Source organism: Rhizobium sp. BG4, assembly GCF_016864575.1.
In the GTDB taxonomy this organism is placed as follows: Bacteria; Pseudomonadota; Alphaproteobacteria; order Rhizobiales; family Rhizobiaceae; genus Rhizobium.
The window spans coordinates 688,449-745,901 of record NZ_CP044126.1; the positions used below are offsets into that span (position 1 = coordinate 688,449).

The following is a 57,453-nucleotide window of genomic DNA, read 5'->3' on the forward strand; positions in this document are numbered from 1 at the left end:
GGCGGCAGGAAGCCGGCAAGCCAAGAAGAGACGAACAGTGAGCGCAATTGCCTTCGACCACCCCTTCCTCTCGGGCCTCCTCGGCGATGAGGAGACCGCAGCCTATTTCAGCGCCGAAGCGGATATCCGCGCCATGCTGCAATTCGAGGCTGCGCTCGCGCGGGCGCAGGCGGCGCATGACATCATTCCGCTCAGCGCCGCCGAAACCATCTCCGCCGCCTGCGCAAGCTTCGCGCCCGATATCGGCAGCCTGCGCACGGCCACGGCGCGCGACGGTGTCGTCATCCCGGAACTCGTGCGCCAGCTGCGCGCAGCCGCAGGGGAGGTTGGCACGCAGGTTCATATCGGCGCCACCAGCCAGGACGTCATCGACACCAGCCTGATGCTTCGGCTGAAGCCGGTCGCTTTCGTTTTCGCGGCCCATCTGACCGCAATCGAGGTCCGTCTCGCCGAACTGCACCAGACCTTTGGCAGCCGGCCGCTGATGGGCCGCACGCGGATGCAGGCGGCAATCCCGATCACCGTCGCGGACCGGCTGCGTGCCTGGCGTAACCCCTTCGATGGCTATCGCGAGAAGCTGACCGAGCTGCGCTTTCCGCTGCAGTTCGGGGGTGCGGCCGGGACACTCGAGAAATTCGGTGACAAGGCGGCTGCGGTGCGCAGTTCGCTGGCGCAGGAACTCGGCCTTGCCGACCTGCCGCAATGGCAGAGCCAGCGGGGCATCATTGCCGAATTTGCCAATCTTCTCGCATTGATCTCCGGCAGTCTCGGCAAATTCGGCCAGGACATCGCGCTGATGGCGCAGGCGGGCGACGAGATCGCGCTCAGCGGCGGTGGCGGCTCGTCCGCCATGGCGCACAAGCAGAACCCGGTCGCGGCCGAAACGCTGGTGGCGCTGGCACGCTTCAACGCTACGCAGATTTCGGCAATCCACCAGTCGATGATCCACGAGCAGGAGCGCTCGGGTGCGGCCTGGACGCTCGAATGGCTGGTGCTGCCACAGATGGCGATCGCCACGGGAGCCGCACTACGCCTTGCGCGCGAACTGGCGAACAACATAAATCGGCTTGGTGCCGCCACCTCATAACCATTCCAACATGCATTCTGGCATTTATTTCATTTTACATTACCGTTTCGCATGACACACTAGCGTGAAAAGTTCTAGCTGCGAGCTAATACGGCGCTGGAGTACGCCGACAAAGGGAGAGAGAAGAATGAAGAAGCTGCTTTTGGCCGCCGCTGCGGCCATCGTCATGGGCACGAGCGCCTATGCCGACACGATCAAGGTTGGTGTCGTCGGACCGTTTTCCGGTCCGTTCGCCCTGCAGGGCAAGAATTTCAAGGCCGGGATCGACGCCTACATGGCGACCAACGGCGCCAAGGTCGGCGATCACACGGTCGAGGTCATCTATCGCGACCTCCCGGCGGCCGACCCGGCTCAGTCCAAGGCCCTCGCGCAGGAGCTCGTCGTCAAGGAGAAGGTCCAGTATCTGGCCGGCTTCTACTTCACGCCTGATGCGATGGCCGTCACCCCGATCCTGAAGCAGGCCAACACGCCACTGGTGATCATGAACGCCGCGACATCGGCGATCGTCACCAAGAGCCCGCTCGTGGTGCGAACCTCCTTCACCACTTGGCAGACCTCGACGCCGATGGCGCAGGTCGCCTTCGACAAGGGCGTCAAGAAGGTGATCTCCGTCGTCAGCGACTACGGCCCCGGTGTCGATGCCGAGAACGCCTTCAAGGCAGGCTTCGAAAAGGCCGGCGGCGAAGTTGTGGAAGCGATCCGCATGCCGCTCGCCACCAACGATTTCAGCCCGATCATGCAGCGCATCAAGGATTCCGGTGCAACCGGCGTCTTCGCCTTCCTGCCGTCAGGCCCGACGACGCTCGGCTTCGTCAAGGCCTATAACGAAAACGGCCTGAAGGGCGCCAACATCCAGCTCTTCGCCCCCGGCGACCTGACGCAGGAATCCGACCTTCCGGCGCTCGGCGATGCCGCCCTCGGCATGCTGACCACCTTCCACTACGCCGTCTCGCATGACTCGCCGGAGAACAAGGCCTTCGTAGCAGCCGCCGACAAGGCGATCGGCAACCCGGCCGAACTGACCTTCCCGGCCGTCGGCGCCTATGACGGCATGCATGTCATCTACAAGATGATCGAGGCAACCGGCGGCAAGCAGGACGCGGCAAAGGCTGTCGAAGCCGTCAAGGGTCTCGCCTGGACGAGCCCGCGCGGTCCCGTCTCCATCGACCCGGAAAGCCGCCACATCACGCAGAACATCTACCTGCGCGAAGTCGCCAAGGATGCCGACGGCAAGTTCATCAACAAGGAAATCCAGACCTTCGAAAAGCAGGGCGATCCGGGCCTTGCTGCTGTGAAGTAAGGATTTCCCACGTAGACGTTGTGCCGTGAGCCCCCTCACCCTACCCTCTCCCCGCTGGGGAGAGGGGAAGTGACCGTGGTGCGGCACTCCCTTCTCCCCAGCGGGGAGAAGGTGGCCCGTAGGGCCGGATGAGGGGCCACGCGGCACAACGCCTGCAAATCGCCGCCCTCGTGTAGAACAAGGACCACACCAAGCCCATGCAAACTGTCTTCAGCATAGCCGTCGATGCGCTCGCCTATGGCATGGTGCTGTTCGTCATCTCGATCGGCCTTTCGGTGACCATGGGCCTGATGCGGGTCGTCAACCTCGCTCACGGCGCCTTCGCCATGATCGGCGGCTATATCGCCTCCTATGCGGTGCGCGATCTCGGCCTGGGCTACGGCATCGGCGTCATCGCCGCCGTCGTCGGCACGATCATCATCGCCATACCCATGGAGCGCTTCCTCTACCGCCGCATCTACGGCGCGCCCGAGCTGACGCAGGTGCTGATGACCATCGGCATCACCTTCTGCATCATCGGCATCGCCAACTATGTGATGGGTCCGACGTTGAAGACCATTCCGCTGGCCGAGGGATTGCAGGGCTCCGCCAATCTCGGCTTCCGCACCATCCCCGTTCATCGCCTCTTCGCCATCGCCTGCGGCCTCGCGGTCGCCGTCGCGCTCTGGTTCACGATCGAGCGGACGAGCTTCGGCGTGAAGCTGCGCGCCTCTGTCGACAATGCCGCGATGGCCGCGGCGCTCGGCGTGCGCACCGAGATCATCTACGCGCTCAGCTTCGCGGTTGCCGTCGGCCTTGCCGCCTTCGGTGGCGTTGTCGGCGCCGAGCTGCTGCCGGTCGAGCCCTATTATGCGCTGCGATATATGGTGACGTTCCTGGTCGTCGTCTCAGTCGGCGGTGCTGGCTCCATTCCCGGTGCGCTGATTGCCTGTCTGGTGCTCGGCGGCATCGATACAACCGGCCGCTACCTGATGCCCGAGTTCGGCGAGTTCTTCTTCTACCTCGCGGTTATCGCCATCATCTGCATCTTCCCGCGCGGCTTTGCCGGAAGGGCGAAATAGGATGACGCTCGCCATGAACACCGACACGACAACGACAGCTGCCGCCTCCGCGCGCCGCCACCGCTCCGCCGGACGCGACCTCGCAGGCATCGGCGCGATCATCATCCTCGCGGCGATCGGCTACGTGCTCTTCCCCGACAATCTGGCGCTGCTGACCCGCATCATCGCCATCGCGCTCCTCGTGCTCTCGCTCGATCTGGTCACCGGCTATGGCGGCATCGCCACGCTCGGCCATGCCGCGCTGTTCGGCTCCGGCGCTTATGCGGCCGGCATCGTCTCGGCGCATTATGGCATCACCGATCCGCTGCTGATGACGCTTGCCGGCATCATCGGCGGCGCGGTGGCCGGACTGATCTGCGGCGCGATCATCCTGCGCGCCCACGGACTGCCGCAGCTGGTACTGTCGATCGCGCTGATCAATCTCTTCCACGAATTCGCCAACAAGGCATCGTCCTGGACCGGCGGCAGCGACGGCCTCTCCGGCATCTCGGCCGACCCGATCTTCGGCTATTTCGAGTTCGACCTCTACGGCCACACCGCCTATTTCTTCGGCGTTATCCTGCTGCTCGTCGTCTTTGTGCTCCTGCGCCTGCTGGTGCGCTCGCCCTTCGGCATGCTCTGCCGCGGCATCAAGGAAGATCCGTTGCGCATCAAGGCCATGGGCGCATCGCCCAAGGCGGCGCTGATGAAGCTCTATGTGATCTCGGGTGCCGTCGCCGGCATCGGCGGCGCGCTGACGGCGATCTCGACGCAGGTTGTCGGCCTCGACAGCCTCTCCTTCACGCTCTCGGCCGAAAGCCTGGTCATGCTCGTGCTCGGCGGCACCGGCTCGCTGTTCGGCGCACTCTCGGGTACCGTCATCTTCATGCTGTTCGAGGATTATGTCTCCGCCGCCAATCCGTTCCACTGGCTGACGATGGTCGGCGCGCTGTTGATCGCCGTCGTGCTCTTCGCACCGAAGGGTCTCTATGGCACGGCCGCAGCCTTCTTCGCGCGCCGCAAGGAGGCAGGCGAATGAGCGCCGTATTCGAAGTCGTCAATCTCAAGAAGTCCTTCGGCGGCCTCGCCGTTACCAGCAATGTGTCGATCTCGATGGCGCCGGGCGACCGCGTCGCGCTGATCGGCCCGAACGGCGCGGGCAAGACCACCTTCGTCAATCTCGTCACCGGCAATCTGGCACCCGATTCCGGCGAAGTCCGCCTCGGCGGCGAGACGGTGACGAAGGTCGATGCCGCGGGCCGCGTGAAGCGCGGGCTGGTCCGCTCCTTCCAGGTCACACGCCTGTTCCAGGACATGACGCCGGCGGAGCATGTCGCACTCGCCGTCCTGCAGCGCAACGGCCGCTCGGGCCGCATGTTCGGCAACTTCCTGTCGATGCCCGATGTCATGACTGAAGCCAACGGCCTCCTCGATACGCTCGGCCTCAGTGCCCTCATGCACAGCAAGGTCAGCGAAATCGCCTATGGCCAGCAGCGCCTCCTCGAGATCGCCGTCGCCATGGCGCTGAAGCCGAAAGTGCTGCTGCTCGACGAACCCGCCGCCGGCGTGCCGCAGAGCGATACCGGCCGCATCGAGCAGGCGCTCGCCGATCTGCCTGCCGATCTCGCCGTGCTGATGATCGAGCACGACATGGACCTCGTCTTCCGCTTCGCCAAGCGCGTCATCGTGCTCGCCGCCGGCGCCATCATCTTCGACGGCTCGCCCGCCGACGTCACCAAGGATGCCCGCGTGCGCGAGGCCTATCTCGGGAGCTATGCCAATGCCAGCCACGCCGCTTGAGGTGGAAAACCTGTCGGCCGGTTACGGGCCGACGCGCGTTCTCGAAGGCGTCTCCTTCTCGGTTCCGGCCGGCGCGCGCCTCGCCGTGCTCGGCCGCAACGGCATGGGCAAGACCACCCTACTTGCAACGCTTGCCGGACAGACGAAGCGCTATGACGGCCAGATCCGGCTAGGCTCCGCCGACGTCACGGCGATGCCGAGTGCCGCCCGCGCCCATCAGGGCCTCGGCTACGTGCCGCAGGCACGCTGCATCTTCCCGACGCTGACGGTGGAGGAAAACCTCTTCGTCGGCCTGAAGGGCCGGCCGAAGACGGCGATCGAGGAAGCCTACCAGATGTTCCCGCGTCTGAAGGAGCGCCGCCGCAATCTCGGCAACCAGCTCTCCGGCGGCGAACAGCAGATGCTCTCGACCGCCCGCAGCATCCTCGGCCGCCCCTCCGTGCTCCTGCTCGATGAACCGCTTGAGGGCCTGGCCCCCGTCATCTGCGAAGAACTGATGGCCGCCTTCGCCGAACTGGCAAAGACCGGCGACATGACGATCCTGCTCGTCGAGCAACGCATCCAGAGCGCCCTCGATTTCGCCGACCAGGTCATCATCCTCGAACGCGGACGGCTGGCCTGGAACGGCGCGCCGAAGGCGCTCTCGGCGGATCACGACGCTGTCGAACGGCTGCTCGGCGTCGGCGGCTTGCATTGAGCTCCCTTCTCCTCTTTGATCGCGCCATCAAAGAGGAGTGCTTCGCTTGTCCTTCCCGCTATTCGACCTTACCGGAAAACGCGCGCTGATCACCGGCTCCAGCCAGGGGATCGGCTATGCGCTGGCGCTCGGCCTTGCCGAGCATGGCGCTTCCGTCGTCATCAATGGGCGCAATGCCGCCAAGGCTTCAGAAGCAGCGGAGACGATCCGGGGCAAGGGGCATCATGCGCTGAGCGCGGCCTTTGACGTAACCGATGCGAAGGCTGCGTTGAGCGGCATCGCCTATATCGAAGCCGAGATCGGCCCGATCGATATCCTCGTCAACAATGCCGGCATGCAGTTCCGCACGCCGCTCGAGGACTTTCCGGTCGAGAAGTGGGACGAGCTGTTCAAGACCAATGTCTCCAGCATCTTCTATGTCAGCCAGCCGGTCGCCAAGGCGATGATCGGGCGCGGGCGTGGCAAGATCATCAATATCGCTTCGGTCCAGGCCGAGCTCGCCCGCCCGAGCATTGCGCCCTATACGGCGACCAAGGGCGCGGTGAAGAACCTGACGCGCGGCATGGCAACGGATTGGGCGAAACACGGGCTGCAGGTGAACGCGATCGCGCCCGGTTATTTCAAGACGCCGCTGAACCAGGCGCTGGTCGATGACCCCAAGTTTTCGGCCTGGCTGGAAGGCCGCACCCCGGCCGGGCGCTGGGGCAATGTCGAGGAACTGGTCGGCGCGTCCGTGTTCCTGGCCTCCGAAGCCTCGTCCTTCGTGAACGGCCATATGCTGATGGTCGATGGCGGGATTACCACCAGCCTTTAATCGGCGACGATATTTCCCCGGCGCATCAGCCGCATGAGGATGAGCGGCAAGAGCGTCGTTATGCAGATGGCGATAAAGGCCATGGCCATGCCGAGGCCGATCGAACCCTGCTCGAACTGACGCCAGATGAAAGTGGCGATGGTCTGCATGCCGACAGGGGCGACCACGACCGATGCGACGAGCTCACGCGAGGCAAGCGCGAAGACCAGCAGCATAGACGACGCAAGACTCGGGAAAACCAGCGGCAGCAGGATGCGGCGGAAGGCGGCGATGCTGCTGGCGCCGCAGACGCGGGCGGCCGCTTCCAGGTTGTCGCCGATCTGCTGGAAGGCGGCGGCGGTGTAACGCACCGGCTGCGGCAGCAGGATGCAGCAATAGGCGAGCAGCAGGATGAAGCCGGTATTGTAAGGCGTGAACGGCAGGCCCGGCATGTTCCAGGCGAGGATGAGGCCGACGGCGACGACGATGCCCGGAAGCGCATTCGGCAGGATGGTCATGATGTCGATTACCATGCGCCCATGCATCTTCGTCTTCACGACCGTATAGGCGGCAGTGACGCCGACGAGGCCGGTGATGACTGCCGTACCGATGCCGAGCGAGAAGCTGTTGATCAGCGCCGTCACCGCGCCTGCGCTATTGCTGAAGACTGCGATGAAATTGTCGAGGCTGACATTATCGAGCGCCAGACCGCCGGAGATCGTCCGCGCCAGCGCCGTCGCCAGGATCGCCAGGAGCGGCACGCCCGTCGCCAGGAAAGCGACGACGGCAAAGCCGATCATGACGGGGACTTTCATCGCGCCGAGCGGACGCTTGTCCTTCGCCATCGGCTTGCCGCTGACGGTCTGATAGGAGCGGCGCGCCAGGATCCAGCGCTGCAGCAGGAAGGTGGCGAGCGACATGCCGACCAGCACCAGCGACAGGATCGCCGCCCCCGGAAGATCGATCGGCCAGTCGGTGACGCGCAGATCGATGCCGGTCACCAGCACCTGGAATCCGGCGCGGCGGCCGAGTGCTGCGGGCGTGCCGTATTCCTCGATCGCGGCTGCAAAAACAAGCATCAGGCTTGCGGTGAGGCCGGGCGCCGAGAGCGGCAGCGTGATGCGCCAGAAGGCACGTGCCGGGCTCGCTCCAAAGACACGGCCGACATCGGCATAGCGGGCGCCGACGGCCTCCACGGTGCGCGACACGGCGAAATAGACGACCGGAAATGTGTTGAAGGCCATGACGACGGTCATGCCGAACAGCGAGAAGAGGTAGGGCGCCAGATTGAAGCCGGCGAGCTGCTCGAGATAGCCGCGCGGCTGCAGCGTCATGATCCAGCCGAGCGTGGCGATATAGGGCGGGATCATGAAGGGCACGAGCAGCACCACATCCCAGAAGGTTGCGAAGGGAATGCGGTAGAGCGCGCGGAAGACGCCGAGCGGCACGGCGACGAGCGCGGAGGCGAGAACGACGCAGGCGCCGAGCAGGATGGTATTGCCGCCCATGCGGATCAGCGAGCTATCGGCAAGCGTCGCGTAGAGCGAGGAGAAAGGGCTCGCAAACGAGCCCTGTCCGAGTTCGGGGAAGATGCCTTGCAGCACCACGGCGACGAAGGGAACGGCAACGACGAGGATGAGACCCGCTGTTGCCAGCCAGGCGGCCGGAGCCGTGCCGCCGATGCCGTTCGCTTTCATCTGCCTGCCCTGCTTACTTGGCGCCGTAGAGATCGGCGAAGGTCTTCAGCGTTTCCTTGCGCTTGCCGTAGACGGCAGCCGAATCGTACTTCAGCAGCTTCAGGTCGCTGATCAGCGGACGGCTGGCGGCAACGTCGGTGCGCGACGGCATCAGCATTTCGCCGGCAACGAGAGCCTGGCCTTCATCGGACAGCATGTAGTCGATGAACTTCTTGGCGTCGTCCTGGTTCTTGGACCAGTTCATGATCATGGCCGGGCGCGGCGCGATGACGGTGCCGGATGCCGGGAACACGACTTCGATGTTCTCGCCCTTCTTCTGCGCAGCGAGAGCGATGTAGTCGACAGCGCCGAAGACGACGGCCTTCGCACCCTGGAGAACCGGGTTCAGGGCGTCAGCATTGGCACCGGCGATGATCGCGCCGTTAGCCTTCAGATCCTTGAAGAGCTTCCAGCTGTCCTGGCCGGCGAGAGCCGCCGTCAGTTCGAAGGACGAGCCGGACTGGGCCGGATCCGGAATGTTGACGAGGTCCTTGTATTCCGGCTTCGTCAGGTCAGCCCATTCGGAAGGCTTCGGCGTGCCGCTCTTGGAGTTCCAGACGATGCCGAGAGCCGAAATGCCCTGCGCGACGGCGCCTTCGGACTTCAGGAAGTCGGGAACCTTGGCAGCGTTCGGGCTGGAATAGTTGACGAGCCAGCCGCGCTTGGCGAAATCGTTTGCCGTATCCCAGGAAGCCGAGATGACGACGTCGACAACCGGATTGGCGGCTTCGGCTTCGATACGGGCCATGACCTTGCCGGTCGTTGCCTGGAAAACATTGACCTTGACACCCGTCTGCTTGGTGAAGCCAGCCGACAGCTTGTCGATCAGGCTCTGCGGGCCAGCGGTGTAAACGGTAACGTCAGCGTGGGCGACGCCGGCCATCAGGGCGGCGGCAACAACGCCAAAAGTGATGTTCTTCAAAGACTTAAACATTTTCTAGTCTCTCCTGTTTTGAATTATCGGCAGTCTCTTGAAACCAGCGGATCTGTGCTGCATCGACGGCAAGGCCGATGCGTTCGCCGGGGCGCAGCTTCAGGCGGCTCAGCACCTGCAGCTCGACGGAGGGCAGACCGGCAAGCGCAACCGTCGCCAGATGACCGTCGCCGCGAAACTGCGAGCGCAGCACTTCGGCGCTCAGCCGCTCCGGCGTATCCTCGCCCGCCGAAATACCGGCGGTCGGGATCAGGATGCGGGCAGACCGCGCCGCGCCGTCTTCCGCCGGCATCAGCGCCACGTCGCTGCCTTTGAAGAACCAGATCGCGCCGCGGCGCTCGATCCCAGCGAGACAGCCAAGCCGCAAAAAGTCGGCAACCTCGGGCGTCGCCGGGCGCTCGATCAGCATGTCGGGCGATGCAAGCTGCTCGATCAGGCCGCCGCGCATCACCGCAACGTGATCGGCAAGCGTCAGCGCTTCGCTGTGATCGTGGGTCACGTAGATCGCCGTCAGGCCCAATGTCGCAATCAGATCAGCGAGCTCGCCGACCATGTTTTCGCGCAGCTCGCGATCGAGGTTCGAAAGCGGCTCGTCGAAGAGGATTAGCTGCGGTTCGGCAACGATGGCGCGGGCGATTGCGACGCGTTGCTGCTGGCCGCCGGAGAGATCACTCGGGCGCCGGTCGGCGTAGGCCGCAAGCCCGACCTTGTCGAGCGCCCGCATCGTCCGTTCCTGGCGCTCGGCCTTGCCGACGCCGCGCATTTCAAGCGGGAAGGAAACGTTGCCGCCGACCGTCAGATGCGGCCAGAGCGCATAGTCCTGGAAGACCATGCCGAGGCCGCGGCGCTCCGGCGGAACGAATACATTCTGAGCCGCAACCGTCTGCCCAGCAATGGCGACAGAGCCCTTGGTCGGCACCAGCAGACCCGCAACAAGCCGCAGCAGCGTGGTCTTGCCGCAGCCGGAAGGGCCGAGAAGCGCCAGAGTCTGCCCGCGCTCGAGAATGAAGTCGATGCCCTTGAGGATACGGGTATCCCCATAGCTCAATTCGAGCCCGGCCGCGGAAACGGCGGAAATCGGTGAATTTTCGGGGGCACTCATGGGATGGACCGATGTCGCTGCAAAAAGTAAGGCGACATTTAGGCAGGCCACATGACAGCTTTGCGACAGTTGGATTTCAGTTTTGTGACATTGCCTTTACATCCCGGCTGACAACCGAGTTTGCAATTTGCGACATTAGAACCCATCTAATGTCGAGAGAAACGGATGCATTCTCGGCCGTTTGATGGCCCAGCCGCTTCCGTTTACGGAAAACAAACCATATGCAGTTGCAATCCAAGGCGAAAACCGCTTGCTTAGGAAAATCTACTTGTTCTGCCTGTAGCGGTAGGCGGATTGGTAAGGAAACGGCTTGTCCGTAGAACTGCGCACTTCGCAACCCGATCAGATTGTGGTTACGATTGCAGCCTCGGCACGGTCCGCTTGACGAAAGAATGAGCAAAGAACTGTTTCAGGTAAAGTTTTGGGGCGTACGGGCAGCATCCCGGTTTCGGGACCCGAATTCGATCACTACGGGGGCAACACCTCCTGTATCGAAGTCCGCTGCGGCGCCCACCGTATGATTTTCGACGCGGGCTCCGGCCTGCGCGAAGCCGGTCTCGCGATGCTCAATGAGAGCGTCAGCGATGTCGATCTGTTTTTCAGCCACTGCCATTACGACCACATCATCGGCCTGCCCTTCTTCAAGGCCATTTATTATCCGTCGATCCATCTGAATATCTGGTCGGGTCATCTGGACGGAAAGATGAGCACCAAGGAGATGGTCAACCAGTTCATCAGCCCGCCGTGGTTCCCCGTGAAGACGGATATCTGCCAGGCGACGATGAATTTCCGCGACTTTCATGCCGGCGAAATCCTGAAGCCGCGCGAAGGCGTCAGGATCAAGACCTACATGCTGAACCATCCGGGCGGCGCGATCGGCTACCGCATCGAATATGGCGGCCGGTCACTGGCACTGGTCTTCGACGTCGAACACATCCCCGGCTCCTACGATCCCGTATCGCTGGAGATGATGAAGGGCGCCGATCTGGCGGTCTATGACTGCACCTATAACGAAGACGAGATGCAGCGCTTCAAGGGCTTCGGCCATTCCACCTGGCAGCACGGCACCGAGCTGGCGAAGATGGCGGGCACCAAGCGTTTCGCGCTCTTCCACCATGCGCCCTCGCGCACCGACACGCAGCTCGCCCAGATGGAGCTCGACGCGCAGGCCGTATTCCCGGCTCCTTTGCCGCCCGCGACAATCAGGTCGTCGAAATCTAAGCTTTCATAAGCGCTGCCGCCGGCTTCCAGGCGACGGCCTTATTGCCTGCAGTTGCCTTGAACAGGCGCTCGCAGAAGCCCCAGGCCTGAACATCATGATCAAGGTGATGGGTCAGCAGGCCAATCGGCTCGTCGCTTCCGTCGAAGCGGCTCTGCAGCTCCGCCACCAATTCCGCGATCAGCTCCTCATCCGGCCGGCCTCCACGGGTGCCGTGCCAGTCGATGATGTCGACATGGGTATTGAGAATACCGATCGGCTCTTCGTCGGCGGCAGGGCCATAGGTCGAGAGATTTTCGAAGCCGAGCGCCGAGAGTTTGGGGATCAGCAGCGGGTCGATGCGGTTCCATGGCGGCACCAGCATCGGCACGAAGGACGCCTCGTGCAGCTGCTTCAGGTGCAGGAAGCCGTGGTAGAGCTCGCCGAGCACGGCCTCGGCCAGCCGGTGATGCCCAAGTTCCTGCTTCTTTTCGCTCTCGCTGGCATGATTGTGATGCGCCCAGCCATGGACGGCGACGGCGGCGTTACGCTCGCCCGCGAGACGGCGCGCGAGCGGCTGACCGGCCTTCGCCGGAACGACGGCGAGCGTCACCGGTACCTCGTAGCGATTGGCGAGATCGAGCAGCGTATCGAGGGCGACCGTCGGCTCGAAGGCGTCGTCATCGCGCCACCAGAAAACCGCGGTGCGTCCGGCCTCCTGCCAGCGCGCCAACTCGTTGTGAAGAGGTTCCCAGGCTTCGTTGCCGCTCATCACTTCACTCCTGCATGTTGTTTCAATATGCCGTCGAGCGCCTTGGCCGCTGTCGCGATCGAGCGCTCTTCCAGCACGAAGCGGCGCGCCGCCTCTCCCATCGTCCGCCGTCTCTCCGGCTGCTCCAGGAGATCGCGGATGGCCTGACCATAAGCGGCGATATCGCCCTCTGCTGTCAATACGCCGCTGCGGCCGTTTTCGATCACTGCCGGAACACCGGCCGTATTTTCCGCGACGACGGGGAGGCCTGCAGCCTGCGCCTCGAGATAGGCAAGACCATAGGCCTCGCCGCATCCCGGCCAGACATAGATGCCGGATTGGCCGAGCAACGCCGCCACCTCTTCGGCACTGCGCTCACCTTGCCATTCGATCCGCCCGGGCTCGAACCTGGCAAACAGGGCTTCGACAGCCGCCCTCTCGGGTCCGTGGCCGACGATCGACAGCGTCCAGTCCGCGGACTCGATCTCGCCCAGTGCGGCGGCAAGCCGCTCATAGCTCTGCATCTTGTCGCCGGGACGCATCATCGCGACCGCGATCAGGCGCTTCGGATTCTCTCCGGCAGGCGGAGCCACAAAGAGCTTGGGATCGATAAAGGGCGCAAGCGAAGCCGTGCGTGCTTTGGGGATTGCGCTCACAACACCCAGCCGGTCGCGCTCCGTCATTGCGATATTGACCGCGGCCGTCCGGATGCTCTCGGCGACGAGCGCCTGATATGGCTGCCAGGGGCCATGATCGCGCTTCGGCGAATAGGAGGTTTCGGCCGTGACATAGGCGAAGCCGAACTCCGCGGCGAGTGCCGGGCCGAACGGATCGGGCGACTTGTAATAGGGGTGATAGCAGAACCAGAGATCGGGCCTGCTGCCCGCCGCGAATTTCTGCCTCAGCCGCAAGAGTTCGGCCTGACGTCCCTCTTCGAGCACGGCTGCCGCCTCCGGCGTAGCGGCGAAATTTCTGAACGACGAGACGAGCTCGACCTCGTGACCGGCAAGCTCGAGCGCCTGCATCAGGAGCCGCGCCATCAGCCGATCCCCCGATGGTACAGGATGATCCGGGGATTTCAGCGGAGCGTAGAATGCAATGCGCATCAGTGGACGCCTCCGGAGACGCACCGTTTCCAATTCCCGGTCCGGCCGGCGGCGAAATTCTGCGCTATGGTCTGCTTCCTTAAGAGTTACCGGTGAACATATAGAATGTGATCGCAGTTGAAGAAGGCGGCATTCCGCTTCTCTTCGAACATCTCTATTTCATAAGAGATTCGATCTTCAAGAACGGGAATGAATGGCGGTCGCAGACACAGGCTTTTTTACGGAACGGAACATCCGGCGCGCGCGCCTCGGCGCCGGTCTCGTGATGTTTGTTTTCGTGACGCTGCACCTCTCCAATCACGCGGTCGGGCTGATTTCGGTCAACGCTGCTGACGATGCCCGCCGCCTGTTCATGATTCCCTGGCGCAATCCCGTCGGCACCGTGGTGCTCTATACCGCGATCTTCATCCACATGGCTCTGGCGCTGCGCTCGCTCTATATCCGGCGCAGCCTTGTAATGCCGAAGGGTGAGCTGGCGCAGATCGCGCTTGGCCTCGCCATCCCGCTGATCATCATGGATCACGTGATCGGCACGCGCGTCGTCCACGAACTCTATAATTACGTCGATAATTACGAGACGATCGTCCGGCTGCTGTGGATCACCTCGCCGGGCAACGGCGTCCGTCAGGCTCTCGCGGTGGTGATCGTCTGGACGCACGGCTGTATCGGCCTGCATTACTGGCTGCGCTACCGCCCTTGGTATCAGGCCTTCTCGCCGCTGCTGCTGGCGCTTGCAATCCTGTTGCCGGTGCTGGCATTGCTCGGCTTCGTCGAGATGGGCCGGACGATCGCCGAGCCCGACTATGAAGGCCTCGTCGATACCGGCCGCTACCAGGAAAATCTGAACAGCCGTTACTATTCGGATCCGGACGCGCAGCGCCAGATCGCCATGATCCGGGCCGGTCTCTACGGCGGATTTTCGCTGGCTCTCCTGACTGTCGTGCTTGCCCGCAGCCGCCGCCGGTGGAAGGAAGCCACCGATCAGATCGCGGTCCACTATCCCGCCGGCGAAACGATCAAGGTGCCGCGTGGCTTCACCGTGCTGGAAGCAAGCCGCCTTGGCGGCGTGCCGCATTATTCGGTCTGCGGCGGCAAGGGGCAATGTTCCACCTGCCGCGTGCAGATCCTCAGCGATTACGAAGGCCTGCCGCCGCCCGACAAGATGGAGCAGACGACGCTGAAGCGGATCAATGCCGCACCCGACGTGCGCCTCGCCTGCCAGCTGCGCCCCAACCACGACCTGACCGTCGTACCGCTCCTGATCCCGGCGACGGAAGCCGCCCTTCCCGCCAATACCCAGGAAACGAGCCCTGGGCGGGAACGCGATATCGCCGTGCTCTTCTGCGATATGCGCAACTTCACGACGCTGACCGAACCGCGCCTGCCCTTCGACATCGTCTTCCTGCTGAACCGCTATTTCGCGCTGGTCGGCAAGGCCGTCGAACAGGCGGGTGGGCGCGTCGACAAGTTCATCGGTGACGGCGCAATGGCGCTGTTCGGCATCAACACCTCGCCGGAAGAAGGCTGCCGCCAGGCCTTGCGCGCGGCGGCAACGATCGCCGAAGAGATCGAGAAGCTCGGCGAGGAACTGGCGCATGAGCTTTCGATACCGCTGCATATCGCGATCGGCATCCACACTGGCCCCGCCGTCGTCGGTACGATGGGTTACGGGCGCGTGCGCAGCCTGACAGCCGTCGGCGACACCGTGAATGTGGCAAGCCGCCTTGAACATGCGGCCAAGGAATTCGATGCGGCCATCGTCATTTCGGAGCCGGTCGCGGAACTCGCCGGTGCCGATATGGAAGGTATCGAGAGCCATGAGATCAGCGTTCGCGGCCGAGCGCTGCCGCTCAAGGTCTACGTGATCTCCAAGGACAAGGCGGCGCAGCCGCTTCAAGGAAAAGCCTGATGGCCGCAAATCCGCTGCTGACGAAGAAATACTGGATGAAGCGGATCCGGAAGCTGCGCAATGCGGCTGCGACGCGCTTTTTCGATACCCGCTTCGGACGGCGGCTGCTGATCGAGAATATCGGGCCGCGCATTCTGACGATGACCGTCGATGCCGGTGACCACCACATGACCTTCTCGCCATCGGACTATATCGGCCGCAAGGTGTTCCGGAAGGGACATTTCGAGCGTGAGAATGTCGACCGGCTCCTTGCTGTGCTGCGCGAACGCGGCCTGTTGCGCAAGGACAGCGTGCTCCTGGAGCTCGGCGGCAATATCGGCACGCAGACCGTCTATTTCGCGCTGAGCGGCGCCTATTCGCGCATCGTCAGCGTCGAACCCGATCCACGCAACTTCCCGCTATTGAAGACCAATATCGAACAAAACCGGCTGGAGACGACGGTCACTGCGGTCAATTGCGCCGCAGGCGAGGCGTCTGGCGAGATCGATTTCTTCATGAATGCAGCCAATCACGGCAAGAGCAGCGCCATCCGGCAAAGCCCGACGGACATCAGGATCAGCGTACCCGTCAGGCCCGTTGCCGCCATTCTCGGCGATCTCGGGCTCGACCAGAGCACCGTCGGTCTCGTCTGGATGGACATCGAGGGCTATGAGCCCGTCGCGTGCCGGTCGATGACAGAGCTGATGGGCCGCCGCGTGCCTCTCTACATGGAGTTCACGCCGCTCTTCTACGGCCCGGAGCAGACCCGCGACTTCATCATGACGCTCGCCTCCCATTACGAGGATTGCCTCGTCTTTTTCGAGGAAGGCGAGCAGCAGATGAAGGTCCGCGATCTGCCCGGCTCTATCGATCAGTACGACGTGCTCTTCCTGCCTTAGTGCAGGACCGGCAGCGCCAGCGACTGGTGGCAATGCACCCCAGCAAGAACACCCGAGGCCGAGGCGAGCGTCGCGTTATGCATCGGGTTCGTGGCGTCACCCGCAGCATAGACGCCCTTCACCGTCGTCTCCTTGCGGTCATCGAGGCGGATGACCGGGCCGAGCGGGGCGTCGTCGAATGCGCACCCCAATTGCTCGGCGAGCGGACTTGCCATCAAGACCTTCGGCCCGACGAAGATTGCCGAAAGCGGCAGCACGCGCCCATCCTGAAGACGCACGGCCTCTAGCTCCGGCGCTTTGCCGAGAAATTCCACGATCGGCCTATTTTCGATGGTGACGCCGCGGGCGGCCAGCTGCGCGCGCTGGTCGGCATCAGGCTCGAAGAGCCCTTGCGAGAAATAGGTGGCCGGTCCCCAATCGGGCAGAAGCAGCGCCGCATGCACCGAGAAGGGATGGCTGCCGAGAATGCCGAGCGCGCGGTCGCGCACCTCGTAGCCGTGGCAATAGGGGCAATGCAGCGCGGTGCGGCCCCATCGTTCGGAAAGGCCGGGGATATCGGGCAGCGTGTCCTTCACGCCGGTCGCAAGGATCAGGCGGCTCGCGGTGAATTCGCGTCCATCTTTCAGGGCAACCGAGAACGTGTCGCCGGTCTTTGATGCCGAGATCGCTTCGCCGTCCGCGAAGGCAACCGTCGGATAGGCAGCGAGCTGGCGCTTTCCCTCCGCCATGATCGCGGCCGGCGCTACGCCGTCCTGCCCCAGGAAACCGTGGGAAGCTTCCGAGAACCGGTTTCGCGGCTTCTGCGCATCGATCAGCAGAATCTTGCGGCGGGCGCGGGCGAGCTGCATGGCAGCCGAGAGACCGGCAAAATTGCCGCCGATGACGATCGCTTCATAGTGCATGACCTAACTCCATATCGATGATCACGCACCTACATAAGTTACATGAAATGACATCGTCAAGCCTCACGTCACTTGTATTGTTACGATAGGCATGAGATAGATCGGCGACAGGAAAATGAGGACCACGATGAGAAGCGACAGCCGCCTCTCCCGCATGCTGCATGTGCTGATCCACATGGAGCGGCATCAGAAATCCGCGACATCGGAGATGATCGCCAGGATGCTAAACACCAACCCGGTGGTCGTGCGCCGCACGATGGCGGGGCTGAGAGATCAGGGCTATGTGCGCTCGGAAAAAGGCCATCACGGCGGATGGACGCTGGTCAAGCCGCTGGCGGAGATCGCCCTGCTCGACGTCTATCAGGCGATCGGCGAGCCGGAACTGTTTGCGATCGGCCCGGCCTCCGACCATCCGGAATGCCTCGTGGAACAGGCGGTCAACGATGCCGTCGGCGATGCGCTGCGCGAGGCCGAGGCGCTGATCCTCGCCCGGCTGAAATCCGTGACGCTCGGCGATCTCGCAGCCGATTTCGAACGCCGCTATGCGCGGCTTTCCACGAGCGGCCCTGTACCGGCGATCTGCAACGACTGATTACTTGCGGCGGTAGAGGAAATAGCGGCCGGACTTGATGCCTTCGGGAAGCGGCAGTTGCTCGAGCTCCGGCCGGTCGAGCGGCAGGCCGGAGACGGCGATGCCGCCCTGGCGGAGCACGCCGACCATCAGCTGCGGCAGCCATGTCAAGGTGATCGCATCGATCTCATCGTGACCTGTGCCGATATCGGCGTGGGCGAGCGCCGCATCGATGCCGATGAAGGCCTGGCCGGTCTCCTTGATGTCGCCGGTGACCATATCTTCGGTAGGCGGTGTCGACGACGAATAGGAACGGACCTCGCGGTCGAAGGCGATAATGCGGCGTCCCGCGAAGATTTCGCGCAGATGATCGTAGGTGCGGCCGTTGCCGAGACCGAATTCGATCACCGGTCCCGCAAGCGGGCCAACCAGGTCGACGATGGAATTGAGGATATCGCGCTGAGCCGTCAGGCGGCGGATGAAGCTGTCGAGGCGGCTCATCTATGTCCTTGTCCGTCATTCATTTTTATCTTCCGGTGCTATCACACGAAACTGTCAGAAGTCGATTGCCGTAACTGAGGAAATGGCGTTGCCGCCGCAACAACTGTCTGTGATAAGGTCGGGGTCATGAGCGCCGTTTCGAATGATCAGTTCTTTGCCTCGGTTCCCGTCTTCGCGGAATTCGAAGGTGTGGCCAATACCGGCAATTACCGTCCCCTCCCCGAGGGCTGGATTCTCGCCCTTGCCGATATCGTGGGATCGACGCAAGCGATCGAAGACGGCCGCTACAAGGACGTCAACATGGCCGGCGCCTCGGTCATCTCGGCCGTTCTGAACGCGGTCGGAAAGGGCGACTACCCCTTCGTCTTCGGTGGCGACGGCGCGCTGATTGCGCTTCCCGCCTCGCAGGAGGATGCCGCCCGGCAGGCGCTTGCCGCCGTCCAGGCCTGGGTGAAAGAAGATCTCGATCTGACGCTGCGCGCTGCCATCGTTCCGGTTGCCGATATCCGCAAGGAGGGTCTCGATGTCCGCGTGGCGCGCTACGCGGCGAGCCCCTATGTGACCTATGCGATGTTTGCCGGCGGCGGCAACAGCTGGGCCGAGCGGCAGATGAAGGACGGCAAGTATGCCATCGATCCTGCACCGCCGGGCACGCGCCCCGATCTTGAAGGCCTCTCCTGCCGCTGGAACCCGATTGCCGCCGAGAATGGCGAGATCGTTTCGATCATCGCCGTTCCCGGCGCAGCGGGCTCCGGCCCGGAATTCCAGTCGCTGGTCACCAAGATCGTGGCGATCTCCTCCGAACAGGGCCGTGGCGGCCATCCTGTACCGTTCGACGGACCGAAGCTTTCCTTCTCGATGAAAGGCATCGACCGCGAGGCGAAGGCGACCGCGCCCGGCCACAAGCTGCGCCAGAAGCTCATGATCATCATGCAGCTTGCCCTGACGACGCTATTTTTCAGGCTCGGCATTCCCTTCGGCCCTTCGACGCCCGGCGCTACAAGCGGGATGTCGCTGGCAACTCCGATTTCCGCAAGTTCGACGACGGATTGAAGATGACGATCGATGTCGACCGGGCGCGGCTCGAGCGCATCGAGGCGCTGCTCGAGGACGCGCAGCGGAACGGCATCGCCCGCTACGGCCTGCACCGGCAGGAATCGGCGCTGATGACCTGCTTCGTGCCGACCCCACTGTCGCGCGACCACATGCATTTCATCGATGGCGCCAGCGGCGGTTATGCCGTCGCCGCCAGCAAGCTGACCGGCAAGAAGCTCGGCGCGGTCAGCGTCACGCCTTGATGATGTGATCGCCGGTGAGGCCAAGGCGCGTGAAGACGTTGCGGGTATCGACGATCAGCGGTGCGTGCTTTGAAAGCGCTGCGTAATCGACCGCATCGTGATCGGTGGCGATCAGGACGGCATCGTAATTTGCCAGCGTAGCGGCGCTGATCTCGACCGACTTGCGGCCCTTGAGCGCCTGATATTCGCGCGTCGGCGGAATTTCTGAAACGAAGGGATCGCTGTAATCGGCCTTGCCGCCGCGCTCCTCGATGATCTCGATCAGCCGCAGCGATGGGCTCTCGCGGATATCGGCGACGTTCTTCTTGTAGGCGAGGCCGAGCACCAGCACCTTGCTGCGGCTCAGCGCCTTGCCGGCCCGGATGTCGAGCGCTTCGGCAAGCTTGCCGACTACATAGCGCGGCATCGCCGAATTGATCTCACCGGCAAGCTCGATGAAGCGCGTCGGCAATTCGTATTCGCGGGATTTCCAGGTGAGATAAAAGGGATCGATCGGAATGCAGTGTCCCCCGAGACCGGGGCCGGGATAGAAGGGCATGTAGCCGAAGGGCTTGGTCTTCGCCGCATCGATCACTTCCCAGACGTCGATGCCCATGGCCGCATAGACGGTCTTCAGTTCGTTGACGAGGGCGATATTGACCGAACGGAAGATGTTCTCGGTGAGCTTCACGGCTTCAGCCGTGGCGTTCGACGACACAGGCACCACCGTCTTGACGGCCGCGCTGTAGAAATCCGTCATCAGCTCCAGCGCATCGGGACCATCACCAGCGACGACCTTCGGGATGGTCGCCGTGTTGTAATGCTGGTTGCCCGGATCCTCGCGCTCCGGCGAAAAGCCGATGAAGAAATCGGTGCCAGACTTCAGGCCGGTCTTCTCCAGGATGACCTTGACGACATCGTCGGTCGTGCCGGGGTAGGTGGTCGATTCCAGCACGACGAGCTGGCCGGGGCGCAGATGCTCGGCGATCGCCCGCGAGGTCGCTTCGACATAAGAGAGGTCGGGATCGCGATGTTTGGTCAACGGCGTCGGCACGCAGATGACGATGACGTCGCACTGCTTCAGCCCGGCAAACTCGGTCGTCGCGCCAAACCGGCCGGCGGTAATCTCCGCACTCAGCGCCTCGTCAGTGACCGCGTCGATATAGGATTTGCGCGCATCGAGGGCGACGATCTTCTTCGGATCGATGTCGAAACCGGTGACCGGGAAGCCGCTGCGGGCAATCGCCATGGCAAGCGGCAGGCCGACATAGCCGAGGCCGATGATGCCGGCGCGGGCGGTGCGGTCTTTGATCTTTGCGGAAAGGGCGATTGAAGTCTGCGAGCTGGCCAAGACGGGTCTCTTCGAAAGAGGAAAGTCCTCGTGAGATAATGCAAGATCGCGAGGATTTAAACCCGCCTTGGCGCTGACGCATCGGTGAAGCGATCGTGATCGATTTTGCCCGATAGCCGCCTCAATCGCCCGGCTACTGGCGCTGACTGTGGCCGAAATGACTCGCTTGGCGCAGACATCGAAACCGAAGGCAGAAAATTATCCGGATAGCATTGTTTCGGATCGATCATATGCCTATTTGAATAGGATAATGAACCACCAGAAAGGACATCCGTCCTCGCTCTTTTCGGGCTCTGAAAGGTAGGTTTGCCGGGTCTTCGGCAGATCGTTGACACAATAATACCGCTCGTCCATCTTGACCCCCGCCCTGCGCGCGACCGTGCTGCAGGCAGGTTTTTCGTCGCTTCGGGAATGGACGTGCTTGATGAGGATAATACCAAAGATGAGCACGATCGAATCCAGCGTGTCCTCGATTCTTCTGGACCGCGTCGCTGAATGGCTGACGAATTCGTCGCTGGCCGGGGACGATCTGGAAAATATCGTTCGCGGTTTCTGCGAGCGCATTGCTGCTGCCGGTCTGCCGATCGCCCGCGTCCACCTGACCTTTTCGATGCTGCATCCGCTCTATGACGCGCTGAGCTTTACCTGGCGGCGCGCCAGCGGCGTGACGATCGAGGGCTACCGGCATTCGGCCGGGGCCAAGCCGGATCGCTTCCTGCAGAGCCCCTACTATTACCTGCTGGACAACAACCTGCAGCACATCCGCCGCCGGATGAGCCAGGAAGGACCGGCGGAATTTCCGATCTTCGACGACCTGCGCAAGGAAAAGATCACCGACTACCTCGCCTTCGTGCAGCCTTTCGGCGACGGTTCGGTCCAGGGCATGATGGGTTCGTGGTCGACGGACTCGCATTCCGGCTTTTCCGACGATATGATCGAGGCGCTGCTGCGCATGCAGAACCACCTGGCGGTCGCTGCCAAGATGGCCGTGCTCGGCAAGCTCGCCAACAACATGCTGACGACCTATCTCGGCGGCGATGCCGGCAAGCGCGTGCTGAACGGCCAGATCCGCCGCGGCGACGGCGAGACGATCCGCGCCGCCCTCGTCATGGGCGACATGCGCCAGTCGACGATGTTTGCCGAGAAGGAAGGCCGTCAGGCCTATATCGACACGCTGAACGAGTTTTTCGACGCGATCGCGGCACCGTTCAACCGCAATGGCGGCGAGATCCTGAGCTTCCTCGGCGATGGCTTCCTCGCCGTCTATCCGTGCGGCCGCCACAAGGATCCGTCGAAGATCGCCACGCAGGCCGCTCTCTCGGCCGTCCACCAGGCGCAGACCCGCGTCGCCGAACTGAACGGCGAGCGCGCCGAAAAGGGCCTGAACGCCATCCGCTACGGCATCGGCCTGCATATCGGCAATGTCATGTTCGGCAATGTCGGCCTCAAGGACCGGTTGACCTTCTCGGCCTTCGGCTCTGCGGTCAACGAAGTGCAGCGCCTGCAGTCGCTGACCAAGAAATACAATCGCGAAGTGGTCGCGAGCCAGGCCTTCGCCGGCTATTGCGGCGGCGAGTGGACGACGCTCGGCGAGGAAAAGCTGCGCGGCATCCGCCAGAAGGTCACGGTGCTGCAGCCGCGCATCACGCCGCCGGCGCTGCCCGATGGCGCAAGCTTCCCGGAGGTCGCCCAGAACGGGCTGTCCGAGGCCGAACAGGTCATCCTGCTTCACCGCGACGCGAAGAAGCAGGAGAAGCGTCCGATGGTTGAGAGGTTCGTTCAGTAAGGCGAACCTGAAACATCGGATTATCCTTGAAAATCAGCAGGAACGCGCCAGTTTTCCCCAGCCTGTCATAAACTGGACACCCCGCCTGCGGTACGATAGTGTGCCTTAACGGGAACAGACTAAAAGACTGGGGAATATCATTGGTATGGCGTCCGCGTCCGACTTGTTGCGTATCGAGAATCTCGACGTGTCATTCTCGGTTTTCGGGGACAAGCTGCGTGTCGTAAGAAACGCCGGGCTTCGTATCCTTCCGGGTAAAGTCACCGCGCTTGTCGGTGAATCCGGCTCAGGAAAATCCGTTATCAGCCAATCGATCATGGGCATCCTGCCGACGCCGGCCAAGGCGACGGGCAAGATCCTGTTCACCGATCCGCTCGACGGCAAGACTACCGACATCCTGCAATATGGCCGCGACAGCGAAGAGATGCGCGACCTGCGCGGCAAGCGCATGGCGACGATCTTCCAGGAGCCTATGACCTCGCTCTCGCCGCTCCACACCGTCGGCAACCAGATCAGCGAGTCCTTGCTGATCCATACAGATGCCGACAAGAAGCTGGCGCGCGAGAAAACCGAGGAAATGCTCGGTCTCGTCGGCTTTGCCAATCCGAAGCGCACCTACGACATGTATCCGTTCGAGCTGTCGGGCGGCATGCGCCAGCGCGCGATGATCGCCATGGCACTGATCTGCCGGCCGGCGCTGCTGATCGCCGACGAGCCGACGACGGCGCTCGACGTCACCATCCAGGCGCAGATCCTCGAACTCCTGCGCGACCTGCAGCACAAGCTCGGCATGGCCATGCTGCTGATCACTCACGATCTCGGCGTCGTCGCCAACATGGCCGACGAAGTCGTCGTCATCTATCACGGCGAGATCATGGAAGCGGGTCCGGTCAAGGAGATCTTCCGCAACCCGCAGCATCCCTATCTGAAGGGGCTGATGGCGGCGGTTCCGCATTTCGACATGAAACCCGGCGAGCGGCTGAAGGCGCTGCGCGATGTTCCGGTCAATCTGGAATCGCTGATCGGCAAGAAGAAGACCGTCGAAGCAGATGCCCCGCAGGTGCTGCTTTCGGTCAACAATCTCTCCAAAACCTATACGACGCGCAAGCGCAGCCTTTTCGGCCAGGGTGAAAGGTCGGTGCTGCGCGCCGTCGATGACGTGAGCTTCGATATCAAGCGCGGCGAGTGCCTCGGCCTCGTCGGCGAATCCGGCTGCGGCAAGACGACGGTCAGCAAGATCCTGATGCGGGCGATCACGCCGGACACCGGTTCGGTTGTATTCAACGACGGCAAGGAAGTCATCGACGTCCTCTCGGTCAAGGGCGACGCGCTGCAGGAGCTGCGTACCAAGATCCAGATGGTTTTCCAGGACCCGGTCTCGTCTCTCTCTCCGCGCATGACGGTGCGCAACATCCTGAGCGAACCGCTGGAAATCCACGATCGCGGCGACAGCGAGGAGCGCAAGCGCAAGGTCGAAGCGCTGATGGGCGCCATCGGTCTCGATCGCCGCTATCTCAGCCGCTATCCGCACAGTTTCTCCGGCGGCCAGCGCCAGCGCATCGGCATTGCCCGCGCGCTCGCGCTTGGCCCCAAGCTCGTCATTCTCGACGAGCCGGTCTCGGCGCTCGACGTCTCGGTTCAGGCACAGATTCTCAACCTGCTGAAGGATCTGCAGAAAGAGCTCGGGCTGACCTACCTCTTCATTTCGCACAATCTCGCTGTCGTCGATTACATGGCCGATCGCATCGCCGTCATGTGCAAGGGGCGCATCGTCGAGATCGCGCCGCGCGAAATCATCCTGCGCGATCCCGTGCATCCCTATACGAAGTCACTGCTTGCCGCCGTCCCCTTCCCCGATCTAGACCGGCCGCTCGATTTCGAGGCGCTGCGCAAGAATGGCGCGGCCGACAAGCAGAACTGGGGGCTGACCTTCACCGCCGAGCATGACGACGCTTCCGAGCTTGCCTATGCCGATCTCGGCGACGGGCATTTCGTGCGCGCCCGCAAGGGCGCCGATGTCAAGGAGTTGCGGGCATGGTAACGCGGCGCACTTTCCTCGGCGGCATGATCGGCGCGACGGTTGCGCCGGGCCTCGTTCGCGCCGCCTCCGATGATCGCGACATCGAGCCGGAATTCCTGCGCGACCTGCTGCGCGCCGACGCCATTCCGCCGATGCCGCAACGTCTGCCGAAGCATCCGCGCATCGTCAACATGAAGGAAGCAGGGCTGACGCCCGGCACCTATGGCGGCAATGTACGCACGATCATCGGCGGCCCGCGCGACGTTCGCTACATGACCGTCTACGGCTATTCGCGGCTGATCGGCTACGACAAGCATCTGCAGTTCCAACCCGATATCCTGGGTGGCTATACGAGCGAAGAAGACCGCATCTTCACGTTCCACCTGCGCGAGGGCCACAAGTGGTCGGATGGCAAGCCGTTTACGGTCGATGACTTCCGCTACTGGTGGGAAGACATCATCCTCAACAAGGAAGCGACGCCGGGCGGCGGCGCGCTCGAGCTGCGTCCGCATGGCGACCTGCCAAAGTTCGAGGTGCTCGATGAGCTCATCGTCCGCTACACCTGGGAAAAGCCGAACCCGACCTTCCTGCCGGCACTCGCAGGCCCGCTGCCGCTCGTCATCTTCGGGCCGGCGCACTACCTGAAGCAGTTCCACAAGAAGTATCAGGACGATTTCCGCCTATCGGCGCTGATGAAGGAAAACCGGGTCAAGAAGTGGGCCGACCTGCACATCAAGATGTCGCGCGCCTCGCGCCCTGAAAATCCAGATCTGCCGACGCTCGATCCCTGGAAGGTGATGACCAAGCCGCCGGCCGACCAGTTCATCTTCGACCGCAATGCCTTCTTCCACCGCGTCGACGAAAACGGCGTGCAGCTGCCCTATATCGACCGCTTTATCCTGAACGTCAGCTCGTCCTCGATCATCGCCGCCAAGGCGGGTGCCGGCGAATCCGACCTGCAGGCGACCGGTATCGACTTCAACGACTATACCTTCCTGAAGGAAGCCGAGCAGCGTTTCCCGGTGAAGGTCAATCTCTGGAAGCAGGCGCGCGGCTCGCGCCTTGCGCTGCTGCCCAATCTCAACTGTGCCGACGATGTCTGGCGCAATCTGTTCCGCGATGTCCGTTTCCGCCGTGCGCTGTCGATGGCAATCGATCGCCACGAGATCAATATGGTCGCCTTCTACGGGCTCGGCACACCGAGCGCAGATACCGTTTTGCCGGACAGCCCGCTCTTCAAGCAGGAGTATGCGGACGCCTATATCCAGCACGACGTGGATCAGGCCAACAAGCTGCTCGACGATCTGGGTCTTGCAAATCGCGACGACGAGGATATCCGCCTGCTGCCGGACGGCCGGCGCGCCGAGATCACCGTCGAAACACCCGGCGAAAGCACGCTCGATACCGACGTGCTGGAGCTGGTGCGCGATCACTTCCGCACCATCGGCATTGCGCTCTATACCCGCACCTCGCAGCGCGACATCTTCCGCAACCGCGCCATGAGCGGCTCGATCATGATGGCGATCTGGTTCGGCATCGAAAACGGCGTGCCGACGGCCGATATGGCCCCGACCCAGTTGGCGCCAACCGCCGACGACCAGCTGCAATGGCCGATCTGGGGCATGTATTATCTCTCCGCCGGACAGGAAGGCAAAGCGCCCGACATTCCTGAAGTCGTCGATCTCGTCGATCTCCTGAACCAATGGGGTGCAACTGCCGACTTCACGGAGCGCGAGGCGATCTGGCACAAGATGCTGGCGCTCTATACCCAGCAGGTCTACTCGATCGGCCTGATCAACGGCGCGCTGCAGCCGATCCTGATCTCCAAGAAGATGCAGAACGTGCCGGAGCGCGCGCTCTACGGCTTCGACCCGACCTCCTTCCTCGGCATCTACATGCCCGATGCATTCTGGCTGAAGGAGACGTGAGATGCTGAGATATATTCTCTGGCGCATCGCCGCCATGGTGCCGACGCTCTTCGTCATCTCCGCGCTGGTCTTCACCATTATCGAACTGCCGCCGGGCGACTTCTTCGAAAGCCAGATCGCCGAACTGCGCGCCCAGGGCGAGACCGCCAACCTGCAGGAAATCGAGGAACTCCGGAAGCAGTACGGCTTCGACAAGCCGGAGATCGTTCGCTACTTCTACTGGGTCGGCGGCATGCTGCACGGCGACTTCGGCTATTCGTTCGAATACCAGCTTCCGGTCTCCGAAGTGGTCGGCGACCGCCTGTGGCTGACGATCCTGGTTTCCTTCACGACGATCCTCGTCACGTGGCTGATCGCCTTCCCGATCGGCATCTACTCGGCCACGCATCAGTATAGCTGGGGCGACTACGGGCTAACCTTTTTCGGCCTGCTCGGTATCGCCATTCCAAACTTCATGCTGGCGCTGATCCTGATGTATTTCGCCAATGTCTGGTTCGGGCTGTCGATCGGCCACCTGATGGACCAGCAATATCTGAACGAGCCGATGAGCTGGGAGAAGGCGAAGTCGATCCTCGCGCATCTCTGGATCCCCGTCATCATCGTCGGCACTGCCGGAACCGCGGGCATGATCCGCCGCCTGCGCGCCAATCTGCTCGATGAAATGCAGAAGCAGTATGTGACGACGGCGCGCGCCAAGGGCCTGCACCCGACCCGAGCGCTGATCAAATATCCGCTGCGCATGGCGCTGAACTTCTTCGTCGCCGATATCGGATCGATCCTGCCATCGATCATCTCGGGTGCCGAAATCGTCGCGATCGTGCTGTCGCTGGAGACGACCGGGCCGATGCTGGTCAAGGCGCTGCAAAGCCAGGACATGTATCTCGCCGGTTCGTTCCTGATGTTCCTCGCGTTCCTGAACGTCATCGGCGTGCTGATCTCGGATATCGCGCTCGGCTTCCTCGATCCCCGCATCCGCTTGCAAGGCAGGAGCACCAAATAATGTCGCCCTTGCCGCCGCCCGGTGCGCCCCTGGAGCATTTTGTCTCGACCACGCCGTTCGATCCGCATGCGCAGGAGACGATGACCTCTGCGCAGTCGCGCATTCACCTTGCTTCGCAGAAGCAGCTGATGTGGTGGAAGTTCAAGCAGCACCGGCTGGCACTGGTCTCCGGCATCTTCCTCGCATTCGTCTATTTCGCGATCCTGATCGTTGAATTCCTGGCGCCCTACGGACTGCATAGCCGCAATGTCGATTACATTCATTCGCCGCCGCAGCGGGTGCATTTCTTCGACAAGGGCGAGTTCGTCGGCCCGTTCGTCTATGGCCGCTCGATGCAGCTCGATATCGATACGCTGCGCCGCATCTATACCGAGAAGCCCAACGATATTCAGCCGATCCGCTTCTTTTGCCGCGGCGATGCCTATCGTTTCTGGGGTCTGGTGGATTCCAACCTGCACCTCGTCTGCCCGGCCGAAGGCGGCCAGATGTATCTGCTCGGCACCGACCGTCTCGGCCGCGACGTGCTCTCGCGCATCCTCTACGGCGCCCGTATCTCGCTGACCATCGGCCTGATCGGCATCACCATCAGCTTCGTGCTCGGTATCGTCATCGGCGGTCTGGCCGGCTATCGCGGCGGTGTCTTCGACCTCATCGTCCAGCGCATGATCGAGGTGCTGCAATCGCTGCCGAGCCTGCCGCTCTGGATGGCGCTCGCCGCCATCATGCCGGTGACCTGGAGCCCGATCGTCATCTATTTCGGCATCACGGTCATTCTCGGCATCATCGACTGGACGGGACTGGCGCGCGCCGTCCGATCCAAGCTTCTGGCGCTGCGCGAGGAAGATTATGTGCAGGCGGCGCAGCTGATGGGCGCCAGCACCCCGCGCATCATCGGCCGCCATCTGGTGCCCGGTTTCATGTCGCATCTCATTGCGTCGGCTACCATTTCCATTCCCGGCATGATCCTCGGCGAGACGGCCCTGTCCTTCCTCGGCCTCGGTCTGCGCCCGCCGATCACCAGCTGGGGCATCTTGCTCACGGAAGCAAAAAGCGTAAGTGTGATTGCCTTCTACCCTTGGCTGCTTTTTCCGATTATTCCGGTGGTTCTCGTCATTTTAGCCTTCAACTTTCTGGGAGACGGCTTGCGCGATGCAGCAGACCCCTACAAATAACAGGGCGCCCGGCGGCTGTCTGATCCGCTGTCGCGCGGCCTCCGGAAAGCGGGGGCGATAATGTCGTTCGCCCCAGAGGTATTGCCCATGGCCAGACGTGTCGAAGACGCGCGCATCCTGATGTACAGCCACGATACGTTCGGTCTCGGCCACCTGCGCCGCTGCCGGACCATCGCCCATGCGCTGGTCGAGGATTATCGCGGCCTGAACATCCTGATCATCTCCGGCGCTACGATCGCCGGCGCCTTCGATTACCGCGCCCGCGTCGATTTTGTGAAGATCCCGAGCGTCATCAAGCTTCGCAACGGCGAATATACGTCGATGGCGAGCCATATTGATCTTCAGGATACGCTGAAGATGCGCGAATCGAGCATCCGCCACACGGCGGAAACCTTCCAGCCGGATATCTTCATCGTTGACAAGGAGCCCATGGGCCTGAAGGGCGAAGTCGAGGATACGCTCGCCTATCTCAAGGCCCGCGGCACGACGCTAGTGCTTGGCCTGCGCGAAATCATGGACGCCCCGCATCTGCTCGACGCCGAGTGGAAGCGCAACGGCATCATGCAGAAGATCGATCAGTATTACGACAGCGTCTGGGTCTATGGCCCGCCGGATTTCTACGACCCGCTCGTTGGTCTCGACGTTCCCGCCAATGTCCGCCGCAAGATGGATTTCGTCGGCTTCCTGCAGCGCAGCGTCTCCAAGAGCAAGAAGTCGCTGAACACGCCGAAGGACAACTATATCCTGGTGACCACCGGCGGTGGCGGCGATGGCTCAGATCTCGTCCATGACGTGATGAACGCCTACGAACAGGACCAGACGCTGCAGCAGAAGGCGCTCGTCGTCCTCGGCCCCTATATGCCCGCGGCGGAACGCACCAAGCTCGTCAAGAAGGGCGAGAAGATCGCGGCGATCGAGGTCATCGAGTTCGACAATCACATGGAAGAACTGATCGCCGGGGCAACCGCTGTCGTCGCCATGGGCGGCTACAATACCTATTGCGAGATTCTCTCGTTCGACAAGCCGGCGCTGATCGTGCCGCGCGTCAAGCCGCGCGAAGAGCAGCTGCTGCGCGCCCAGCGCGCCAGCGAACTCGGCCTCGTCGATATGCTGCTGCCGGACCAGTCAGCCAATCCGGCTGTGATGGCTGAGGCGCTGAAGCGCCTTCCGAGCCGCCTGCCGCCGTCGAAAAGCGGCTGCAACATGCGCCTCGAAGGCCTTGATCATATCTCGGAGACAGTCGGCCACTGGCTCGACAACCGCGGCGGCCACCTTTCCCTCGTCGGCGCAGAGTGAAGACAACAGCCTTGCCAGAACGCCGGAAGATCCTCGTCGTGCTGAAGGGCTATCCACGCCTTTCGGAAACCTTCATCGCGCAGGAACTGCTCGGCCTCGAGAAGGCCGGCTTCGACCTGACGCTGATTTCCATGCGCCGGCCGACCGACAAGAAGCGGCATCCTGTCCACGACGAGATCAAGGCCCGCGTCGTCTACCTGCCGGAATACCTGCACGAGGAGCCATTCCGCGTTCTGAAAGGCCTGTTTGCTGGTTTCGGCAAGGCGGGTTTCGGCGCATTGTTGAAGCGCTTCATGGCCGACCTGCCGCGCGATATCTCCCGCAACCGCTTTCGCCGTCTCGGCCAGGCGCTGGTGCTTGCCCGCGAATGGCCCGACAACGGCCGCTGGCTGCATGCCCATTTCATCCACACTCCGGCATCCGTCACCGAATATGCAAGCATCCTGACGGGCACGCCCTGGACCGTTTCGGCGCATGCCAAGGATATCTGGACGTCGCCGGATTGGGAGTTGAACGAGAAGCTCTCGAGCGCCCGCTGGGCGGTGACGTGCACGCGCACCGGCTACGAGCATATGCGCACGCTGACCAGCCGTCCGGATGCGGTGCATCTCAGCTATCACGGGCTCGACCTCGCCCGCTTCGGCCATTTCTCCGGCGAACGTTCGCTGCGGGACGGCTCGTCGGCCGATGATCCGGTCTTCCTGCTCAGCGTCGGCCGCGCCGTCGAGAAGAAGGGCTACGACATCCTGCTGCGGGCGCTCGCGCTTCTGCCGCCGGAGCTCAACTGGCGGCTGGATCATATTGGCGGCGGCGAGGAGCTGTCGAAGCTGAAGTCCATCGCCAATGAGCTCGGTCTCGGCAAGCGTATCGCCTGGAAAGGCGCACTCGCCCAGGAAGACGTGCTGGATCACTACCGCCGCGCCGATCTCTTCGTACTCGCCTGCCGCATCGCCGCCAATGGCGACCGCGATGGCCTGCCGAATGTCCTCGTCGAGGCATCAAGCCAGCGGCTCGCCTGCCTCTCCACCAATATTTCCGGCGTGCCCGAGCTGCTGACGGATGGCGAGAACGGCCTGGTCGTTCCCCCGGAAGATCCGAAGGCCCTGGCGGCAGCCCTTGAAAGGGCGATCCGCGATCCGGCGCTGCGCCATCGGCTGGGCGATGCCGCCGAGCAGCGGGTGCGGGCGCAATTTGACTATCACTCTAGCATCGCGCAGCTGACACAGCTTTTCGAAGACGAATGGCGGAAAGACCCATGAGCGCCAAGCGCGTTTTCTTCTACGTCCAGCATCTGCTCGGCATCGGCCATATCGCCCGCGCCAGCCGCATCGCCAATGCGATGGCGAAGGATGGTTTCGACGTCACCGTCGTGACGGGCGGTCTGCCGGTGCCCGGCTTCCCGGCCGAGGGCTTGAAGACCATCGCCTTGCCGGCGGTCGTTGCCGGCAAGGCCGGTTTCTCCGGCCTCGCGGATGCCAACGGCAATCCGGCAACGGAAGATTTCCTCAATGCGCGTCGCGACCAGCTGCTCGCCGCATTCGCGAACGCCAAGCCCGACGCCGTCATCATCGAGGCCTTCCCCTTCGGCCGCCGCCAGATGCGCTTCGAACTGCTGCCACTGCTCGATGCCATCGCTGCAGCCAATCCGCGGCCGAAACTCTTCAGCTCGGTGCGCGACATCCTGCAGGAAAATCGCAAGGCTGGCCGCGATGCGGAAACCGTGAAACTGGTGCAGGAGCATTTCGATGCCGTCCTCGTTCACGGCGATCCCGATTTCGTCCGCCTGGAAGACACGTTTCCGCTGACACCGGAGATCGCCGGCAAGGTCCGCTATACCGGTATGGTCGCGCCGCCACCGGCGGCCGATCCGGCCGAACGCTTCGACATCATCGCCTCCGCAGGCGGCGGCGCCGTCGGGCTGGAGCTGATCCGCGCGGCCCGGGATGCGGCTCGCTCCCTGCCCGCAGAATACCGCTGGCTGCTGATATCGGGACCCAACCTGCCGGAGGCCGATTTTCAGTCTCTGCAGGACGATGCGCCTGCCAATGTCACCCTCGTGCGCTTCCGCAAGGATTTCCCTTCGCTGCTGAAGGGCGCCAAGGTCTCGATCTCGCAGGCGGGCTATAACACCGTCGGCGACCTCCTGCGCACCGATTGCCGGGCGATCCTCATCCCCTTCGTCGCCGGTGGAGAAACCGAACAGACGGTACGGGCCAAGCGGCTGAAGGCGATGGGGCTCGCGGGCATCTTGCCGGAAACCGGATTGACCGCAGCGCATGTCGCCGAAGCCGTGACCGAAGCGATGGATGCGCCGCCCCGCAAGGCCGCGAGCCTGGATTTGGCTGGCGCGGAGACCACAGCTGCGATCATTCGCACGATGCTCGGCTGAATTGCTCGCACTTTATGAAAGTCCTGTGATATAAACGAACTTCCGGCAGAATCGGCTTTTCGACGGCAGTCCGCTTCGCCTTGTTTTCGTTACGATATCCGGCGGTCCGGCGGCATGATCCTGTTTCCCGAATCTCCCTCCTCGAACGTCTCCGGACCCTCCCATCAGGCTGACGGTTAGCAATGGAAAAGAGCCTCGCCCGCTATATCTGGTCGAACACCCGCCTCCAGCAGCTCTGGATTCTGGCGGTCGTTGCGGCGTCGATGATCCCCTACTTCCTGTCCTTCGATCTGCCGAAGCAGATCGTCAACGGACCGATCCAGGGTGACGGCTTCGACAATGCCAATGCGACGCAGACCTTCATGCACCTGTCCTACGACCTGCCGCTGATCGGGCATGTCGAGCTCTTCCAGGGCATCCAGCTGAACCGCCTGCAGATGCTGATGGCGCTGAGCCTGGTATTCCTGGCGCTGGTGGTGCTGAACGGCCTCTTCAAGTTCTATATCAACACCTATAAGGGCCGCCTTGGCGAGCGCATGCTGCGCCGCATCCGCTTTCAGCTGATCGACCGCGTCCTGCGTTTCCCGCCGTCGCACTTCAAGAAGGTGAAGTCGGCCGAAATCGCGACGATGATCAAGGACGAGGTGGAGCCGATGGGCGGCTTTACCGGCGACGCCTTCGTTTCTCCGGCGCTACTGGGCGGCCAGGCGCTGACGGCGCTCGCCTTCATCATCGTCCAGAATTTCTGGCTCGGCATGATCGCCGCCGGTATCGTCGGCGTGCAGGCCATCGTTATTCCGCGGATGAGAAAGCGGCTTCTGGATCTCGGCCGCCAGCGCCAGCTGACCGCCCGCGAACTCTCCGGCCGCGTCGGCGAAATCGTCGATGGCATCGGCACCATCCATGGCAACGATACGTCGAATCTCGAGCGCGCCGACATCGCGTCGCGCCTCGGGCTGATCTTCAAGATCCGCTACGACCTCTATCAGTGGAAGTTCCTGGTCAAGTTCCTGAACAACTTCCTGGCCCAGGTCACGCCCTTCCTGTTCTACGCGATCGGCGGTTATCTGGCGCTGCAGGGACGGCTCGATATCGGTCAGCTCGTCGCCGTCATCTCGGCCTACAAGGACCTGCCCGGCCCGCTGAAGGAACTGATCGACTGGGACCAGATGCGTCAGGACGTGCAGGTCAAGTACCAGCAGGTCTACGAGCAGTTCAACGTCGAGCCGCTGATCGACAGCAAGATTCAGGAAATTCCGGGCGACGTCGTCGGCCCGCTGACCGCGGCTCTCGTCGTCACCAATCTCGCCGTCAGCGACGACAGCGGCGCGCGTCTGGTCGATCACGTCTCGGTCGAGATCAAGCCGAACGAAACGGTCGCCATCGTCGGGCCGAACGGCAGCGGCGCGGAAGCCTTTGCCGAAGCGCTCGGGCGCATCGTCTGGCCGGATTCCGGCCGCATCAGCATCGACGGGCGCGACCTTCTCGATATGCCGGAATCGGTGACGGGCCGGCGCATCTCCTATGCTTCGTCGGACACCTATTTCTTCCACGGCACGCTGCGCGACAACCTGCTTTACGGGCTCAAGCACGCGCCGCTGACCGATCCAGCCTACGACTCGCAGAAGGCGCTCGAACTCAAGTGGCGCAATGCCGAGGCGCTGCGCGCCGGCAATCCGACATTCGACCTGAACAGCGACTGGGTGGATTACAATGCCGCAGGTGCCAACGGACCCGAAGACCTGCTGAAGGCGATCCGGCCGGTTCTCGACGCGGTGATGATCTCACAGGATATCCTCGACCTCGCCTTGCGCTCCTCGGTCGATACATCCGTGCATGTCGTCCTAGCTGACCGCATCGTCGATCTGCGCCTCGCACTGCGTGACCGCCTCAAGGAAGAGAACCTCGATACGATCGTCGTGCCCTTCGATTTCGACGCCTACAATCCGCAGGCGACGGTCGGCGAAAATCTGCTGTTCGGCACGATGAAGCGGCCGATGATGACCAACCGCCGGCTGGCGGCGCATCCCTATTTCCAGCAGCTTTTCCGCGACACCGGGCTCAGCAACGATCTCTACGCCATGGGTCTCGAGATCGCGGAAAACGCCGTCGAACTCTTCCATGACCTGCCGCCGGACCACCCGTTCTTCCAGCAGCTGACCTTCATGACGGCGGATGACATTCCGACCTATCAGGCGCTGCTCCAGAAACTGACAAGCCGGAAATTCGAGGATGCGACGGCGGAAGAACGGTCGAGCATCATCCGGCTAAGCTTCGCCTACATCGAGCCCCGCCACCGTTTTGGTCTGCTGACCGACGAGCTGATGGCGAAGATCGTTTCGGCCCGCAAGCAGTTCCACGAGCATATTCCCGACGATCTCTCGGCCCTGATCGAGCGCTACGATCCCGAGCGCTTCACCGCATCGGCAAGCCTGATGGACAACGTGCTGTTCGGCCGCATCGCCTATCAGCAGGCCGATGCCTCCGACCAGATCCGGCTGATCATGGGCGAGCTGTTCGACCAGCTCGATCTCTATGACGACGTGCTGTCGATCGGCATGGAATTCGACGTCGGCTCCGGTGGCAAGCGCCTGACGATGGTGCAGCGCCAGAAGGTCAATATGGCCCGCACGCTCTTGAAGCGCTCGGACTATTTCATCTTCAACCGGCCGCTGCTGGCACTCGACCAGCGTGTCCAGGACCAGATCATCCGCAACGTCGTGACCGGGCTGCATGAAGAGGGCAAGCGGCCCGCGATCATCTTCGTGCTCTCCAATGCCCGGCTGGCGGAAATCTTCGACCGGATCCTGCTGTTCGAGCGCGGCGGCCTTGCCGAAGCCGGTGGCTATCCGGAACTTTCGGAGAAAAACACTATGTTCAAGGAACTGTTATCGTAATAATCTATTGGGGCGGCTGAGACGGCATTCTTGCGAGGGAATGCCTGGTAGAGTTTTAAAAAGCGCGATCTCCTTTGGCGAGGAGGCGCTGCAGGGGGTAAAACGCTCATGCTGTTGAGAGATGAAGTCGAAATGCTGCGACGGGTGCCGATCTTTTCCAGGATCGCTCCGGCGAAACTCAAGCTTTTGGCGTTCACCTCCGACCGGATAACCTACAAGGCCGGTCAGAACCTCTTCCACCAGGGCGATCCGGGCGACGCAGCCTATGTGATCCTCTCTGGCACAGCCGATATTCTCGTCCACTCTCCCGCCGGCGACATCAAGGTTGCCGATGTCGAGCTCAATTCCATCGTCGGCGAAATCGCCATTCTCTGCGACGTCTCGCGTACGGCAACCGTGCGCGCCACCTCGGGCCTCGAAGTCCTGCGCATCAGCAAGGAACACTTCCTGAAGCTGCTGAGCGACTTCCCTGAAATGGCCGTCGAGATCATGCGCGTGCTGGCCGACCGCCTTAACCACACGACCGCCGAACTGACCGCCGCCCGCGCCAAGCAGCCGGAAGCCGTCGCTCGCTAACCAGCCTCACTCCTCTTCCGGCGGCCATTGCTGGGCGCCGTGAAGCAGGCGTAGAATGTGTACCTGCTGGGCCTTTTCATCGATGCGATAGATGATGACGTAGGAGCTGTTGGGAACAACGAGCTCCCGCGTGCCTTTCTGGCGACCAATTCGGCCAGCGAGAGGGTAACTGTGCAGGAGCTCGCTCTGGCTGCGTACAAGCGTTTCCAAACGGACTGCTGCCTGAGGGTTTCGCTGGAATATATAGGACACCTGGTTTCGGCGATCGTTCAGAGCACGCGGCAGCCATCTGACGATCACTGCCGATCACCTGGCAAGCGCGACCTCAGGCTAGCCAGCAACTCGTCCATTTCCTTGTTGGCCTCTTCATCGCTGATCCACACCGTATTCGGATCATCCGCTTCGCGAAGGCCGATCTGAACCTGTTCGCGGAACCACCGGTCATGCTCGGCGGCCTCATGTGCCCGCTTCAGAGCGTCGGCGCGATCGGGGCGTTTGGCGGGCTCGGCGGCATAATCGCTGGCGTCGACGTCGAACTGGGAGATGCCGACGTCCCGGAGATAAGACACCAGCGTCTCCATCTTCTTGAAGAGCCTGACCTGACGGCTGCGCTGCGCCGCAAGCGGATGCTCGCTCTTTCCGTAGCGCACGACGATGGACCAGCCGCCTGTCTGGCCGACGACAAGCGTCCTGTCGATGGCACCAGCGCCCGCCAGTTGGGCGAGCGTCGCATGGTCGATCGTGGAACGGGTCATGGCGGCATCTCCTTCGTAGAGAAGGATATGCAATCAATTATAATTTGCAACGCATCGATCAATAAAAAGCCCGGTCGAAACCGGGCTTTTCGAATCGACCTGGCGCGGTCCCTAATCTATTCCCGCTGCTCCAGCGCCCTGCTGAAGGCGAGCGCTGCCAGCGTGCAGATGGCACCTGAGAGCAGGTAGTAGCCAACGAAGGTCAGGCCGAAGCTGCTGGAGAGGCTGAGCGCCACCAACGGCGCAAAGCCGGCGCCGACCAGCCAGGCGAGGTCGGAGGTGAAGGCGGCGCCTGTGTAGCGGTAGCCGCGGCCGAAGCGCGAGGAGATCGAGCCGGTTGCCTGGCCGAAGGACAGGCCGAGCACGCCGAAGCCGATGATGACGAACGCGTCCTGGCCAGCATCGCCCGAAGCGATCAGCATCGGACCGACAAAGGAGAAGATCGCGATCAGCACGGCACAGACGGCCAGCTGGGCACGGCGGCCGATTCGGTCGGCGATCAGGCCCGACGCGATGATCGCGACGATGCCGACAAGCGCGCCGATGATCTGCACCACCATGAAGGTGTCGAGCGGCTGCGTGCCGTAGAGGCTCATCCAGCCGAGCGGGAAGATGGTGACGAGGTGGAACATCGCGAAGCTCGCGAGCGGCACGAAGGCGCCGATCAGGATATCGCGGCCGTGGATTTTCAGAACCTTGCCGATCGGCGCGGCTTCAAGTTCGTGCTGTTCCAGAAGTGTGCCGAACTCCTGCGTCATGACCAGACGCAGGCGCGCAAAGAGCGCCACGACATTGATCGCGAAGGCGACGAAGAACGGATAGCGCCAGCCCCAGGAGAGGAAATCCTCATTGGAGAGATTGGCGATGAAGAAGCCGAAGATAGTGCTCGCCAGCGCAAAGCCGATAGGCGCACCGAGCTGCGGGATCATCGCGTACCAGCCGCGCTTGTTCTGCGGCGCGTTCAGCGCCAGAAGCGAGGCGAGACCATCCCAGGCGCCACCGAGCGCGAAGCCCTGACCGAGCCGGAAGAGCGCCAGAAGCGCGATCGCCCAATAGCCGATCTCGTTATAGCCGGGCAGGAAGGCGATCGACGCGGTCGAGCCGCCGAGCAGGAACAGCGCGATCGTCAGCTTCGTGCCGCGGCCATAGAATCGGTCGATCGTCATGAAGACGACAGAGCCGACCGGACGCGCCAGGAAGGCCAGCGAAAAGATCGCGAACGAATAGAGCGTCCCCGTCAGCCTGTCCGGTGCAAAGGGAAAGATCAGCTGCGGGAAGACCAGGACAGAGGCCAGGCCATAAACAAAGAAATCGAAGAATTCGGACATTCGCCCGATGATGACGCCAAGAGCAATACTTCCAGGCGAAACCTTTTCGCCGGCATGAATCTGTCTTGCGTCACGTTCGAGTGTCGTGGACGATGGTCCATAGTGTGCTGCAGTCATTAAACGCCTCCCTCGTCGAGACGCTTGCGGCAAAGCGCCTCAAGACGATCTTGATCAAACCTGCAAGGTTATCAAGTCTGACGGACGTAAATAGTTCATCATCCATTCTCAAAATTAGATGTGGATGAGAAATTGGGCGTGATCGCCCGATTCGCGGCGTTTCAAGTGGCCGTTTCCGTTTTCGCGGATATATTATGCCGCACAAAAGCATGCGCTGGGGCCAAATCCTTCCGAAACTTATCAGGATTTCAACGCCGTAGCGCCTTACATTCTTTGCCGCGCTGCGGCATGTTTGCTGCAGTGCGACCAAACACCTCATGTTGCCATCAGGTTCAGTGCTTTAGTCGCGGTTTGGACGAAACAACAAGAGCTTAGAGACGTGCAAAAACTCGTGAAGTTTTCCCGCCTTCTATCCGTGTTGCCGCTGATGATGCTGGCAGGATGCAATATGGTCGTGATGTCGCCGTCGGGCGATATCGCAAGTCAGCAGGCAGACCTCATTCTGGTCTCCACCTTCCTGATGCTGCTGATCATCGTGCCGGTCCTGTTCCTGACGTTCTTCTTCGCCTGGCGTTACCGGCGTTCGAATACGGCAGCGACCTATGATCCGGAATGGCATCACTCGACACGGCTGGAAGTGGTTATCTGGTCGGCACCGCTGGCCATCATCATCGCCCTTGGCGCCATCACCTGGATTTCGACTCACAAGCTTGATCCCTACCGTCCGCTAGATCGCATTGATGCCGAGCGCAGCATCCCCGAAAACGTCAAGCCGATGACTGTCGAAGTCGTGGCGCTCGATTGGAAGTGGCTGTTCTTCTATCCGGAGCTCGGCATTGCGACGGTCAACGAGCTGGCAGCGCCGGTCGATGTGCCGATCAATTTCAGGATCACCGCATCCTCGGTCATGAACTCCTTCTACATTCCCGCACTTGCCGGCCAGATCTACGCGATGCCCGGCATGCAGACGCAGCTTCATGCCGTCATCAACAAGGAAGGCGAGTATGAGGGCTTTTCCGCCAATTACAGCGGCGAAGGCTTCTCGCACATGCGCTTCAAGTTCCATGGCCTGAATCAGCAGGGCTTCGACGATTGGGTCGCCAAGGTGAAGAGCCAGGGCACGGCGCTGAACCGTGACGCCTATCTCAAGCTTGAAAAGCCGTCCGAGCGCGAACCGGTCCGCTACTACGCGACCGCCGACAAGGACCTCTACCAGGCGATCCTCAACCTCTGCGCCACGCCGGGCAAGATGTGCATGAGCGATATGATGCATATCGACATGATGGGCGGCGGCGGCAAGGAAAGCGCCGAGAACCGTGAAAAGCTGGAATATGACAACCGACACGTCGGCGAAGGCCATGGCGCAGAAGCCGAAGCAGTCCCCGCGGCCGCTACCCCTGCTTCCAGCGATCAGAAGCCGGCAGATGCTGCAAACGGCAATCAGCAGGACATGCCCGGTATGGACATGAGCGGCAGCGGCCACGACGGCCATTCGATGCCGGGCATGAACGATGGCAGCGGCGATCCGGCACCGGCCCAGCCGAGCAACAATTAAACCTGGCGCTTTGCGTCGCTAAGACACCAATGAACGGGTTATTCCATGTTTTCCAATCCTGACCTCCTGAAGTTCATCTTCGGCCGGTTGACCCTCGATGCGATCCCCTATCACGAGCCGATCCTGATCTTCACCTTCATCGGCGTTGCGATCGGCGGCATCGCCGTCGTGGGGCTCATCACCTATTTCAAGTTCTGGGGACCGCTCTGGCGCGACTGGATCACCAGCGTCGATCACAAGAAGATCGGCATCATGTATGTGATCCTCGCCGTCATCATGCTGCTGCGCGGCTTTTCCGACGCCATCCTGATGCGTATCCAACAGGCGATCGCCTTCAATGGATCCGAAGGCTATCTGCCGCCACATCACTACGACCAGATCTTCACGGCGCATGGCGTCATCATGATCTTCTTCGTGGCGATGCCCTTCGTCACCGGCCTGATGAACTTCGTCGTGCCGCTGCAGATCGGCGCCCGCGACGTCTCGTTCCCGTTCCTCAACAACTTCTCGTTCTGGATGACCACCGCCGGCGCGATCATCATCATGATCTCGCTCTTCATCGGTGAATTCGCACGGACCGGCTGGCTTGCCTATCCGCCGCTTTCGGGCGCGGACTACAGTCCTGGCGTCGGTGTCGACTATTATATCTGGGGCCTGCAAGTCGCCGGTGTCGGCACGACGCTGTCGGGGATCAACCTGATCGCGACGATCGTCAAGATGCGCGCTCCCGGCATGACCTTCATGAAGATGCCGGTCTTCACCTGGACCTCGCTCTGCACCAACGTGCTGATCGTCGCCTCCTTCCCGATCCTGACCGCCACCCTCGTTCTGCTGTCGCTCGACCGCTATGCCGGCACGAACTTCTTCACGAACGATCTCGGCGGCAATCCGATGATGTATGTCAACCTCATCTGGATCTGGGGCCACCCGGAAGTCTACATCCTCGTGCTGCCCGCCTTTGGCATCTTCTCCGAAGTGGTCGCGACCTTCTCCGGCAAGCGCCTCTTCGGCTACGCCTCGATGGTTTACGCCACCTGCGTCATCATGATCCTCTCCTACCTCGTGTGGCTGCACCACTTCTTCACGATGGGTTCGGGCGCCAGCGTCAACTCGTTCTTCGGCATCACCACGATGATCATCTCGATCCCAACAGGGGCGAAGATGTTCAACTGGCTGTTCACGATGTATCGCGGCCGCATCCGCTACGAAGTGCCGATGCTCTGGACCGTCGGCTTCATGGTCACCTTCGTCATCGGCGGCATGACCGGCGTCATGCTCGCCATCCCGCCAGCCGACTTCGTGCTGCACAACTCGCTGTTCCTGATCGCCCACTTCCATAATGTGATCATCGGCGGCGTGCTGTTCGGCCTCTTCGCAGGCGTCAACTACTGGTTCCCGAAGGCCTTCGGCTTCAAGCTTGACCCGTTCTGGGGCAAGATGAGCTTCTGGTTCTGGCAGATCGGCTTCTTCTTTGCCTTCATGCCGCTCTACGTGCTCGGCCTGATGGGTGTCACGCGCCGCGTCTCGCAGTTCGAAGATCCGTCGCTGCAGATCTGGTTCATCATCGCCGCCTTCGGCGCCGGCCTGATCGCCATCGGCATCGCCTCGTTCCTCATCCAGATCTTCGTCAGCTTCCGCAAGCGCGAGGCTCTCAAGGACGAGACCGGCGACCCGTGGGATGGCCGTACGCTGGAATGGGCGACCTCTTCGCCGCCGCCGGACTACAACTTCGCCTTCACGCCGGTCGTCCACGATCACGACAGCTGGTACGACATGAAGAAGCGCGGCTATGTCCGTCCGCTCGAGGGCTTCAAGCCGATCCACATGCCGAAGAACACCGGCACTGGCGCGATCCTCTCGGCACTCAGCATCGGCCTCGCCTTCGGCCTGATCTGGTACATGTGGTGGCTGGCGATCCTGTCCTTCGCCGCGATCGTCCTCGTGTCGATCGTCCACACCTTCAACTACAAGCGTGACTTCTACATTCCCGTGGAAGAAGTCACCGATACGGAAGACAAGCGCACGCAGCAGCTTGCCGCGGCGCAGGGATGACGACCATGACCGATCACACCATCGACACGGCCGAGAAGCCCGTTTTCTACCTCACCGAGGAGCATCATCCGGAGAGCAGCACCAATCTCGGTTTCTGGCTCTACCTGATGAGCGACTGCCTGATGTTCGCAGTGCTCTTCGCCACCTATGGCGTGCTCGGCCGCAACTATGCGGCCGGCCCGTCGCCGAAGGATCTGTTCGATCTGCCGCTGGTGGCAATCAACACCTCCATGCTGCTGCTGTCCTCGATCACCTACGGCTTTGCGATGCTGCAGATGATGCGTGGCTACAAGGCCGGCGTGCTGTTCTGGCTGGCCGTCACCGGCCTGTTCGGCGCAGCCTTCATCGGCCTCGAACTCTATGAGTTCGCGCATCTGATCCACGAGGGCGCAGGCCCGACGCGCAGCGCCTTCCTGTCGGCCTTCTTCACGCTGGTCGGCACCCACGGTCTGCACGTGACCTTCGGCATCATCTGGCTGATCACGCTGATGATCCAGGTCTCGATGCATGGCCTGATCGAAGCCAACAAGCGCCGCCTGATGTGCCTGTCGATGTTCTGGCACTTCCTCGATGTCGTCTGGATCGGCGTCTTTTCCTTGGTCTATCTGCTGGGAGTTCTCGGATGAGCTCGAACACTCACGCCCACGATGCGCATCACGACCACGGCCATGGCGGCCACGGTCACGGCGGTCACGAGGCCGATCACGGCTCGTTCAAGAGCTACATGATCGGGTTCGTCCTGTCGGTCATCCTGACGGCGATCCCCTTCTGGCTCGTCATGGCCGGCGTCTTCGAAAACCCGCTTGTCACGGCAACCGCGGTGATGATCCTCGGCGCGATCCAGATCGTCGTCCACATGATCTACTTCCTGCACATGAACACGCGTTCTGAAGGCGGCTGGACCATCATGGCGCTGATCTTCACGATCGTCATCGTCGCCATCGCGCTCGCCGGCACCTTCTGGGTAATGCATCATCTGAACACCAACATGATGCCGATGAGTCCCGAAATGATGAAGAACATGCCCTGAGCATGACGCGGGCGGCGATGAGCCGCCCGCTCTTTTTGCCATGACCGATCTTTCCGACACCAAGCCCGACAGCCGCCGTTCGCCCGTGAAGCTCTTTGCGCTCTGCGGCCTGATCCTCTTTGCCATGGCCGCATTCGTGGCGCTCGGCATCTGGCAGATCGAGCGGCTTTACTGGAAGCTCGACCTGATCGCCCGCGTCGACCAGCGCATCCACGCCGAACCGGTCGCGGCCCCCGGAGCGCGCAACATCAATCCCGCCGAAGACGAATATCTGCGCGTCAAGGCAACCGGCACGCTGGATAACAGCAAGGAGACCTTCGTCTATACCTCGACGGAGCTCGGCCCCGGCTATTGGGTGATGACGCCGCTGATGCTGGCGGACGGCAATGCCATCCTGATCAACCGCGGCTTCGTACCCTCGGAGAAACGCGACCCCAAAACCCGCGCCGAGGGACAGCTCTCCGGCACGGTGACGATCACCGGCCTGCTGCGGCCGACCGAGCCGAAAGGCTCGCTGCTGCAATCCAACGATCCCGCGACGGGATGGTGGTATTCGCGCGACGTCGCGGCGATCGCCGCCAACAAGGGCATCGAGAAGCCAGAGCCCTATTTCATCGATGCCGATGCGACGCCCAATCCCGGCGGTTCGCCGGTCGGCGGGTTGACCCGCGTCGTCTTTCCAAACAGCCACCTGAGCTACGCGATCACCTGGTTCGCCATGGCGATCATGATGGCCGGGCTGCTTGTGGTCGTCATCCGCAATGAGCTGCGCCGCCGCTAATCACATCGCCCGGCATTGCGGGAAGGCGCGGGCCGCGACCTCTTCCGCCGCGGCATAGGCCTGGCTGACAATCTCCGGCACCAGATCGATATCCGGCAGACTGCCAAGCCCGAGCGGGCCGATCGCAAATATGCCATCCACCGCCGAACCATCCTCAAGATAGGGCTCGCCCCGCTGATTCACGGCAATGCCGAGCCCGAGTTCGTCCGGCATCGCCAATCCGGCAGCAAAGAGGCTCTGCAGCAGGGGCGCCTCAAGATCGGCGGCGCGGCAGCGGCAGTCGATGACCCGCTCTGCATGGATCACTTCCTCAGCGGCCGATCCCGCCGGCGTAAAGAAGATGCCGCTCAGTCCCTGCCGCCCGGCAACGCCGCGGCGAAGCACGGTATTGCCACCGGCGAGCTCGCGCTTCAGACGCAGATACATGGCTTCGGGCAGACGATTGCGGTGGCTGTCATAGATGGCGCGCAGATGCCGGTTGAACTGCTGCTTCTGGCGCGCCGGCAGCGCCCGCCAGAGCGAGCGGGCATGTTTGCGCAATCCGTTCATCACCGACTGCCAGCTGCGCCCCGCCTCCTCCGCCTCACGGCAGGCATTGCGGATAAAGCGCAGGATGTCAGGCAGGTCCTTCGGCAGTTCTTCTGCAGGAAAAACCGGCTCGGCGGAGTTCGGCGTATGGCTCTGCGGCAGGAATCCGTGTTTGGAGACGATGGTGATCTGGCCGCCATAGCCTTCGTCGCGCAGCTGCAGCAATTGGTCGACGACGCGGATGCCGCTGCCGAGAAGAATGGTATGCGGGCGGCCAACGAGACGCTGGGCGCGCACCGGCGCACCTTCGCCGGAGAGCAGATCGGCCTGCGGGAGCCCGTAGCCGGTCGCCAGGAAAACGGTATCGAAGAGCGGATTGGCAGGACCGGCATGTTCGAGAAGGAAGCGGTGGCCGTGGCTCCTGCGGATCGCCACGACGGGTTCGTGGCTGACCTGGACGGTGATGTCCTTGCGGGTGGCGAGCGCTTCGGAAAAGCGCTGGTAAACGTAATCGCTGAAAATTTCCTTGGGCACGAAGATCTGGCGGAATCCCGGGATCGCCGCGGGCACCGCAGCGCGGAACTCCGCGTTGCTACAGAGCCAGTCGTTGAAATCATCGGCATCCCCAATCGAAACCGAGAGATCGCGAACGCGGGTGTTGAGGATCGCCGAGCGCCGGGCCGAAGACAGCGCCTGCCCGCCGCTGACGGAGGAATTGGGATCGAAGAGCTGCAAATGGAACGGTGTGCGAACCGTCTTCATCAGCGCAATCGCCGTCATCATCCCGGAAAAGCCGCGCCCGACAATGGCGATGCGCGGAATGGCGGAAGGCTTCGCCGCCGCCGCGGCCTTCGCAGAGAAAAGTCCTTGAACCGTCATCTCAACTCCTCGCGGTCATCGCCGCATCCGTGTCTCGATCAGGGTATCGACGCAGAAAAATCGCGCTGCGTCGGCCAGGGTTCGCGCCGCCATACAAGCGGTTGTCCGGCACGCGCCGGAGAAAGAACTAGGGGAGCAATCGCTGCCGTCCATAGTCTATCAAACTGGTCGTGTATGAGAGCGGAAAATGATGCAGCTGGCAACCCCCTCGCCCACGAAGCCCTCATGCGACATGCTAACCCGTTGATCTCGATGCGGGCTTTCCCTTTTTCCGGCACACCGCCAAGACAACAGCGATTTCCACCAGAAGGCGAACGGGAAGCCGGCTGTCTTTCACGCGCGCCCGCCGCCGGATTTTCCCCTCACGATAAAATAACCGGTTGGTGAATTCTTTACTTGAACGGCCGGATGGAATCGGCAAAAGTAAGCGTACTATCAATCCCTTCATGGAATTGCCGTCTTTTCGGGCCACCGTCCGGACACACACATCTATTTGGAATCATTACCGTGAGCAGCGATGCGTCTATGAGCGTCACGAAGCCTTCGGCTTCGCTGGCGAAAGCGACCGCGGCGGGCTGGGGTAAGGGCCTCTTTACGCTGGTCCGCATTACCGTCATGGCCTTCCGTCATCCCTGGCAATCAGGTTTTGCGATCGGTGCGACGCTTGTCGCATCGACGTTTCAGCTGCTGATTCCCCGGCTTCTCGGCCAGGCGGTGGACCATACACAGGTTGCATTGAGCGGCGGGACGGCGGGCCAGATGGCGCAGGATGCGCTGTTGACCACGGCGTTGATGCTGCTCGGCGCCAGCGTGTTGCGCGGCATCTTCACGATGATCCAGAACTACTATTCCGAGAGCGTCGGCCACCATATGGGCTACGAGCTGCGGCTCGCCTGCTACGAGAAGATCCAGCGCCTCTCCTTCAGCTTTCACGACACCGTCCATTCCGGCGATCTGATCACTGTCGGCCTTCTCGATCTCGAAGGCGTGCGCATGTATTTCTCGACGGCGCTCGTGCGTGTCTTCCTGCTGTCGATGCTGATTGGCATCGGTGCCTATATGCTGATCTCGACGGATGTGGTGCTCGGGCTTCTGGCGCTGTCCTTCGTGCCCTTCGTCGGCTGGCGGTCCTCGGTGACGCAGCTGAAGCTGCGTGCCACCTGGCTGGAGCTGCAGGAACGGCTCTCGGTCCTGACCCGCATCATGGAAGAAAATCTCGGCGGTATCCGCGTCGTGCGCGCCTTCGCGGCACAGGATCACGAGATGGCGAAGTTCGAGGCTGCCTCGACCAATGCCGTCGAGCTTGCCCATGAGCGCGTCGGCATCCGTGTTGCCAATACCAGCGCCATGACCTTCTCCTTCTTCGCCTCGATGGGCCTGGTGCTCTGGGTCGGCGGCGGCAAGGTCATGTCCGGCGAGATCACCGTCGGGACGCTCGCCTCGTTCCTCACCTTCATGACCATCCTGCAGATGCCGGTGCGCCAGCTCGGTCTGATGGTCAATGCCTTCGCCCGCGCCTCCACCTGCGGAACCCGACTGTTCAACCTGCTCGATCTCGAGATCGCGGTGCGCGACGCGCCTGACGCGAAAGAGCTGAAGGTCACCGAGGGCACGCTGCGGTTCGAGCATGTCGAGTTCGCCTATCCGAGCTCCGAGATGCATCAGGTGCTCTACGATATTAGCTTCGAGGCCAAGCGCGGCGAGACTGTCGGCATCGTCGGCCCGCCCGGCAGCGGCAAGTCGACGATCGCGCATCTGATCCCGCGCTTCTACGACGTGACCCGCGGCAAGATCACCATCGACGGACGGGATATCCGCCAGGCGACGTTGCAGTCGCTGCGCCGTTCGGTCGCCGTCGTCCAGCAGGATTCCTTCCTGTTCACCACCTCGATCGAGAACAACATCGCCTATGGCGACCCATGGGCCAAGGAACAGCGCATCGAGCGCGCCGCCGAAAGCGCCCAGCTGCATAATTACGTGCTGGGCCTGCCGACCGGCTATGACACCGTCGTCGGCGAACGCGGCGTGTCGCTCTCCGGCGGCCAGCGCCAGCGCCTGTCGATCGCCCGCGCCCTGATGCTGCGGCCGGCCGTGATGGTCTTCGACGATTCGACCGCGGCAATCGATGCGGCGACCGAGCAGCGCATTCGCGCCGCCATGCGCAAATATGCCGCCGACCGCGTCACCCTCATCGTCGCTCATCGGCTGAGCTCGCTGATGCATGCCGACCAGATCCTCTTCGTCGAGGAAGGCCGGATCGTCGAGCGCGGCACGCATGCGGAACTGCTCGCCCTCGGAGGGCGCTACAAGGCGCTTTACGACCTGCAGATCCGGCCGGGTGATGAGGCTTTGAGTGCTTAACGATTGAGGGCGTGCCGTGCAGCCCCCTCATCCAGCTGCCGCCACCTTCTCCCCGAGGGGAGAAGGTGGCCCGAAGGGTCGGATGAGGGGGCCACAGGCACCACTGCTTTGGCGGCGGCCAAATAAAACAAATACGGGGCCTAAATGGCCGTGGGAGGAATGACATGGCCGAGGAGATGGAAACCGAGCGTCCGGATCCGCGCGAAGACGGCAGGCGGCCGCCGCGAGCGGTGGTCGGGTCGCATCGTGTCGAGGAGGAGATGTTCGGCAAGGCCTTCGACGGCAATATCGTCAAGCGCATCTGGGCCTTCGTTCATCCCTATCGCGACAAGATCGTCTGGTCTGTCGTCGCCGTGCTCACCTTCACGGCGATGCAGCTGACGATCCCGCTGATTATCCGTTACGCCATCGACCACGGCATGCAGCCGGGCAGCAATTCCTCGGCGCTGACTTGGGCGATCGTCGCCTTCCTCTGCGCCATCCTCGTCAACTATGCCGCAAGCTATGCGCAGGAGACGTTGGTCGGCGGCGTCGCCGAGAACGTGCTTTTCGACATGCGTAAGGCGATGTTCTCGCATCTGCAGCGCGTCTCGCTCTCCTTCATGGACAAGACCGAAGTCGGCCGCCTGATGTCGCGCCTGCAGGGCGACGTCAACTCGATGCAGGAATTCCTGGAAACCTCGGTTCTCTCGGTCGGCGACATCGCCCTGCTCTTCGGCATCGTCTTCGTGATGCTCTATCTCGACTTCAAGCTCGGCCTGCTGACGCTTTCGGTGCTTCCTGTGCTGTTTGTCGTGCGCCTGTTCTGGCTGCCGCTCGCGCGCAAATCCTTCATGGCAGCGCATGAGACGAACTCGGTGGCGGCCGGTGCGCTCGCCGAAGCCATTCATGGTGTCCGCGCCGTCCAGAGCATGGACCGCCAGGGCGTCAACTTCACCCTCTACGACGACAAGGCGCATGCCAACCTGCTGACCCACCTGACGGCAGCGCGCTATGCGCAGGTCATGGTGCCGATCGTCGACAGCCTGACGGGTGTCGCCATGGCGCTGGTCATCGTCGTCGGCGGTGCGCGGGTGCTCAACCAGGCGCTCGATGTCGGCGTGCTCGTCGCCTTCCTCTTCTATATCCAGCGCTTCTTCGACCCGATCCGCTCGCTGACGCTGCAATATTCCGTCATGCAGCGCGCCATGGCATCCGGCCAGCGGCTGACCGAAGTTCTCGACGTGCCTGTCGATATCAAGGATGCGCCTGACGCCAAGGTGCTGTCGAAGGACATGGACGGTTCGGTCGAGTTCCGCGACGTCGTCTTCGGCTACAATCCGAAGCACCCAGTGCTGAAGCATGTCAGCTTCCGGGTCAATCCGGGGAAACAGTCGCGCTGGTCGGGCCGACCGGCTCCGGCAAATCCAGCTGCATGTCGCTCATCCACCGCTTCTACGATGTGCAGCAAGGCCAGGTCGTCGTCGGCGGCCATGACGTTCGCGAACTGACGCAGGATTCGCTCGGCGACCAGATCGCGATGGTGCTGCAGGAGCCGTTCCTTTTCACCGGCACCGTCTTCGAAAACATCCGCTATCACAAGACCAAGGCCACCCGCGAACAGGTGATCGAGGCGGCCAAGGCCGTCGGCGCGCATGATTTCATCATGCGGCTGCCGCAGGGCTATGACAGCATGCTCGGCGAACGCGGCGGCAACTTGTCGCTTGGGCAGCGCCAACTGCTCTCCTTCGCCCGCGCGCTGGTGGCGGACGCGAAGATCCTGGTTCTCGACGAAGCCACGGCGAATATCGACAGCTATACCGAAATGCTGATCCAGAAGGCGCTGGTAAAACTCCTCGAAAACCGCACCGGCCTCGTCATCGCCCACCGCCTCGCCACCATCCGCGAAGCCGACCGCATCATCGTGCTGCAGAACGGCGAGCTGATCGAGAGCGGCAATCACAATCAGCTGATGAAGAACGGCAAGCTCTATTCACGGCTCTACAATCTCAATTACGCTTCCTTCGACGATATCCCGGAAGAGGTGCTTGAGGAGACCGCCTCGAACAATTCGGCGACCTAGCACATTGCCGATCGCCCCGGTTACGTCAGATTCGAATTAAAGAGGGAAGCGATGCCCGAGCCTGTCGAAAACATGAAGATCACCTTGGCATCACGGCCGTCAGGCGCGCCGGTGCCTGATAACTTCCGCCTCGAGCGGGCCGCCGTGCCTGAACCCGGCGAAGGCGAACTGCTGCTGCAGATCCTCTACCTGTCGCTCGATCCCTATATGCGCGGGCGTATGGACGACGCCAAATCCTATTCGGCGCCGGTAGCGATCGGCGGCGTCATGGAGGGCGGCACGGTCGCCCGCGTTGTCAGCAGCCGTAACAGCAATTTCGCACCCGGCGATATCGTGCTCTCCCACTCGGGATGGCAGCTTTATGCCACGTCCAACGGCGACGGCTTGCGGAAGCTCGATCCCACGCAGGCGCCGGTCACGACGGCGCTCGGCGTGCTCGGCATGCCGGGCTTCACCGCCTATGCCGGACTTCGCAATATCGGCAAGCCGAAGCCGGGCGAGACCGTCGTCGTCGCGGCTGCGAGCGGTGCCGTTGGATCGGTCGTCGGGCAGATTGCCAAACTGAGAGGCGCCAGAGCTGTCGCCATTGCCGGCGGGCCGGAGAAATGTGCCTTCGTCCGTGATGAACTCGGCTTCGATGTGGCGATCGATCACCGGGCCAAAGATTTTGGCGTCCAGCTCGCGGCGGCCTGTCCCGATGGGATCGATGTCTATTTCGAGAATGTCGGCGGCGCGGTTGCCGAAGCGGTCTTTCCGCTCCTCAACGATTTCGCGCGCATACCGGTCTGCGGCCTGATCGCCCACTACAACAACGAACCAGCAGAAGGCCTCGACCGCCTCCCCGGCTTCATGCGCGCCGTGCTGCGCAAGAGCCTGACGGTGCGCGGCTTCATCCAGCGCGAATTCGTAGACCAGAGGCCCGACTTTCTCACGGAGGCGTCGGCATGGATCGCAGACGGCCGCCTGAAATTCCGCGAGGACATCGTCGATGGGCTTGAGAATGCGCCCGAGGCTTTCATCGGCCTGCTGCAGGGCAAGAACTTTGGAAAGCTGATCATCCGCGTCAGCGAATAAGGGATCCTCAGCCGAAATCGCGGAAGCCCAACGCCTCGGCCTGGCGGGCAAATTCAAGCAGCGACTCGTAGGCGACATCGGACAGGATAGCGATATTCGTAAGCCCCAGCGTTTCGCGAACGGCCGCAAGCGATGGATCGGCGATTGCTGCCGATAATGCGTCTCTGAGGAGAGCGAGCTGCTCATCGCTTGCGTCGCCAGCGGTGATGAACGGCAGTCCGGCCCCGCCGGTGTTTTGGCTATGACACGAATCATCTCCAGCCTCGTCGAATCGAACCGCCTGATATTGGCGAAGGTGATGCAGTCGATCGAAGCGCAATCGGCCTGCCCGGCTGCAACCGCGTCGATACTGGCGCCGTGGCTGCCGGTCAGGACTACGCGGGCAAAGAACGGCCGCCCTCCGGCGAGCGGCGCGACAGCCGCCCGGAAGAGATTGGCGCCGGAATTGCTGTCCGGGCTGTTGATGGCGGCGATCTTGCCGCGCAGGTCCTCAAGACCGCCGAACGGCGAGTCGCGCCGGACAATGATGAAGCTGCGCATCAGCGGACCGGAGCAGCCCGGATGGTTGTATTCCGGCGTGGCGACCAGGCGGACTTTGCCTCGCAGCCGCGTCACATAGGGATATCCGCAGGTCTGAGAAAGCAGGAGATCCGGCCGCAGCCACGCCTCGTCATAGGCGATATCCCGGCTGAGTCTCTCCGGTACGCCGGAGAGCCCGGCCTCCAGAAGCGGCTCGCGGAGGAACGACCATAGGGCCTCCGTCGCCTCGGCGAGAGGTGCGGGCGTGACATACATGGCGATACTGGCAAGGCTCATCATTTGTCCAATATTGGCAGCAGCGGTGTCGTGCAATGGCCGTTCTCGTGCCCATGCCATCCCCCGAAAATGCCCGCAAATCCTGGGTTTTGCCGATAAATTGCGAAAGAAACGCAAAAGAGAGCAATTCAGCGCTGTCTAAGCCATTGATATATCAAGGCTCGGACGATAGGGTCTGCCGTCGATTTCAGACCAGCTGACATAAAAGGAACGTCAATGGCTACGGGTACCGTAAAATTCTTCAACGATGACAAGGGCTTTGGATTCATCACGCCGGAAAACGGCGGCCAGGATGTATTCGTCCACGTCTCCGCTCTGCAGCGCGGCAGCTCGCTGCGTGAAGGCGACAAGGTGAGCTACGAAGTCGGCCAGGATCGCAAGACCGGCAAGTCCAAGGCTGAGAACGTTTCGGTTCTCTAATCCCTTGAAAATATCCGGCCCGTACCGATGCGGGCGGGCCGGAGATGACCACAGGCGACGATGGTTCGCCTTAGCGCAGCTAGTTATCCAGCTCCGCAAAATACTTCGCGCCGGCGTCGGTCAGAAGCGGCCGAGCGTCCTTCAGCGGCACACTCAGCATGTCGTAGGTGCAGGCGAAGATCACATGCGGCAGGCCCTGCAGCGTGAAGACCAGGCTATCCTGCGTGAAATAGACGGCGAGGTTCTGCTTGACGAGATCGTCATAGCCGCAATCCTGCTCGCTATCGGCATCCATCTTGTCGCGATGGCTATTCACATAGGCAGCAAGCTCATCATCCGGCCCCCAGGTGATGATCGCATCCTTCGCCGCCGTGGCGGGGTCGATAATGTTGCCGCTATCGTCCTTGGCAACCCAGCCCTTCAACAGCTTTTCCGGCACCAGCGCCTGGCCGGTGCGCGCATCGGCAAGCCGGTGATCGGTGAAATTGTCAGGATGCGCCCCACCGCAATAGAAGCTGCCGCTCTCGGAGATACCGATGAGACGCGGGCTGAGATGCTCGACCGTCACCTGGCCGCCACCATCGAAACCGCTCGTCCCCTCGCCATCGAAACCGGACCAGGCAAAGCCGAGATAGGCGCGCGACAGGCAGGTGAAGGCCGGGATTTCGAACTGCAGCCGCTGCTGGGCGAGATAGGCATTGATCGGCCCGATATCCTCGCCGCCAAGCGAGACGACGGTGGGATAGGCGAGCCCGACGCGGCTATCCTCATCCATGCGATAGCTCAGCTGACCGGCATTGGTGATCGGCCCTTCCTTCAACGGGCGTGAGACCTTGAGGAAATCGTAGGGCAGGTCCTTGGCGGTGAAAACCGGCGGCTCCGGATGTCCGGACGGATAGTAGCCGGGATCCATCGCATCGAAGAGATCATCGGAATCGCGCAAGATACGGCTGCCCTTCCGCTCCAGCTTTATGGGCAACACCTTGCCGCTCTCGCCGTCCTTCCAGGTTCCTGCGAGACCGCCGGCGGCATCGGCCTTCAGGCTCCAGGTGGCGCCGATCGGCGCCTCGTCGACCTGCGTGTCATCCGCCTTCTTGCAGAGCTTCGGCGTGCAGGGCTTTTCCTCCTCAAGGGTCACGCTGCCCTTACCGTTTGCGGAAGCATGCAACGGTATGTCGGCGCCCTTCGCCATGTAGGAGTAACGCCCGGCCTCGTATTGGCCGCTGGCGCCATTGGCGAGCTCGACGATGATCGGCAGTTTGCCGATCGTGCCCGAGAAGGTCACGGCCTCGCCGGCAGCGGCAAGGGGCGCCGTGGCGACGACGGAAAGGAAAGCCAAAGCCGCAAAGCGCATGAAAGCTCCTCGAAAATCACCCGCTGGAAACGGCCCGATCTAGTCATCCCGCGTCGCCTGGCTCAAGCGAAATCGACGAAACCGCAGCCGAATATCGGCGGCGTCAGCCTCGCCGTCTCCTCCCGGCAACAGCCCCGCGTCGAAGCGCAACACTTTGCTAACCATAGGCTTTCGATAGACGGAACGTGCGCCGGGTTCGCTCGTTTGCAGAATAGAAGAGGAGCCTTTCACCATGAGCGAGCGGCTGGAAAATAAGTTCATCACCCAGAAAGAACATCAGGACATCGTCGACTTCTACAAGAAGGTCGTGGCCTTTCAGCACCGCACGATTCGCGACCTGCGCGAGTTGATCGCGGTCAGGGATGGTCCGCGGGAGCCCGAGGAAGAATTCGTGGCGCCGCAGATCGAGACGCAGCCTGACAATGTGATCACCGTCGAGTTCAGACGGCAGCGCTAGCTGACCAGGCGGCAACGGAAGGCGGGGCTGCGGGCGATCTCGGCCCGCTCCTTGCCTATCGGCACGATGTCGATGACATCGGCCAACCTGAAGAGGTGGCGAACACCGCCAGCCTCGATGAGGATATCGCCATGGCCAACGCGAAGATCGGTAGCAACAAAGTTCCGTTCGTCGCCGTCATCTATAATCGACACAACAAACACGACAGCCTCACCAGAGATCGACTTTGAGATTCTGTCTAATTTCGCGTCAATTCGTAAATATTATATGAGAAATTACTGATTAGACTTTGTAGTCGTCCTAAATCTAAGATGTCCTTGCCTTAGTTTTGCCACCGGCACGACATGCCGCCTTTACAGAGCGGTGGTAATCTCCTTCGCAAAGATGGAGATGATCATGCAAGATTTGACGATGTCCGAAGCCCTGAAGGATCCGCTGATCCGGCTGCTGCTGCGCGCCGACAAGGTGAGCCTGGGCGACTTTGCCAAGGTTCTGGAAACCGCTGCCAACGACCGCAATCGTCAGCTCGACAGCAAGGGCAAGCAGCGGGAGCCGCTCGCCGCCTGATTGTTGGAAATCATTTCAGTGGTGGCTGTAGAGGCCCGGCTGGAAATCTTCGTCGGCGCGATCGGGAAACAGGGTTCTGCGCACCTGCTTCAGCCGCTGCACCTCATTCTGCTGCCGCAACAGAAGCTCGGCGGTCACATCCTTGAAAGCACCGCCGTCGGATTGGGCCACGCGTACGGTGCCTCCCTTCGACAGGAAGTCACAAAACGACTGCGCCGAGCGCAGATGGGTCGTTATCTCGACATAGCGATCATCAGTGACTGACACGCTTACCTCCTCGCTTTGACGTCAGCATTAACCATCAGTTTGGCGACTTCATGACTGCCGCCTGTGAATGGTCACCTATCTCTCCTTAGCGTCAGTTCAAGGGTTCCGTTTTCGCCTGCCTATGGTGTAAGACCTTGGATAGCGATGACATATTTGATTGGCTGACAATGCGCGCACCCCGCAGCTTGAACCCATCGAACTTGGTCGAAACCGGCTTGGGCGTCCTCGAATATGAGCTGGCGGCTGAACGCGCGAGTTCGCTTGGCCGCCAGGGATTGTCCGTCGAGCAGGCGCTCTTTTCGCTCAAGACAGCCGAAGAGAAGGGCGTGCCGGTAGCCGAGCGCGAGCAGCTCGTCGATACGGCAGCGCAGGCCGTCTGGGCGCTTTTCGTGCAGCGCGACATTTGCGGATTGCGCAACACCCGCGATGTCATCCAGCGTTACGGCATTCCCAACCACGTGCTTGCGCGTCTCGGCGCAGCCCCGCGGCGATAGCCGACCGCCCCACCAATCCCGAAATATCAATCCCGAGGAACATCGACGATGAGCATGACGAACTGGAAAGCCGACCCATTGGAATGGGGCAACGGAAAGCGGATCTTCGAAGTCTTTCTGGAGCCGACCTGCCCCTATTCCGTCAAGGCGTTCCGCAAGCTCGACGGCCTGCTGAAACTTGCCGGAGAGGATCGCGTCACCATCAAGATCCGCCTGCAGTCCCAGCCCTGGCACATGTTTTCAGGCGTCATCGTCCGCGCCATTCTGGCGGCATCGACGCTTGAGGGCGGCAAGGAAAGCGCCAGGAAAGTGCTCGCCGCCGTCGGCGACCACCGCGAGGAATTCGAGTTCGCCCATCACGCCGGCGGCCCCAATATGGACGCGACGCCGAACGGCATCCTCAAGCGGATCGCCAATTACAGCGGCCTCCAGCTCGCCGAAGCCTTCGCGATCGCCGATCTCGACCGCGAGATCAAATGGCACGCCAAATATGCCCGCCAGAACGGCATCCATGTCTCGCCCACCTTCATGATCGACGGATTGGTACAGCCCGATCTCGGCAGCGGAGACGAGATCGAAGTCTGGGCTAAGAAGCTTGTGGGGTGAGAGCGCCTGACAAGCGCGAACCGATTGACGCATGAAGCAGCCATCGAGAAGTCAGAAAGCGAGAAAGGCGTTCACGGCAAAGCTCATTGCCGGGATCGGCGGCTTTGCGGCCGCAGCGCTTTCGCTCGGCCTGTCGCTCTATCAGGCGCGAACGGCGGGCGAGATTGCGACGGTCGCGCCGGGCACATCGGTCGATAGCGGCCAGTGGAATGTGACGCTCTATTCGGCGCGGGTCTCGAGCGAAATGCCTGACGGTTCGCGCATTCCCGACGGCAAGAAGGCGCTTGTCGTCGAAGCGGCGCTGGAGAATATCACGGAGGAAAGCTCCAACCTCTACAGGAGAACGATCAGGCCGGATCTGGCGGATGCGCCGGAGCCGCAATTCTACCTGATGCGCGATCGGGGCACACTCTGGGATCTGCAGCCCCTGATGCCCGAGAAGATCGCTGTTGTCTGGCAGGTGCCGGCCTCGCAGAAACTGCCGGACAGGCTGAGCCTCACCATTGCCGGAACCACCTACAAGGCGAAGGACAATCTCTATGCGGCGCCCGGCTGGTTTCCGGCGAGCGACGTCGCCAAGGTCGAGCTGCCGCTTTCGCAGCAGGGAGCGGCACAATGATGCGGCTTCTGACATCGCTGTTGCTGGTCGTCGCCGCCTTTGCCGTGCTGGCATTTCTGCATTCGACAACGCCGTCCTATGCCGTGCTGACCGGCCCGCTCGAAACCTTCGGTCCGCAGCACCAGACAGTCGAAAGCGACGCGTTCAGCCTCAAGGCCAACAAGGTCCTGCGGGCGAAAACCCTCGCCTTCAAGCGGTATGGCAGTCCGGTGTCGCTCGATACGCAAGGGATTTTTGTGATCGTCACCGCCGATGCCGAGACGAAGCACGAGACCATGCCGCTTCGCGCCGCGGCGATCGAAGGCGCGTCCGGCCGGCTCTACCGGCAGAGCCACCGCGCCGATGGCGCGCCGCAGCTTTTCAGCGATAAGACGCTGCAGCCCGGCCTTCCGGCCAGCGGCCTCTTCATCTTCGAGATGCCGGAAGAGGAAACCGCCGGCATGACCCTCATCGTCTCGCGCCAACCCGGGCCGCAGCTCGACGCGGAGATCCATATCCGTCTCGATCAGAACGGCATCGAGACGCGCAAGATCGAGGAGATCGGCGAAAATGGCCTCTAGAACCGAACGACGCTACCGTCTGCTGTCTCTTTGCGCGCTTCCGGTCCTGCTGGTTGCCGGCTACGGCATCTTTGCCTGGCGCAATATCGAGGATTATGTGCAGCGCAACGAGCTCAGCATTCGCGAGAATAGCGAGCAGCAGGCTTATGCCGGTGCCCTCTGGCGACTTGAAAAGGTCCGGCTGATCGGCGATGGCCGCGATACCAAGGTGATCTTTCCCGGCGAAAGGCGGCTGCTGATCGTTCGCCTCGCCGCGAAGGCCGAAGGCGACATCGGCGATGCCTGGTTCGATTGCAGGATGTCGCTGACCGACGGCAGCGGCCGGGAATGGGCGCCGCTCGATTTCATCTCCTCCGACACGATCAGCCGCACGCTCGATCCACAGGCAAAGCCGGTCGAGGGATGCGCAGCAGCATCCCGCCAGCCGCCGGCCAGGGATGCCGAGGTCGAGATCGAGGAAAAATTCGTGATCCCCGCCGGTGCGGCGCAGTCGCTTCAGGCAAGGCTGAGCTTTGCGTCGACGCGGCCGGAGGCTCTGGCCCTGCCGCTCGGCTTGCAGCAGAACTAGCTGGCGCTGCGCCGCCACTCGCGGCCCTGCGCGAAGCCGATTTCAAGCGCCGCGGCAAGCAGGCAGATTTTCACCGGGACGACGAGAACGCCGACATCGCCGGGCGCGCTCGGGCTTCCGAGAAACAGCGATATCCCCTGCGAGATGATCTGCCAGGTGTGAAGATCGTGGGGACCGATGAGATTGGCAGTTCCATACCAGGCCCA

Annotated in this window: 51 protein-coding genes and 4 pseudogenes (1 of these 55 cut by a window edge); 38 read left to right on the plus strand and 17 right to left on the minus strand. The window is 62.2% G+C overall.

Going from position 1 to position 57,453, the window contains the following annotated elements; genetic code table 11:
• Positions 1-37: 37 nt before the first annotated feature.
• The 7 genes from F2982_RS23335 (at position 38) to F2982_RS23365 (ending at position 6,738) form a co-directional block, all read left to right on the plus strand.
• Complete coding sequence (locus F2982_RS23335) at positions 38-1,087, plus strand: 3-carboxy-cis,cis-muconate cycloisomerase (RefSeq protein ID WP_203431067.1); 1,050 nt, start codon at positions 38-40, stop codon at positions 1,085-1,087.
• Positions 1,088-1,214: 127 nt separating this feature from the next.
• On the plus strand, positions 1,215-2,387 hold the full coding sequence (locus F2982_RS23340) for an ABC transporter substrate-binding protein (protein ID WP_130283556.1): 1,173 nt from the start codon (positions 1,215-1,217) through the stop codon (positions 2,385-2,387).
• Between the two features lie 197 nt (positions 2,388-2,584).
• Complete coding sequence (locus tag F2982_RS23345; protein WP_112712651.1) at positions 2,585-3,448, plus strand: branched-chain amino acid ABC transporter permease; 864 nt, start codon at positions 2,585-2,587, stop codon at positions 3,446-3,448.
• Positions 3,449-3,461: 13 nt separating this feature from the next.
• On the plus strand, positions 3,462-4,466 hold the full coding sequence (locus F2982_RS23350) for a branched-chain amino acid ABC transporter permease (RefSeq protein WP_203431068.1): 1,005 nt from the start codon (positions 3,462-3,464) through the stop codon (positions 4,464-4,466).
• Positions 4,463-5,227, plus strand: coding sequence for an ABC transporter ATP-binding protein (locus F2982_RS23355; RefSeq protein WP_203431069.1), 765 nt, complete (start codon positions 4,463-4,465; stop codon positions 5,225-5,227). The genes F2982_RS23350 and F2982_RS23355 overlap by 4 nt, the downstream gene beginning before the upstream one ends.
• On the plus strand, positions 5,208-5,924 hold the full coding sequence (locus F2982_RS23360) for an ABC transporter ATP-binding protein (protein ID WP_203431070.1): 717 nt from the start codon (positions 5,208-5,210) through the stop codon (positions 5,922-5,924). The genes F2982_RS23355 and F2982_RS23360 overlap by 20 nt, the downstream gene beginning before the upstream one ends.
• Positions 5,925-5,970: 46 nt before the next feature.
• Positions 5,971-6,738 carry an SDR family oxidoreductase gene (locus tag F2982_RS23365; RefSeq protein ID WP_203431071.1) on the plus strand — a complete coding sequence of 256 codons (768 nt, stop codon included), beginning with the start codon at positions 5,971-5,973 and terminating at the stop codon, positions 6,736-6,738.
• Here the strand turns inward: F2982_RS23365 and F2982_RS23370 are convergent.
• The 3 genes from F2982_RS23370 to F2982_RS23380 are packed head-to-tail and all read right to left on the minus strand — an operon-like array spanning position 6,735 to position 10,489.
• Positions 6,735-8,414, minus strand: coding sequence for an iron ABC transporter permease (locus F2982_RS23370; RefSeq protein WP_203431072.1), 1,680 nt, complete (start codon positions 8,412-8,414; stop codon positions 6,735-6,737). The two genes, F2982_RS23365 and F2982_RS23370, sit on opposite strands and share 4 nt — an antisense overlap.
• Before the next feature lie 13 nt (positions 8,415-8,427).
• Positions 8,428-9,387 (minus strand): ABC transporter substrate-binding protein, encoded by a 960-nt coding sequence (locus F2982_RS23375; RefSeq protein ID WP_203431073.1) that lies wholly within the window; start codon positions 9,385-9,387, stop codon positions 8,428-8,430.
• On the minus strand, positions 9,380-10,489 hold the full coding sequence (locus F2982_RS23380) for an ABC transporter ATP-binding protein (RefSeq protein ID WP_203431074.1): 1,110 nt from the start codon (positions 10,487-10,489) through the stop codon (positions 9,380-9,382). Before F2982_RS23380 ends, F2982_RS23375 begins: the two co-directional genes overlap by 8 nt.
• Before the next feature lie 392 nt (positions 10,490-10,881).
• Here F2982_RS23380 and F2982_RS23385 point away from each other — a divergent pair.
• Positions 10,882-11,710: pseudogene (locus F2982_RS23385) on the plus strand (MBL fold metallo-hydrolase).
• Here F2982_RS23385 and F2982_RS23390 read toward each other — a convergent pair.
• Positions 11,707-12,459 (minus strand): polysaccharide deacetylase family protein, encoded by a 753-nt coding sequence (locus F2982_RS23390; protein WP_203431075.1) that lies wholly within the window; start codon positions 12,457-12,459, stop codon positions 11,707-11,709. The pseudogene F2982_RS23385 and the gene F2982_RS23390 overlap by 4 nt on opposite strands.
• Entirely contained in the window at positions 12,459-13,544 is a 1,086-nt protein-coding gene (locus F2982_RS23395) for a glycosyltransferase family 4 protein (protein ID WP_203431076.1), read from the minus strand. The genes F2982_RS23390 and F2982_RS23395 overlap by 1 nt, the downstream gene beginning before the upstream one ends.
• Before the next feature lie 193 nt (positions 13,545-13,737).
• Between F2982_RS23395 and F2982_RS23400 the strand changes: the two genes are divergently transcribed.
• On the plus strand, positions 13,738-15,453 hold the full coding sequence (locus F2982_RS23400; protein ID WP_203431077.1) for an adenylate/guanylate cyclase domain-containing protein: 1,716 nt from the start codon (positions 13,738-13,740) through the stop codon (positions 15,451-15,453).
• The gene (locus F2982_RS23405; protein ID WP_203431078.1) at positions 15,453-16,331 is read left to right on the plus strand and encodes an FkbM family methyltransferase; all 879 of its coding nucleotides are present in this window, start codon (positions 15,453-15,455) and stop codon (positions 16,329-16,331) included. The genes F2982_RS23400 and F2982_RS23405 overlap by 1 nt, the downstream gene beginning before the upstream one ends.
• Here F2982_RS23405 and F2982_RS23410 read toward each other — a convergent pair.
• Entirely contained in the window at positions 16,328-17,233 is a 906-nt protein-coding gene (locus F2982_RS23410) for an NAD(P)/FAD-dependent oxidoreductase (protein ID WP_203431079.1), read from the minus strand. The genes F2982_RS23405 and F2982_RS23410 overlap by 4 nt on opposite strands.
• A 127-nt stretch (positions 17,234-17,360) precedes the next feature.
• Between F2982_RS23410 and F2982_RS23415 the strand changes: the two genes are divergently transcribed.
• Positions 17,361-17,825 (plus strand): Rrf2 family transcriptional regulator, encoded by a 465-nt coding sequence (locus tag F2982_RS23415; protein ID WP_199625418.1) that lies wholly within the window; start codon positions 17,361-17,363, stop codon positions 17,823-17,825.
• On the opposite strand, the gene F2982_RS23420 is transcribed toward F2982_RS23415, so the two are convergent.
• Entirely contained in the window at positions 17,826-18,305 is a 480-nt protein-coding gene (locus F2982_RS23420; protein WP_203431080.1) for a class I SAM-dependent methyltransferase, read from the minus strand.
• Positions 18,306-18,431: 126 nt separating this feature from the next.
• On the opposite strand from F2982_RS23420, the pseudogene F2982_RS23425 reads away from it, so the two are divergent.
• Positions 18,432-19,603 (plus strand): annotated as a pseudogene (locus F2982_RS23425) (DUF3095 domain-containing protein).
• Here F2982_RS23425 and F2982_RS23430 read toward each other — a convergent pair.
• Positions 19,593-20,933, minus strand: a complete 1,341-nt coding sequence (locus F2982_RS23430) for a nucleotide sugar dehydrogenase (RefSeq protein ID WP_203431081.1) — start codon at positions 20,931-20,933, stop codon at positions 19,593-19,595. The pseudogene F2982_RS23425 and the gene F2982_RS23430 sit on opposite strands and share 11 nt — an antisense overlap.
• 442 nt (positions 20,934-21,375) lie before the next feature.
• Here F2982_RS23430 and F2982_RS23435 point away from each other — a divergent pair, with 442 nt between their 5' ends.
• The 10 genes from F2982_RS23435 to F2982_RS23480 all read left to right on the plus strand — a co-directional run bounded on the left by F2982_RS23435 (position 21,376) and on the right by F2982_RS23480 (position 35,997).
• Positions 21,376-22,719 (plus strand): adenylate/guanylate cyclase domain-containing protein, encoded by a 1,344-nt coding sequence (locus F2982_RS23435; protein ID WP_112712327.1) that lies wholly within the window; start codon positions 21,376-21,378, stop codon positions 22,717-22,719.
• A 145-nt stretch (positions 22,720-22,864) separates the two neighbouring features.
• Complete coding sequence (locus tag F2982_RS23440) at positions 22,865-24,760, plus strand: ABC transporter ATP-binding protein (protein WP_112712330.1); 1,896 nt, start codon at positions 22,865-22,867, stop codon at positions 24,758-24,760.
• Entirely contained in the window at positions 24,754-26,667 is a 1,914-nt protein-coding gene (locus F2982_RS23445; RefSeq protein WP_203431082.1) for an ABC transporter substrate-binding protein, read from the plus strand. Before F2982_RS23440 ends, F2982_RS23445 begins: the two co-directional genes overlap by 7 nt.
• 1 nt (position 26,668) lies before the next feature.
• A complete protein-coding gene (locus F2982_RS23450; protein WP_203431083.1) occupies positions 26,669-27,667 on the plus strand; it encodes an ABC transporter permease in 999 nt (332 codons plus the stop codon).
• Complete coding sequence (locus F2982_RS23455; RefSeq protein ID WP_165402755.1) at positions 27,667-28,839, plus strand: ABC transporter permease; 1,173 nt, start codon at positions 27,667-27,669, stop codon at positions 28,837-28,839. Before F2982_RS23450 ends, F2982_RS23455 begins: the two co-directional genes overlap by 1 nt.
• 87 nt (positions 28,840-28,926) lie before the next feature.
• Positions 28,927-30,135, plus strand: coding sequence for a glycosyltransferase family protein (locus F2982_RS23460; protein ID WP_112712338.1), 1,209 nt, complete (start codon positions 28,927-28,929; stop codon positions 30,133-30,135).
• An 11-nt stretch (positions 30,136-30,146) separates the two neighbouring features.
• Positions 30,147-31,394, plus strand: a complete 1,248-nt coding sequence (locus tag F2982_RS23465) for a glycosyltransferase (RefSeq protein ID WP_203431084.1) — start codon at positions 30,147-30,149, stop codon at positions 31,392-31,394.
• The gene (locus F2982_RS23470) at positions 31,391-32,524 is read left to right on the plus strand and encodes a glycosyltransferase (RefSeq protein WP_203431085.1); all 1,134 of its coding nucleotides are present in this window, start codon (positions 31,391-31,393) and stop codon (positions 32,522-32,524) included. Before F2982_RS23465 ends, F2982_RS23470 begins: the two co-directional genes overlap by 4 nt.
• A gap of 182 nt (positions 32,525-32,706) precedes the next feature.
• Positions 32,707-35,421, plus strand: a complete 2,715-nt coding sequence (locus F2982_RS23475) for an ABC transporter transmembrane domain-containing protein (RefSeq protein ID WP_203431086.1) — start codon at positions 32,707-32,709, stop codon at positions 35,419-35,421.
• Between the two features lie 108 nt (positions 35,422-35,529).
• Entirely contained in the window at positions 35,530-35,997 is a 468-nt protein-coding gene (locus F2982_RS23480; protein ID WP_203431087.1) for a cyclic nucleotide-binding domain-containing protein, read from the plus strand.
• Between the two features lie 6 nt (positions 35,998-36,003).
• Here F2982_RS23480 and F2982_RS23485 read toward each other — a convergent pair whose 3' ends face one another.
• From F2982_RS23485 to F2982_RS23495, 3 genes are all read right to left on the minus strand, one after another.
• Positions 36,004-36,297, minus strand: coding sequence for a type II toxin-antitoxin system RelE/ParE family toxin (locus F2982_RS23485; RefSeq protein ID WP_203431088.1), 294 nt, complete (start codon positions 36,295-36,297; stop codon positions 36,004-36,006).
• On the minus strand, positions 36,294-36,752 hold the full coding sequence (locus F2982_RS23490; protein ID WP_203431089.1) for a hypothetical protein: 459 nt from the start codon (positions 36,750-36,752) through the stop codon (positions 36,294-36,296). The genes F2982_RS23485 and F2982_RS23490 overlap by 4 nt, the downstream gene beginning before the upstream one ends.
• Positions 36,753-36,868: 116 nt before the next feature.
• Entirely contained in the window at positions 36,869-38,197 is a 1,329-nt protein-coding gene (locus F2982_RS23495) for an MFS transporter (RefSeq protein ID WP_112712350.1), read from the minus strand.
• Between the two features lie 379 nt (positions 38,198-38,576).
• Between F2982_RS23495 and cyoA the strand changes: the two genes are divergently transcribed.
• The 5 genes from cyoA to F2982_RS23520 are packed head-to-tail and all read left to right on the plus strand — an operon-like array spanning position 38,577 to position 43,615.
• A complete protein-coding gene (gene cyoA, locus F2982_RS23500) occupies positions 38,577-39,752 on the plus strand; it encodes a ubiquinol oxidase subunit II (protein WP_203431090.1) in 1,176 nt (391 codons plus the stop codon).
• 45 nt (positions 39,753-39,797) lie between these two features.
• Positions 39,798-41,804, plus strand: coding sequence for a cytochrome o ubiquinol oxidase subunit I (gene cyoB / locus F2982_RS23505; protein ID WP_112712354.1), 2,007 nt, complete (start codon positions 39,798-39,800; stop codon positions 41,802-41,804).
• A 5-nt stretch (positions 41,805-41,809) separates the two neighbouring features.
• Complete coding sequence (gene cyoC / locus F2982_RS23510) at positions 41,810-42,430, plus strand: cytochrome o ubiquinol oxidase subunit III (protein ID WP_112712657.1); 621 nt, start codon at positions 41,810-41,812, stop codon at positions 42,428-42,430.
• Positions 42,427-42,834, plus strand: coding sequence for a cytochrome o ubiquinol oxidase subunit IV (cyoD, locus tag F2982_RS23515; protein ID WP_112712356.1), 408 nt, complete (start codon positions 42,427-42,429; stop codon positions 42,832-42,834). Before cyoC ends, cyoD begins: the two co-directional genes overlap by 4 nt.
• 40 nt (positions 42,835-42,874) lie before the next feature.
• The gene (locus tag F2982_RS23520; protein WP_203431091.1) at positions 42,875-43,615 is read left to right on the plus strand and encodes an SURF1 family protein; all 741 of its coding nucleotides are present in this window, start codon (positions 42,875-42,877) and stop codon (positions 43,613-43,615) included.
• Here F2982_RS23520 and F2982_RS23525 read toward each other — a convergent pair whose 3' ends face one another.
• Positions 43,616-45,022, minus strand: coding sequence for an FAD/NAD(P)-binding protein (locus tag F2982_RS23525; RefSeq protein ID WP_203431092.1), 1,407 nt, complete (start codon positions 45,020-45,022; stop codon positions 43,616-43,618). It abuts the gene before it with no gap.
• A 396-nt stretch (positions 45,023-45,418) separates the two neighbouring features.
• Here F2982_RS23525 and F2982_RS23530 point away from each other — a divergent pair, with 396 nt between their 5' ends.
• The 3 genes and pseudogenes from F2982_RS23530 (at position 45,419) to F2982_RS23540 (ending at position 50,519) form a co-directional block, all read left to right on the plus strand.
• On the plus strand, positions 45,419-47,383 hold the full coding sequence (locus F2982_RS23530) for an ABC transporter ATP-binding protein (RefSeq protein WP_203431093.1): 1,965 nt from the start codon (positions 45,419-45,421) through the stop codon (positions 47,381-47,383).
• Between the two features lie 164 nt (positions 47,384-47,547).
• Positions 47,548-49,445: pseudogene (locus F2982_RS23535) on the plus strand (ABC transporter ATP-binding protein).
• Between the two features lie 51 nt (positions 49,446-49,496).
• The gene (locus F2982_RS23540) at positions 49,497-50,519 is read left to right on the plus strand and encodes an NADP-dependent oxidoreductase (RefSeq protein WP_203431094.1); all 1,023 of its coding nucleotides are present in this window, start codon (positions 49,497-49,499) and stop codon (positions 50,517-50,519) included.
• A 7-nt stretch (positions 50,520-50,526) separates the two neighbouring features.
• Here F2982_RS23540 and F2982_RS23545 read toward each other — a convergent pair.
• A pseudogene (locus F2982_RS23545) lies at positions 50,527-51,335 on the minus strand (PhnD/SsuA/transferrin family substrate-binding protein).
• A 216-nt stretch (positions 51,336-51,551) separates the two neighbouring features.
• On the opposite strand from F2982_RS23545, the gene F2982_RS23550 reads away from it, so the two are divergent.
• Positions 51,552-51,755, plus strand: coding sequence for a cold-shock protein (locus tag F2982_RS23550; RefSeq protein ID WP_112712366.1), 204 nt, complete (start codon positions 51,552-51,554; stop codon positions 51,753-51,755).
• Between the two features lie 79 nt (positions 51,756-51,834).
• On the opposite strand, the gene F2982_RS23555 is transcribed toward F2982_RS23550, so the two are convergent.
• Positions 51,835-53,109, minus strand: a complete 1,275-nt coding sequence (locus F2982_RS23555; RefSeq protein ID WP_203431095.1) for a hypothetical protein — start codon at positions 53,107-53,109, stop codon at positions 51,835-51,837.
• Positions 53,110-53,341: 232 nt separating this feature from the next.
• Between F2982_RS23555 and F2982_RS23560 the strand changes: the two genes are divergently transcribed.
• Positions 53,342-53,566 (plus strand): hypothetical protein, encoded by a 225-nt coding sequence (locus F2982_RS23560; protein WP_203431096.1) that lies wholly within the window; start codon positions 53,342-53,344, stop codon positions 53,564-53,566.
• Here F2982_RS23560 and F2982_RS23565 read toward each other — a convergent pair.
• The gene (locus F2982_RS23565; RefSeq protein WP_203431097.1) at positions 53,563-53,769 is read right to left on the minus strand and encodes a hypothetical protein; all 207 of its coding nucleotides are present in this window, start codon (positions 53,767-53,769) and stop codon (positions 53,563-53,565) included. The two genes, F2982_RS23560 and F2982_RS23565, sit on opposite strands and share 4 nt — an antisense overlap.
• Before the next feature lie 193 nt (positions 53,770-53,962).
• Here F2982_RS23565 and F2982_RS23570 point away from each other — a divergent pair, with 193 nt between their 5' ends.
• The gene (locus F2982_RS23570) at positions 53,963-54,133 is read left to right on the plus strand and encodes a hypothetical protein (RefSeq protein ID WP_165402676.1); all 171 of its coding nucleotides are present in this window, start codon (positions 53,963-53,965) and stop codon (positions 54,131-54,133) included.
• Positions 54,134-54,148: 15 nt separating this feature from the next.
• Here the strand turns inward: F2982_RS23570 and F2982_RS23575 are convergent, their stop codons facing one another.
• A complete protein-coding gene (locus F2982_RS23575; RefSeq protein ID WP_130280004.1) occupies positions 54,149-54,400 on the minus strand; it encodes a hypothetical protein in 252 nt (83 codons plus the stop codon).
• Positions 54,401-54,561: 161 nt separating this feature from the next.
• Between F2982_RS23575 and F2982_RS23580 the strand changes: the two genes are divergently transcribed.
• Genes F2982_RS23580 through F2982_RS23600 form a run of 5 tightly spaced genes read left to right on the plus strand, consistent with a single transcriptional unit; the run spans position 54,562 to position 57,247 of the window.
• Positions 54,562-54,894 carry a DUF6665 family protein gene (locus tag F2982_RS23580; protein WP_199625880.1) on the plus strand — a complete coding sequence of 111 codons (333 nt, stop codon included), beginning with the start codon at positions 54,562-54,564 and terminating at the stop codon, positions 54,892-54,894.
• Between the two features lie 48 nt (positions 54,895-54,942).
• Positions 54,943-55,500, plus strand: a complete 558-nt coding sequence (locus F2982_RS23585) for a thioredoxin (protein ID WP_203431098.1) — start codon at positions 54,943-54,945, stop codon at positions 55,498-55,500.
• A gap of 31 nt (positions 55,501-55,531) precedes the next feature.
• Complete coding sequence (locus F2982_RS23590; RefSeq protein WP_203431099.1) at positions 55,532-56,119, plus strand: hypothetical protein; 588 nt, start codon at positions 55,532-55,534, stop codon at positions 56,117-56,119.
• Positions 56,116-56,679, plus strand: a complete 564-nt coding sequence (locus tag F2982_RS23595; protein WP_203431100.1) for a hypothetical protein — start codon at positions 56,116-56,118, stop codon at positions 56,677-56,679. Before F2982_RS23590 ends, F2982_RS23595 begins: the two co-directional genes overlap by 4 nt.
• Entirely contained in the window at positions 56,669-57,247 is a 579-nt protein-coding gene (locus tag F2982_RS23600) for a hypothetical protein (protein ID WP_203431101.1), read from the plus strand. Before F2982_RS23595 ends, F2982_RS23600 begins: the two co-directional genes overlap by 11 nt.
• On the opposite strand, the gene F2982_RS23605 is transcribed toward F2982_RS23600, so the two are convergent.
• Positions 57,244-57,453: the final stretch of a hypothetical protein gene (locus tag F2982_RS23605; protein WP_203431102.1), read on the minus strand. The gene runs 1,089 nt beyond the window's last position; the window shows 210 of its 1,299 coding nt (coding positions 1,090-1,299); its start codon lies off the right edge, out of view; it ends in the stop codon at positions 57,244-57,246. The genes F2982_RS23600 and F2982_RS23605 overlap by 4 nt on opposite strands.

Coding starts and splice junctions, on each gene's coding strand:
- F2982_RS23470 (WP_203431085.1), top strand. CDS start 31,391: ATGAGCGCCAAGCGCGTTTTCTTCTACGTCCAGCATCTGCTCGGCATC.
- F2982_RS23600 (WP_203431101.1), top strand. CDS start 56,669: ATGGCCTCTAGAACCGAACGACGCTACCGTCTGCTGTCTCTTTGCGCG.
- F2982_RS23455 (WP_165402755.1), top strand. CDS start 27,667: ATGTCGCCCTTGCCGCCGCCCGGTGCGCCCCTGGAGCATTTTGTCTCG.
- F2982_RS23435 (WP_112712327.1), top strand. CDS start 21,376: ATGAGCACGATCGAATCCAGCGTGTCCTCGATTCTTCTGGACCGCGTC.
- F2982_RS23405 (WP_203431078.1), top strand. CDS start 15,453: ATGGCCGCAAATCCGCTGCTGACGAAGAAATACTGGATGAAGCGGATC.
- F2982_RS23400 (WP_203431077.1), top strand. CDS start 13,738: ATGGCGGTCGCAGACACAGGCTTTTTTACGGAACGGAACATCCGGCGC.
- F2982_RS23460 (WP_112712338.1), top strand. CDS start 28,927: ATGGCCAGACGTGTCGAAGACGCGCGCATCCTGATGTACAGCCACGAT.
- cyoB (WP_112712354.1), top strand. CDS start 39,798: ATGTTTTCCAATCCTGACCTCCTGAAGTTCATCTTCGGCCGGTTGACC.
- F2982_RS23340 (WP_130283556.1), top strand. CDS start 1,215: ATGAAGAAGCTGCTTTTGGCCGCCGCTGCGGCCATCGTCATGGGCACG.
- F2982_RS23440 (WP_112712330.1), top strand. CDS start 22,865: ATGGCGTCCGCGTCCGACTTGTTGCGTATCGAGAATCTCGACGTGTCA.
- F2982_RS23525 (WP_203431092.1), bottom strand. CDS start 45,022: ATGACGGTTCAAGGACTTTTCTCTGCGAAGGCCGCGGCGGCGGCGAAG.
- F2982_RS23550 (WP_112712366.1), top strand. CDS start 51,552: ATGGCTACGGGTACCGTAAAATTCTTCAACGATGACAAGGGCTTTGGA.
- F2982_RS23585 (WP_203431098.1), top strand. CDS start 54,943: ATGAGCATGACGAACTGGAAAGCCGACCCATTGGAATGGGGCAACGGA.
- F2982_RS23590 (WP_203431099.1), top strand. CDS start 55,532: ATGAAGCAGCCATCGAGAAGTCAGAAAGCGAGAAAGGCGTTCACGGCA.
- F2982_RS23420 (WP_203431080.1), bottom strand. CDS start 18,305: ATGAGCCGCCTCGACAGCTTCATCCGCCGCCTGACGGCTCAGCGCGAT.
- F2982_RS23595 (WP_203431100.1), top strand. CDS start 56,116: ATGATGCGGCTTCTGACATCGCTGTTGCTGGTCGTCGCCGCCTTTGCC.
- F2982_RS23345 (WP_112712651.1), top strand. CDS start 2,585: ATGCAAACTGTCTTCAGCATAGCCGTCGATGCGCTCGCCTATGGCATG.
- cyoD (WP_112712356.1), top strand. CDS start 42,427: ATGAGCTCGAACACTCACGCCCACGATGCGCATCACGACCACGGCCAT.
- F2982_RS23445 (WP_203431082.1), top strand. CDS start 24,754: ATGGTAACGCGGCGCACTTTCCTCGGCGGCATGATCGGCGCGACGGTT.
- F2982_RS23475 (WP_203431086.1), top strand. CDS start 32,707: ATGGAAAAGAGCCTCGCCCGCTATATCTGGTCGAACACCCGCCTCCAG.
- F2982_RS23410 (WP_203431079.1), bottom strand. CDS start 17,233: ATGCACTATGAAGCGATCGTCATCGGCGGCAATTTTGCCGGTCTCTCG.
- F2982_RS23360 (WP_203431070.1), top strand. CDS start 5,208: ATGCCAGCCACGCCGCTTGAGGTGGAAAACCTGTCGGCCGGTTACGGG.
- F2982_RS23560 (WP_203431096.1), top strand. CDS start 53,342: ATGAGCGAGCGGCTGGAAAATAAGTTCATCACCCAGAAAGAACATCAG.
- F2982_RS23520 (WP_203431091.1), top strand. CDS start 42,875: ATGACCGATCTTTCCGACACCAAGCCCGACAGCCGCCGTTCGCCCGTG.
- F2982_RS23375 (WP_203431073.1), bottom strand. CDS start 9,387: ATGTTTAAGTCTTTGAAGAACATCACTTTTGGCGTTGTTGCCGCCGCC.
- F2982_RS23380 (WP_203431074.1), bottom strand. CDS start 10,489: ATGAGTGCCCCCGAAAATTCACCGATTTCCGCCGTTTCCGCGGCCGGG.
- F2982_RS23480 (WP_203431087.1), top strand. CDS start 35,530: ATGCTGTTGAGAGATGAAGTCGAAATGCTGCGACGGGTGCCGATCTTT.
- F2982_RS23390 (WP_203431075.1), bottom strand. CDS start 12,459: ATGAGCGGCAACGAAGCCTGGGAACCTCTTCACAACGAGTTGGCGCGC.
- F2982_RS23370 (WP_203431072.1), bottom strand. CDS start 8,414: ATGAAAGCGAACGGCATCGGCGGCACGGCTCCGGCCGCCTGGCTGGCA.
- F2982_RS23555 (WP_203431095.1), bottom strand. CDS start 53,109: ATGCGCTTTGCGGCTTTGGCTTTCCTTTCCGTCGTCGCCACGGCGCCC.
- F2982_RS23450 (WP_203431083.1), top strand. CDS start 26,669: ATGCTGAGATATATTCTCTGGCGCATCGCCGCCATGGTGCCGACGCTC.
- F2982_RS23350 (WP_203431068.1), top strand. CDS start 3,462: ATGAACACCGACACGACAACGACAGCTGCCGCCTCCGCGCGCCGCCAC.
- F2982_RS23490 (WP_203431089.1), bottom strand. CDS start 36,752: ATGACCCGTTCCACGATCGACCATGCGACGCTCGCCCAACTGGCGGGC.
- cyoC (WP_112712657.1), top strand. CDS start 41,810: ATGACCGATCACACCATCGACACGGCCGAGAAGCCCGTTTTCTACCTC.
- F2982_RS23570 (WP_165402676.1), top strand. CDS start 53,963: ATGCAAGATTTGACGATGTCCGAAGCCCTGAAGGATCCGCTGATCCGG.
- F2982_RS23415 (WP_199625418.1), top strand. CDS start 17,361: ATGAGAAGCGACAGCCGCCTCTCCCGCATGCTGCATGTGCTGATCCAC.
- F2982_RS23495 (WP_112712350.1), bottom strand. CDS start 38,197: ATGACTGCAGCACACTATGGACCATCGTCCACGACACTCGAACGTGAC.
- F2982_RS23540 (WP_203431094.1), top strand. CDS start 49,497: ATGCCCGAGCCTGTCGAAAACATGAAGATCACCTTGGCATCACGGCCG.
- F2982_RS23355 (WP_203431069.1), top strand. CDS start 4,463: ATGAGCGCCGTATTCGAAGTCGTCAATCTCAAGAAGTCCTTCGGCGGC.
- F2982_RS23395 (WP_203431076.1), bottom strand. CDS start 13,544: ATGCGCATTGCATTCTACGCTCCGCTGAAATCCCCGGATCATCCTGTA.